At 69.1% G+C, this 57,671-nt stretch carries 44 protein-coding genes and 4 tRNA genes (2 of these 48 cut by a window edge); 13 read left to right on the forward strand and 35 right to left on the reverse strand.

Annotation, left to right across the window (positions count from 1 at the left end):
- The 6 genes from ON26_RS23760 to mftA all read right to left on the reverse strand — a co-directional run.
- On the reverse strand, positions 1-10,791 hold the 5' portion of the coding sequence (locus ON26_RS23760; RefSeq protein WP_245546014.1) for a non-ribosomal peptide synthase/polyketide synthase. It extends 7,518 nt beyond the left edge of the window; only the first 10,791 of its 18,309 coding nucleotides appear in the window; the start codon lies at positions 10,789-10,791; its stop codon lies off the left edge, out of view.
- Positions 10,792-11,284: 493 nt separating this feature from the next.
- Entirely contained in the window at positions 11,285-12,649 is a 1,365-nt protein-coding gene (locus ON26_RS23765; protein ID WP_040798724.1) for a GAF domain-containing protein, read from the reverse strand.
- Positions 12,650-12,795: 146 nt separating this feature from the next.
- Positions 12,796-14,379 carry a mycofactocin dehydrogenase MftG gene (gene mftG / locus ON26_RS23770; protein WP_040798726.1) on the reverse strand — a complete coding sequence of 528 codons (1,584 nt, stop codon included), beginning with the start codon at positions 14,377-14,379 and terminating at the stop codon, positions 12,796-12,798.
- 28 nt (positions 14,380-14,407) lie between these two features.
- Positions 14,408-15,811, reverse strand: a complete 1,404-nt coding sequence (mftF, locus tag ON26_RS23775) for a mycofactocin biosynthesis glycosyltransferase MftF (RefSeq protein ID WP_040798728.1) — start codon at positions 15,809-15,811, stop codon at positions 14,408-14,410.
- A 194-nt stretch (positions 15,812-16,005) separates the two neighbouring features.
- Positions 16,006-17,535 (reverse strand): mycofactocin radical SAM maturase, encoded by a 1,530-nt coding sequence (gene mftC, locus ON26_RS23780; RefSeq protein WP_083884317.1) that lies wholly within the window; start codon positions 17,533-17,535, stop codon positions 16,006-16,008.
- A 16-nt stretch (positions 17,536-17,551) separates the two neighbouring features.
- Positions 17,552-17,668, reverse strand: coding sequence for a mycofactocin precursor MftA (gene mftA, locus ON26_RS32575; protein WP_083884318.1), 117 nt, complete (start codon positions 17,666-17,668; stop codon positions 17,552-17,554).
- A 248-nt stretch (positions 17,669-17,916) separates the two neighbouring features.
- Here mftA and mftR2 point away from each other — a divergent pair, with 248 nt between their 5' ends.
- Positions 17,917-18,555, forward strand: coding sequence for a mycofactocin system transcriptional regulator MftR2 (mftR2, locus tag ON26_RS23785; RefSeq protein WP_245546016.1), 639 nt, complete (start codon positions 17,917-17,919; stop codon positions 18,553-18,555).
- A gap of 40 nt (positions 18,556-18,595) precedes the next feature.
- Positions 18,596-19,651 (forward strand): ferredoxin--NADP reductase, encoded by a 1,056-nt coding sequence (locus ON26_RS23790; protein ID WP_040798730.1) that lies wholly within the window; start codon positions 18,596-18,598, stop codon positions 19,649-19,651.
- 94 nt (positions 19,652-19,745) lie between these two features.
- On the opposite strand, the gene ON26_RS23795 is transcribed toward ON26_RS23790, so the two are convergent.
- Both ON26_RS23795 and ON26_RS23800 read right to left on the reverse strand, forming a co-directional pair.
- A complete protein-coding gene (locus ON26_RS23795) occupies positions 19,746-20,477 on the reverse strand; it encodes a DNA alkylation repair protein (RefSeq protein WP_040798732.1) in 732 nt (243 codons plus the stop codon).
- Positions 20,478-20,522: 45 nt separating this feature from the next.
- Positions 20,523-21,284 (reverse strand): glutamate racemase, encoded by a 762-nt coding sequence (locus ON26_RS23800; protein ID WP_040798734.1) that lies wholly within the window; start codon positions 21,282-21,284, stop codon positions 20,523-20,525.
- Between the two features lie 367 nt (positions 21,285-21,651).
- On the opposite strand from ON26_RS23800, the gene ON26_RS23805 reads away from it, so the two are divergent.
- On the forward strand, positions 21,652-22,761 hold the full coding sequence (locus ON26_RS23805; RefSeq protein WP_040798736.1) for a CapA family protein: 1,110 nt from the start codon (positions 21,652-21,654) through the stop codon (positions 22,759-22,761).
- A 34-nt stretch (positions 22,762-22,795) separates the two neighbouring features.
- On the opposite strand, the gene ON26_RS23810 is transcribed toward ON26_RS23805, so the two are convergent.
- Positions 22,796-24,007 carry an NAD(P)/FAD-dependent oxidoreductase gene (locus ON26_RS23810; protein ID WP_083884319.1) on the reverse strand — a complete coding sequence of 404 codons (1,212 nt, stop codon included), beginning with the start codon at positions 24,005-24,007 and terminating at the stop codon, positions 22,796-22,798.
- Positions 24,008-24,189: 182 nt separating this feature from the next.
- Here ON26_RS23810 and ON26_RS23815 point away from each other — a divergent pair, with 182 nt between their 5' ends.
- Together ON26_RS23815 and ON26_RS23820 are read left to right on the forward strand one after the other, a co-directional pair.
- Positions 24,190-24,546, forward strand: coding sequence for an SPW repeat domain-containing protein (locus ON26_RS23815; protein ID WP_040798738.1), 357 nt, complete (start codon positions 24,190-24,192; stop codon positions 24,544-24,546).
- A 34-nt stretch (positions 24,547-24,580) separates the two neighbouring features.
- Positions 24,581-25,204, forward strand: a complete 624-nt coding sequence (locus tag ON26_RS23820; RefSeq protein ID WP_040798740.1) for a TetR/AcrR family transcriptional regulator — start codon at positions 24,581-24,583, stop codon at positions 25,202-25,204.
- A 21-nt stretch (positions 25,205-25,225) separates the two neighbouring features.
- Here ON26_RS23820 and ON26_RS23825 read toward each other — a convergent pair whose 3' ends face one another.
- The 9 genes from ON26_RS23825 to ON26_RS23865 all read right to left on the reverse strand — a co-directional run bounded on the left by ON26_RS23825 (position 25,226) and on the right by ON26_RS23865 (position 33,429).
- On the reverse strand, positions 25,226-26,035 hold the full coding sequence (locus tag ON26_RS23825) for an alpha/beta fold hydrolase (protein WP_040798742.1): 810 nt from the start codon (positions 26,033-26,035) through the stop codon (positions 25,226-25,228).
- Between the two features lie 220 nt (positions 26,036-26,255).
- A complete protein-coding gene (tuf, locus tag ON26_RS23830) occupies positions 26,256-27,446 on the reverse strand; it encodes an elongation factor Tu (RefSeq protein ID WP_040798744.1) in 1,191 nt (396 codons plus the stop codon).
- 117 nt (positions 27,447-27,563) lie between these two features.
- Positions 27,564-29,666: an elongation factor G gene (fusA, locus tag ON26_RS23835; RefSeq protein ID WP_040798746.1), complete on the reverse strand. Its 2,103-nt coding sequence runs from the start codon at positions 29,664-29,666 to the stop codon at positions 27,564-27,566.
- A 162-nt stretch (positions 29,667-29,828) separates the two neighbouring features.
- Positions 29,829-30,299 (reverse strand): 30S ribosomal protein S7, encoded by a 471-nt coding sequence (rpsG, locus tag ON26_RS23840; RefSeq protein ID WP_040798748.1) that lies wholly within the window; start codon positions 30,297-30,299, stop codon positions 29,829-29,831.
- A 1-nt stretch (position 30,300) separates the two neighbouring features.
- Positions 30,301-30,675, reverse strand: coding sequence for a 30S ribosomal protein S12 (gene rpsL / locus ON26_RS23845; protein WP_019049359.1), 375 nt, complete (start codon positions 30,673-30,675; stop codon positions 30,301-30,303).
- Positions 30,676-30,996: 321 nt separating this feature from the next.
- Positions 30,997-31,569 carry a DUF3558 domain-containing protein gene (locus tag ON26_RS23850; protein ID WP_085999078.1) on the reverse strand — a complete coding sequence of 191 codons (573 nt, stop codon included), beginning with the start codon at positions 31,567-31,569 and terminating at the stop codon, positions 30,997-30,999.
- Positions 31,570-31,577: 8 nt separating this feature from the next.
- Positions 31,578-32,102, reverse strand: a complete 525-nt coding sequence (locus tag ON26_RS23855) for a DUF3558 domain-containing protein (RefSeq protein WP_040798751.1) — start codon at positions 32,100-32,102, stop codon at positions 31,578-31,580.
- Positions 32,103-32,178: 76 nt separating this feature from the next.
- Entirely contained in the window at positions 32,179-32,451 is a 273-nt protein-coding gene (locus ON26_RS23860; RefSeq protein ID WP_306307256.1) for a DNA glycosylase AlkZ-like family protein, read from the reverse strand.
- Positions 32,452-32,454: 3 nt separating this feature from the next.
- The gene (locus ON26_RS23865) at positions 32,455-33,429 is read right to left on the reverse strand and encodes an NADPH:quinone oxidoreductase family protein (RefSeq protein ID WP_040798755.1); all 975 of its coding nucleotides are present in this window, start codon (positions 33,427-33,429) and stop codon (positions 32,455-32,457) included.
- A gap of 200 nt (positions 33,430-33,629) precedes the next feature.
- Here ON26_RS23865 and ON26_RS23870 point away from each other — a divergent pair, with 200 nt between their 5' ends.
- From ON26_RS23870 to ON26_RS23880, 3 genes are all read left to right on the forward strand, one after another.
- Positions 33,630-33,941 (forward strand): type VII secretion target, encoded by a 312-nt coding sequence (locus tag ON26_RS23870; protein WP_040798757.1) that lies wholly within the window; start codon positions 33,630-33,632, stop codon positions 33,939-33,941.
- Entirely contained in the window at positions 33,938-35,080 is a 1,143-nt protein-coding gene (locus ON26_RS23875) for a lytic transglycosylase domain-containing protein (protein WP_040798760.1), read from the forward strand. Before ON26_RS23870 ends, ON26_RS23875 begins: the two co-directional genes overlap by 4 nt.
- A gap of 220 nt (positions 35,081-35,300) precedes the next feature.
- Positions 35,301-36,077 carry an acyl-[acyl-carrier-protein] thioesterase gene (locus ON26_RS23880; protein WP_040798762.1) on the forward strand — a complete coding sequence of 259 codons (777 nt, stop codon included), beginning with the start codon at positions 35,301-35,303 and terminating at the stop codon, positions 36,075-36,077.
- Positions 36,078-36,227: 150 nt separating this feature from the next.
- Here ON26_RS23880 and ON26_RS23885 read toward each other — a convergent pair whose 3' ends face one another.
- Positions 36,228-37,895 (reverse strand): FAD-dependent oxidoreductase, encoded by a 1,668-nt coding sequence (locus ON26_RS23885; RefSeq protein WP_040798764.1) that lies wholly within the window; start codon positions 37,893-37,895, stop codon positions 36,228-36,230.
- Positions 37,896-38,123: 228 nt separating this feature from the next.
- On the opposite strand from ON26_RS23885, the gene ON26_RS23890 reads away from it, so the two are divergent.
- From ON26_RS23890 to ON26_RS33575, 4 genes are all read left to right on the forward strand, one after another.
- Positions 38,124-38,615 carry a SixA phosphatase family protein gene (locus ON26_RS23890; RefSeq protein WP_040798941.1) on the forward strand — a complete coding sequence of 164 codons (492 nt, stop codon included), beginning with the start codon at positions 38,124-38,126 and terminating at the stop codon, positions 38,613-38,615.
- A 130-nt stretch (positions 38,616-38,745) separates the two neighbouring features.
- The gene (locus ON26_RS23895) at positions 38,746-39,042 is read left to right on the forward strand and encodes a GNAT family N-acetyltransferase (RefSeq protein WP_040798768.1); all 297 of its coding nucleotides are present in this window, start codon (positions 38,746-38,748) and stop codon (positions 39,040-39,042) included.
- 10 nt (positions 39,043-39,052) lie between these two features.
- Complete coding sequence (locus ON26_RS23900) at positions 39,053-40,045, forward strand: pirin family protein (RefSeq protein ID WP_040798771.1); 993 nt, start codon at positions 39,053-39,055, stop codon at positions 40,043-40,045.
- 239 nt (positions 40,046-40,284) lie between these two features.
- Positions 40,285-40,422, forward strand: coding sequence for a hypothetical protein (locus ON26_RS33575; RefSeq protein WP_157171989.1), 138 nt, complete (start codon positions 40,285-40,287; stop codon positions 40,420-40,422).
- 78 nt (positions 40,423-40,500) lie between these two features.
- Here ON26_RS33575 and ON26_RS23905 read toward each other — a convergent pair whose 3' ends face one another.
- From ON26_RS23905 to ON26_RS23980, 16 genes are all read right to left on the reverse strand, one after another.
- Positions 40,501-44,454 carry a DNA-directed RNA polymerase subunit beta' gene (locus ON26_RS23905; RefSeq protein ID WP_040798774.1) on the reverse strand — a complete coding sequence of 1,318 codons (3,954 nt, stop codon included), beginning with the start codon at positions 44,452-44,454 and terminating at the stop codon, positions 40,501-40,503.
- Between the two features lie 132 nt (positions 44,455-44,586).
- A complete protein-coding gene (rpoB, locus tag ON26_RS23910) occupies positions 44,587-48,078 on the reverse strand; it encodes a DNA-directed RNA polymerase subunit beta (protein ID WP_040798777.1) in 3,492 nt (1,163 codons plus the stop codon).
- Positions 48,079-48,623: 545 nt separating this feature from the next.
- Positions 48,624-49,718 carry an ABC transporter ATP-binding protein gene (locus tag ON26_RS23915; protein ID WP_051027448.1) on the reverse strand — a complete coding sequence of 365 codons (1,095 nt, stop codon included), beginning with the start codon at positions 49,716-49,718 and terminating at the stop codon, positions 48,624-48,626.
- 211 nt (positions 49,719-49,929) lie between these two features.
- Positions 49,930-50,310, reverse strand: coding sequence for a 50S ribosomal protein L7/L12 (gene rplL / locus ON26_RS23920; protein ID WP_040798782.1), 381 nt, complete (start codon positions 50,308-50,310; stop codon positions 49,930-49,932).
- Positions 50,311-50,361: 51 nt separating this feature from the next.
- On the reverse strand, positions 50,362-50,892 hold the full coding sequence (gene rplJ, locus ON26_RS23925; protein ID WP_040798785.1) for a 50S ribosomal protein L10: 531 nt from the start codon (positions 50,890-50,892) through the stop codon (positions 50,362-50,364).
- A 364-nt stretch (positions 50,893-51,256) separates the two neighbouring features.
- Positions 51,257-51,835, reverse strand: coding sequence for an NADPH-dependent FMN reductase (locus ON26_RS23930; protein ID WP_051027450.1), 579 nt, complete (start codon positions 51,833-51,835; stop codon positions 51,257-51,259).
- 113 nt (positions 51,836-51,948) lie between these two features.
- On the reverse strand, positions 51,949-52,662 hold the full coding sequence (gene rplA, locus ON26_RS23935; RefSeq protein WP_040798787.1) for a 50S ribosomal protein L1: 714 nt from the start codon (positions 52,660-52,662) through the stop codon (positions 51,949-51,951).
- 88 nt (positions 52,663-52,750) lie between these two features.
- Positions 52,751-53,185, reverse strand: coding sequence for a 50S ribosomal protein L11 (rplK, locus tag ON26_RS23940; protein WP_011211649.1), 435 nt, complete (start codon positions 53,183-53,185; stop codon positions 52,751-52,753).
- Positions 53,186-53,297: 112 nt separating this feature from the next.
- Complete coding sequence (gene nusG, locus ON26_RS23945; RefSeq protein ID WP_040798790.1) at positions 53,298-54,089, reverse strand: transcription termination/antitermination protein NusG; 792 nt, start codon at positions 54,087-54,089, stop codon at positions 53,298-53,300.
- 127 nt (positions 54,090-54,216) lie between these two features.
- A complete protein-coding gene (gene secE / locus ON26_RS23950) occupies positions 54,217-54,621 on the reverse strand; it encodes a preprotein translocase subunit SecE (protein WP_040798793.1) in 405 nt (134 codons plus the stop codon).
- 30 nt (positions 54,622-54,651) lie between these two features.
- Positions 54,652-54,724: transfer RNA gene (locus tag ON26_RS23955), tRNA-Trp, on the reverse strand.
- A gap of 217 nt (positions 54,725-54,941) precedes the next feature.
- Positions 54,942-56,027, reverse strand: a complete 1,086-nt coding sequence (locus ON26_RS23960) for a fused (3R)-hydroxyacyl-ACP dehydratase subunits HadA/HadB (RefSeq protein WP_040798795.1) — start codon at positions 56,025-56,027, stop codon at positions 54,942-54,944.
- 143 nt (positions 56,028-56,170) lie between these two features.
- Positions 56,171-56,341, reverse strand: coding sequence for a 50S ribosomal protein L33 (gene rpmG, locus ON26_RS23965; protein WP_011211653.1), 171 nt, complete (start codon positions 56,339-56,341; stop codon positions 56,171-56,173).
- A 43-nt stretch (positions 56,342-56,384) separates the two neighbouring features.
- Positions 56,385-56,457: transfer RNA gene (locus tag ON26_RS23970), tRNA-Met, on the reverse strand.
- Between the two features lie 69 nt (positions 56,458-56,526).
- Positions 56,527-56,599, reverse strand: a tRNA-Thr gene (locus tag ON26_RS23975).
- Between the two features lie 319 nt (positions 56,600-56,918).
- Positions 56,919-57,001: transfer RNA gene (locus ON26_RS23980), tRNA-Tyr, on the reverse strand.
- Positions 57,002-57,209: 208 nt separating this feature from the next.
- Between ON26_RS23980 and ON26_RS23985 the strand changes: the two genes are divergently transcribed.
- Positions 57,210-57,671, forward strand: the 5' portion of a protein-coding gene (locus tag ON26_RS23985) for a YajQ family cyclic di-GMP-binding protein (protein WP_040798797.1). It continues 30 nt past the right edge of the window; only the first 462 of its 492 coding nucleotides appear in the window; the start codon lies at positions 57,210-57,212; its stop codon lies off the right edge, out of view.

Genomic DNA, 57,671 nt, shown 5'->3' on the forward strand with positions numbered 1-57,671 from the left:
TAGTTCCAGCTCGGGCACGGTGAAGTTCTGCACCGTCAGCGCCACCTGGAACAGCGGGTGGCGGTTGCGGGCACGGGTCGGCGCGAGCACCTCGACCAAGCGCTCGAAGGGCAGGTCGGGATGGGACAGCGCTTCGAGGTCGCGACGGCGGGTGTCGTCGAGAACGGTCTCGAACCTGGCGCGGGTGTCGATGTGGGTGCGCAGCACGAGGGTGTTGACGAACATGCCGACCATGCCATCCAGGCCCTGCTCGCCGCGCCCGGCGACCGGGGTGCCGATGGCGATGTCCTCGGCACCCGACAGGCGGGCCAGCAGCACCGCGAGGGCGGCGTGCACGGTGGTGAACAGGGTGGCCTCGCGCTTGCGGGCCAGCTCGCGCAGTTCGCTGTGCAGATCGGCATCGATGCGCAGGCGGTGGGTGGCGCCCCGGTTGCTCGGCACGGCCGGGCGCGGGCGGTCGGTGGGCAGGTCGAGCTGCTCGGGCAGGCCGTCGAGGGTGCCGCGCCAGAACTCGAGCTCGCGGTGGGCGCGGGAACCGGGGTCGGTGTCGTCGCCGAGCAGATCGGCCTGCCAGAGGGTGTAGTCGGCGTAGTGCACCGGCAGCGGCCGCCACTGCGGGGCCGAGCCCGCACGACGGGCCGCGTAGGCGGTCATGAGGTCGGCGGCCAGCGGGCCGAGGGAGAAGCCGTCGGCGCAGATGTGGTGCAGGACGACCAGCACGACATGGTCGTCGCCGGGCAGCGTGAACAGTGCCGCGCGGACCGGGATGTCGACGGTCAGGTCGAAGGTCGCGGCGATGCTCGCGGTCAGGCGGGCGGGCAGGTCCGCCTCCTCGACGCGCAGGGCACGCAGGGTCGCGACCCGCTCCCGCACGGTGTCCGCGGGCAGGATCACCTGATGCGGGCCGTCGGCGTCGGCGGGGTGGACGGTGCGCAGCGATTCGTGCCGGGCGATCACGTCGTGCAGGGCGGCGGTGAGGGCCGCTTCGTCCACGCTGCCGGTCAGGCGCAGGGCGACCGGGATATTGCTGACCGCGTCGCCGAGGCCGTCGGCGTCGGCGAGGAAGCGGTTGAGGAACCAGATCCGCTGCTGGGCGGCCGAGAGCGGGATGCGGTCGGGGCGCGGCCGGGCGGTGAGGGCGGGGCGGGCCCCGGTGCCGCGCAACGGTTCCACCCGTTCGGCCAGGGCCTGCACGGTCGAGGCGTCGAAGATCAACCGGACCGGGATCTGAGCGTCCAGGGCCGCGCCGAGACGGGCGGCGAGCTGCGTGGCGGTCAGCGAGTTGCCGCCGAGGGCGAAGAAATCGTCGTCGAGACCGATACGCGCAGCGTCGTCGAGACCGACACGGTCGTTGCCGAGCAGACCGGCGAAGACGGTGGCCACGATCTGCTCGGTGGCGGTGACCGGGGCGCGGTAGGCGACGGCTTCGAAGACCGGTTCGGGCAGTGCGCGGCGGTCGAGCTTGCCGGAGGCGTTGAGCGGGAATTCGGCCAGCGAGACATAGGCGGCGGGCAACATGTACGCGGGCAGGCGGGCGGCCAGCGCGGCCCGGACGGCGTCGAGATCCAGGGTGACGGCCGGGTGGGGGTCGGCAGGGATCACATAGGCGATCAGCTGCTCGCCGTCCCGGGCCACCACGACGGCCTGGGCGATCTCGTCGATGTCGGTGAGGGCCGCCTCGATTTCGCCGAGTTCGATGCGCAGGCCGCGCACCTTCACCTGGAAGTCGGTGCGGCCCAGATAGATCAGTTCACCGTCGGCCGACCAGGTGACCAGGTCGCCGGTGCGGTACATCCGCGCGCCAGGGGTGAAGGGGTCGGCGACGAAACGGTCGGCGGTGAGGTCGGGGCGGGCGACATAGCCGCGCGCGAGCTGCACGCCGGCCAGGTACAGCTCGCCGGGGACGCCCGCGGGTACCGGGCGCAGCCAGCTGTCGAGCACGTGGACAGCGGTGTTCGCGACCGGCAGGCCGATCGGCACGGTGTGGAGGTCGGCGTCGGTGACCTCGTGGAAGGTCACGTCGACGGCGGCCTCGGTGGGGCCGTAGAGGTTGTGCACGCGGGCGCCGGTGCGGGCGCGCAGCCGGTGTGCGGGAGCGGGGGCGAGCGCCTCGCCGGAGCAGAACACCTGGCGCAGCGATCCACAGGTGTCCACAGTCCGTTCGGCGACGAACACCGCCAGCATCGATGGCACGAAGTGCGCGACGGTGACGCCCTCGTCCGCGATCAGCTCGGCCAGGTAGCGCGGGTCGCGGTGCCCGCCGGGCGCGGCCAGGACCAGGCGTGCGCCGATCTGCAGTGGCCAGAAGAACTCCCACACCGACACGTCGAAGGTGGCGGGGGTCTTCTGCAGCACCACATCGCTCGCGTCCAGCCGGTACTGCTGCTGCATCCAGCGCAGCCGGTTGACGATGGCGGCGTGGCCGACCGCGACGCCCTTGGGGCGGCCGGTGGAGCCGGAGGTGAAGATGACGTAGGCGGTGTGGCCGGTGCGCAGCGGAGCGAGCCGTTCGGCATCGGTCAACGGCGCGCCGGAATTGGCGGTGGTGTCGAGGCGGTCGAGGTCGAGCACCGGCCAGCGGCGGGCGTCCGCGCCGGGCGGCAACTCCAGGCCGTCGCCCGCGCGGGTCAGCACGCAGACCGGACGGGCCGTGCGCAGCACGTGGTCGAGGCGCTCGGCCGGGTGCTCCGGGTCCAGCGGGACGTAGGCCGCGCCGGTCGCCAGGACCGCGTACATGGCGACCACCAGATCCGTGGAGCGCTGGATGCCCAGTGCGACAGTGCGTTCCGGTCCCGCGCCGAAGGAGACGAGCAGGCGGGCCAGCCGGTTCACCCGGATCGAGAGTTCCCGGTAGGTGAGGTGACTGCCGTAGAACGACAGCGCCACGGCGTCGGGGGTGCGGGCTGCCTGCTCCTGGAACAGCGAGATCAGGGTGGCGGGCGGGCCCAGCTCCCGGCCGGTGGCATTGCGGGCGGCGAGCGCGGCGCGTTCGCCCGCGGCGAGGATGTCGATGTCGCCGATGCGCACGCCGGGGTCGGCGCACACCGTGTCCAGCACGATCCGCAGCCGGGCGGCGAACCCGGCGATGGTGAGCGGGTCGAACAGGTCGGTGGCGTATTCGAAGACCGCGTCGAAGCCCTCGCCGGTCTCGACCAGGCTGAGCTGCAGATCGAATTTCGCTGTCTCGCTGTCGATGTCGAGGACGGCGGCACTCAATCCGGCGGTCTCGATCTCGGCGGCGGGGGTGTTGTTGAGGTCGAGCATGACCTGGAACAGCGGGTGCCTGGCGGCCGAGCGCCGCGGCTCGAGCGCCTCGACCAGCCGCTCGAACGGGACCTCGGCGTGGTCGAAGGCGCGCAGATCGGCCGTGCGCACCGCGGCGATCAGATCGGTGAAGCGCTGCTCGGGACGCACCTCGGCGCGCAGCACCAGCGTGTTGACGAACATGCCGACGAGCTCGTCGAGGGCGGCCTCGCCACGCCCCGCGACCGGCGTGCCCAGGACGATGTCGCGCTCGCCGGACAGCTTGGCCAGCAGGGTGGCGAAGGCGGCGTGCAGCACCATGAACAGTGAGGCGCCGGTGCTCTCGGCGATCTCGCGCAGGGTGCGCGCGGTGTCGGCGGGCAGGTGGAAGCGGTGCCGGGCGCCGTGCCCGGAAGCCTCGGCGGGACGCGGACGGTCGGTGGGCAGGGTGAGCAGCTCCGGCAGTCCGGCCAGCTCGCTGGTCCAGAAGGCGAGCTGACGGGCCAGCAGCGACTCGCGGTCGTCGGCGGAGCCGAGCAGGTCGCGCTGCCAGAGGGTGAAATCGGCGTACTGGACCGGCAGCGGTGACCATTCGGGTGCGGCGCCCCCGCGTCTGCTCTCGTAGGCGCACAGCAGGTCACGGGTCAGCGGGGCCACCGACCAGCCGTCGGCGGCGATGTGGTGCAGCGAGACCACCAGCACGTGCGCCTCGGCGTCCACCCGAAGCAGGGTGAGCCGGACCGGCGGACGGACCGTGACATCGAAGGGCTGCGCGGCGAGTTCGCGGACGCGGGCGGGCACGGCGTCCGCGTCGACGTCGGCGATCTCGAGCGCGACACCGGCCTCGGCCGGCTCGCACACCTGCTGGTGGGCGATGCCGTTCACGGCGGGATAGCGGGTGCGCAGCACTTCGTGCCTGGTCACCAGATCGGTCACCGCGGCGGCGAGGGCGTCGTGGTCGAGCGGGCCGCTGATCCGCAGCGCGGTGGTCAGGTTGTTGGCCCGGGAGTCGGCGTCGAAGCGGTTGAGAAACCACATGCGCTGCTGGGCGTAGGACAGTGGGACGTACTGCGGGCGGGAGCGGGCCAGCAGCGGGGCGCGACCGCCCGAGCCCGCCAGTGGGGCCAACGCGGCGGCCAGGCCGGCCACCGTGGCGGTCTCGAAGACCAGCCGCACGGGGACGGTGGTGTCCAGCGCCGCGCCGAGGCGGGCGACCAGGCGGGTGGCGATCAGCGAGTTGCCGCCCAGGTCGAAGAAGTCGTCGTCGAGCCCGACGCCGGGGGTGGCGGCGATGCCGAGCACCTCGGCGAACACGGCGGCCACGGCCCGCTCGACGCCGGTGACCGGCGCACGGAACTCGCCGGAGCCGAAGTGCGGTGCGGGCAGGGCGGTCCGGTCCAGTTTGCCGTTCGGGGTGAGCGGCAGGGCATCGAGCACCGTGATCGACGCGGGCACCATGTGCGCGGCCAGCCGGGTGCGCAGGCTCGCGCGCAGTTCGGCGGGATCGAGTCCGGCGACGCCGCTGGGCCGCGGAACGACGTAGGCGGCGAGTTGATCTCCCCGCGCGTCGTCGGTGTGCACGACGACAACCGCGTGCGCGACCGCCGGGTGCGCGGACAGCGCCGCTTCGATCTCGCCGAGTTCGATGCGGAAACCGCGGATCTTCACCTGAGCGTCGTTGCGGCCCAGATACTCCAGCTGCGTGCCGCCGGATTCCAGGGTCCAGCGCACGAGGTCGCCGGTGCGATACATACGCTGCCCGGGCGCCCACGGGCAGGCGACGAACCGTTCGGCCGTGGTGGCGCGCCTGCCGTGATAGCCGCGGGCCACCGGCGCGCCCGCGACATACAGCTCACCGGCCACCCCGACCGGCACCGGACGCAGCCGCGCGTCGAGCACCCACTCGCGGACCCCGCGCAGCGGCGCGCCGATGGTGACGCGGGCGCCGGGCTCGGCCGGACCGCTGATGTCGACCGCCACGGTGGCCTCGGTCGGGCCGTAGGCGTTGACGAGCCTGCGTCCCGCGGCCGACCAGCGGCGCACCAGCTCCGGCGGGCACGCTTCACCGCCCGCCACGAGAACCCGCAGATCCGGCACATCGGCCGGGTCGATGGACATGGCGCCGGAGGGGGTCATGATCGAGTGCGTGACCCGGTGGCGGCGCAGGAATTCCACCAGCTCGGCGCCGAAGCGGGCTTCTTCCGGCGCGACGACGAGGGTGGCCGCGGAGTCGAAGGCCATCAGCATCTCGGAGACGGTGATGTCGAACGAGGGCGATCCGACATGCAGCACCCGGGCCGCGGAGTCGACGGGATAGCGGGCGGTCTGCTCGGCGGCGAATCCGGCGACGCCGGCCTGGGTCACCAGTACGCCCTTGGGCAGGCCGGTGGAGCCGGAGGTGTAGATGACGTAGGCCAGGTTGCCCGGGCGCAGCGGGCGCACCCGCTCGAGGTCGCGCACCGGCTCGGCGCCGAACCGGGCGCAGTGGAAACCGAATTCGACATCGTCGAGGGCGAGCCAGGGTGCGTCCGCGCCGATGGCGGGCAGGCCGTCGCGCAGGTCCGCGAGCGTGAGGCCCGATGCCGCATCGCAATCGCGCACCATGTGCTCGATCCGCTCGGCCGGGTAGCTGGGATCGACCGGCACCCAGGCCGCACCGGCCTTGGCGATCGCCCAGACGGCGGTGACGAAGGCGGGCGAGCGGGGCACGGCGAGGGCGATCACGTCGTCGGGGCCGATGCCCCGATCGATCAGCGCCCTGGCCAGCCGGGACGAGACGGCGTCGAGCTCGCGGTAGGTCATCGTACGGTCGTCGGCGCACACCGCGATCCGGTCCGGCGCCGCGGCGGCAGCGGCGGCGAACAGATCCGGCAGCAGGGTGTTCGCCAGGGCGGGCACGTCACCGCGGGTGGTGAGGGCCAGCTGCTCGGCAGGTTCGAGCAGGGGCAGTTCGTCGACCCGGGCGGCCGGATCGGCGGTGACGGCGTCGAGCAGGCGCACCAGCCGGCCGGCGAGGACGGCGACCGTGTCCGGGTCGAAAAGCGCCGTCGCGTAGGTGAATTCGGTGGCAATCCCCGCCGGTGCCGATCCTTCCCCGAGATCGGCACCGGCGAAGAGCTCGGTGACCTCGATCGACAGGTCGAACTTGGTCACTCCGGTGTTCACCGTACTCGTTCGCACCGAAACCTCGGGGAGGTCGAGGCTCATGTCGCCGGTTACCGCTGCCGACAACGCAATTTGGAATATCGGATGCCAGGCCTGCGCGCGCGTCGGGCGCAACGCGTCGACCAGTTGCTCGAAGGGCACGTCGGCGTGCGCGAAGGCGGCCAGGTCCCGCTCGCGCACCGTGCGCAGCAGGTCACGGAAGGTTTTCCGGCCGTCGATCCGGGTGCGCAGCGGCAGCGTGTTGACGAACATGCCGACCAGGGCGTCCAGGCCCGCGGCGTCCCGGCCGCCGATGGGCGCGCCGATCACCACGTCGTCGGCGCCGGTCAGCCGCGACAGCAACACCGCGAGCGTCGCGTGCATCAGCATGAAGGTGGAGACGCCTTCGGCGCGGGCGAGTTCGACTGCGCGCGCGTGTGATTCCGCCGGAATCTCGACGCGGTGGATCGCGCCCGCACCGTCGGCGATCGCGGGACGCGGCCGGTCCGAGGGCAGTTCGAGATGCTCGGGCGCACCCGCCAGCTCGGTCGACCAGAAGGCGAGCTGCCGGGCCGTCGGCGAGTCGGGATCGTCTGCCGCGCCGAGCCTTTCACGCTGCCACACGGCATAGTCGGCGTACTGCATCGGCAGCGGCGACCACTGCGGCGCCGAGCCGGCGCGGCGGGCGGTGTAGGCGGCGGCGGTGTCGGCGGCGAGCACCGGTAGCGACAGACCGTCGGCGGCGATGTGGTGCAGCACGATCGCCAGCGCGTACTCCCCCGCACCGATCAGGAAAAGCGCTACCCGGAACGGGATCTCGCGTTCCAGCGCGAACGGACGGGCGGCGAACGCGGACACCGCGGCGTCGAGTTCGCCCGCGGCGACGAACTCCACGGCCACCGTCAGACCGGCGACCGGCAGGATCTCCTGACGCGGCGCGCCGTCGGCGTCGACGGGGAACACCGTGCGCAGCACTTCGTGCCGGTCGATCACGTCGTTGAGCGCCGCGTGCAGGGCGGCCACGTCGAGCGCGCCGCTCAGGCGAAGGACGAACGGCATGTGATAGCCGATCCCGTCCTGTTCGAACCGGCTCAGGAACCAGATCCGCTGCTGGGCAGGGGAGAGCGGAACCAGCGGCGGCCGCGGCACCACCCGCAGCCGGCGGCTCGCGCCGCCGCCGGTCCCGCCTGCCCGCTCGATCAGTTCGGCGAGATCGCGCACCGTGGTGGCGGTGAACATATCGCGAACCGAGAGCGCGCAGTCGAGGTCGGCGGCCAGCCGGGCGGCCACCTGCGTGGCCACCAGGCTGTTGCCGCCGAGAGCGAAGAAGTCGTCGTCACGGCCGATGGGCACACGCCCGAGGACTTCGGAAAAGACCTTCGCGACAGCAGCTTCCATCGGCGTCGCGGGCTCGGCGTAGGTGAGGACCGCGCGTTCCGGGGTGGGCAGCGCGGCCCGGTCGAGCTTGCCGGAGGCATTGACCGGCAGGGCGTCGAGCACGACATAGGAGGCGGGCGCCATATAGGCGGGCAGCGCGCTGAGCGCCGCGGTGCGCAGTCGCTCGGGACGCACCCCGCCCGGCTCGGCCTCGACCACATAGCCGACCAGCTGCTCGCCCACGCCCGCGTCGTCGCGGACCACCACGACCGCGCGCACCACGCCGTCCACCTCGGACAGCACCGATTCGATCTCGCCGAGCTCGATGCGCAGGCCGCGCAGCTTGACCTGGAAATCGGTGCGCCCCAGATATTCCAGCTCGCCGTCGATGGTCCAGCGCACCAGATCGCCGGTGCGATACATCCGGGCGCCCGGCGCGGACGGGCCGGCTGCGGCGGCGAACGGATCGGCGACGAACCGGTCGGCGGTCAGGCCGGGCCGGGCGAGATAACCCCGGGCGAGCTGTACCCCCGACAGATACAGCTCACCCGGCGCCCCGACCGGAACGGGCCGCAACCGCGAGTCCAGCACGTAGAGTCGCGTGTTGAAGACCGGCGCGCCGATCGGAACCGTCGCGATGTCGGTGTCGGTCACCTCGTGGAAGGTGACGTCGACCGCCGCTTCGGTCGGTCCGTAGAGATTGTGCAGTCGTGCGCCCGTGAGCACCCGCAGGCGCTGGGCGGGCGCGGCGGGTAACGCCTCGCCGGAGGCGAACACCTGGCGCAGCGAATCGGCGATCTCGCCGTCGTGCCCGCCGAGGAACGCCTCCAGCATGGAGGGCACGAAATGCGCGGTGGTGATGCCGTGTTCGGCGATGACGCGGCGCAGCACGGCGGGATCGCGGTGGTCGTCGGGCCGGGCGAGTACCAGCCGCGCGCCGACCTGCAACGGCCAGAAGAACTCCCAGACCGACACGTCGAAGGTGGCCGGTGTCTTCTGCAGCACCACATCGGCCTCGGTGAGCCGGTAGGTCTGCTGCATCCACACCAGCCGGTTCACGATCGCCTCGTGGGTGACGGCCACGCCCTTGGGCAGGCCGGTCGAGCCCGAGGTGAAGATGACGTAGGCGAGGTGGCGCGGGCGCAGCGGGCGTCGGCGCTCGCGATCCCATACCGGGCCGTCCGGGTAGCCGGCCAGGTCGAGTTCGTCCAGCCGCAGCACCGGCGCGGCGGTCTCGGGCGGTTCGATGTCGCCGGTGCTCAGCACGCACATCGGTGCCGCCGTCCGCAGGATATGGGCGGTCCGCTCGGCGGGGTGATCGGGGTCGAGCGGCACGTACGCGCCACCGGCGGCCAACACCGCGTACATCGCGATCACCAGCTCGGGCGAGCGGCGGAAATGCAGTGCGACCAGGCTTTCCGGTCCGACGCCCCGGTCGATGAGGTGCCGGGCCAGCCGGTTCACCGCGGCGTCGAGCGCGCGGTAGGTGAGGCCTGCGGTGGGGTCGCCCGCGTAATCCAGGGCGGGCGCGTCCGGGGTGCGCGCCGCCTGGGCCGCGAACATCGAGACCAGGGTGGGCGGCTGGGCGAGGCCGGGGGTGAGCGCGGCGCGCACGTCGAAGCCGGTGTTGTTCCAGATCCTGGTGCTGACCTCGAGTTCGAGATCGGTGGTCACCGGGATGTCCGCGAGGTCGTCCTCGGGGCCGGCGTCGACCAGGCGGGCCAGGTAGCCGAGGAAGCGGGCATGGTGGCGGGCCAGATCGTCGGCGCGGTAGAGGTTCGGGTTCGCCTCGAAATCGACGTGCACGCTGTCGCGCTCGCCGTAGTAGACGTTCATGCTCAGGTCCTCGATCGGACCGGTGGACAGCACGTGGTAGCGGCCGACCGTGTCACCCAGGCGCAGGTCACGGCCGAAGAGCATGATGTTGGCCAGCGGGCCGAACAGCGCACGGTGCGCGGGACGGCCGTCGTGCTCGGCGTCGCGGCGGATGTCCTCGTGCCGGTAGCGCTGGTGGCGCAGGGCCCCGGCCAGCTCGACGCGGGTCGCGCGCAGCAGCGCGGCCCAGCCGGTCTCGCCGACCGGCAGCCGCAGCGGCACGATATTGGACAGCATGCCGGTCGAGCGGCGCATGGCGGCGGTGGTGCGCGCGGTGACCGGCAGGCTCAGCACCACATCGGAGCGGTCGGTGAGCCTGCCGAGATAGCCGGCGAAGGCGGCGATGAGCACCGCCGCGATGGTCGAATCCTGGTCGGCGGCAATGGTGTTCATCCGTTCGATCAGCGCGTGCGGCAGCGGCCTGCCGACCACCAGATTGCTCGCGGCACGGGCGGCGGCCCGACCGTCCAGGCTGGTCACGCTGTCCAGGCCGGCCACCCGCTCGGCCCAGTACGCGCGATCGGACTCGAACCGGCTGCTCGTGCGGTAGGTCTGTTCGCCGGCCACCAGCTCGGCCAGCGCGGCGGGGCGCACCCGCGTGGGCTCCTCGCCGCGGACCCGGGCGGTGTAGAGTTCGGCGACGCGCTGGGTGTTGATCAGCGCGGCGTAGCCGTCGAGCACGATGTGGTGCGCGCGCAGGTACCAGAACCAGCGGCGGTCGCCGACGCGCAGCACCGCGCCCCGGGTGAGGCGGTCGCGCAGCAGGTCGACGGGGGCGGCGGCGTCGGCGCGCATCCACTCGGTCGCCGCGGCCACCGGGTCGGCGTGCTCGCGCATGTCGATGATCGTCATCTCGCGGGACAGCTCGGGGTCCACACACTGGTGCGGCACCCCGTCGATCTCGCACAGCCGCACGAAGCCGGAGCCGTAGTCCAACGCGGCCTGCGGCGAAACCTCCTGCAGCAGTTCGACATCCAGGTCGCCGCGCAGGTCGACGTACTGCGCGATATTGATCGGGGTCTGCGGATCGAGCAGCTGCGCGTACCAGACGCCCAGTTGCGCGGGCGAGAGCGGGAAGTGCTGCGCGTCGCGCCGGTCGGGAGCGTTCTCGCCGGGCCGCGCGCCGAATCCATCCAACTCCGTACCGTGCACCAGAGCCTCCTTGACCGGTGAAAGAACCACTGCCCGAGGGGCTTTCGGGCAGCACCGATCAGCCCGCTACCGGTCGCGACGACCGGACGCGGGCGGGCGGCATGCCCCCACGGGCGTTTTTCGGCGAGAGCGCGATCGGTGACGATGTCACCCGCGCGGGATCCGACAGATTGCGTTGAACGAGACGGCGGACTCACGGTCCGCCAACCGTGGCGGAGCGGGCTCCGCGCCGGGTGGGACTAGCTTGTGATCGTTCCTCCAACTTTCGCCGCCTGCGGCCTCCGATCGAGACCCGGCTGTGTTCTCTGCGTCACACGATCGTTGCGTGCACTGCGAACATTAGGCGGTGAACGAATAAAAAGTAACCTGTTCCACCGAAATATTTCGGTCAAGTGTCCAGATTGTCTTACAGGGTAGAAAACGCAGGACAGCGGCTATCGCGCGGAGCCCGGGGCTTCCACGTGGTGAGCTATCACACTGTCAGGTGTGCAGACTATGAGCCGAAACGTTGCATCCGCGTTGCATCGGCGCCCAACCTGCGGTCGAGCACCCGGATCTTGGCCTCGATCTGCGCATACAGTGGCGAATCGCGATCGACCGAGGTGCGATAGACGGCCCAGGCCGCGGCATCGTCGCGCCCGTCTGCACTGGAGGTCCATCGGCGCAAGACCCCACTGTCATGGGAGGCCAGCACCGCGGTGCGCAACCGGACCCGCAACTCGTCGCGGATGTCGACGATCCCGGGCGCGGTGGAGCGCGGCAGCACCGGACCGGCATGGAGGCGTAATGCGGATTCGACATCACCGGAGTCGAGCGCGGCGCGCAGCGCGTCGACATCGGTTGCGACCGGAACACGCAGGCGGTAGGGGCGCGAACCGAACACCGTCGGACCAACCACCGAACGCAATCGCGATACGGCCGCGCGGATGGTGCCGTTGTCCAGATCGGTGTCGTCGAGCAACAGGGCCAGATGGTCGGCGCCGAGCCCCTCGGGGTGCTCGGCGAGCAGGAGCAGGATCTCGGCGTGGCGCTGCGACAGCGGCACCCGCTCCCCCGCGATGGTCAGCTGCGGCTGCCCCTGCCCGAGCACTTCCAGCCCGAGCGAGCGCGCCTCGGCGGGCCGGGCGGGTCCGTTCCCGCCGGCCGCATCGGCCCGGCCGGAACGCATCGCGGTGAGCACCAGGTCCATCTCCGCCGCGGTGGCCGTGGCCTTCACCAGCGCCAGGATCTCGGGCCGGGCGACCCGCACGCCACCTGCCACCATCAGCACGCCGACGAGCCTGCCGTCCGGATCGTGCACGGGCGCGGCGGCGCAGGTGATCTGGTGCATCCGATGCAGGAAGTGCTCGGGGCCGTGGATCCAGGCCGCGCGCCCGGTGCGCACCACCAGGCCCGCGGCATTGGTGCCGATGCGGCGTTCACTCAGGTCGTCACCGGCCCGCAGGCCGACCTCGGCGGCGGCGGCCACCCGATCGGGGTTGCCGTGCACCGAGAGCACCCGGCCGAACTGGTCGGCGACGGCCACGATCAAGCCGGTGCGCGCGGCGTCCTGGACGAGCAGTTTGTCGATCAGCGGCATCAGCGGGGCCAGCGCGTGCGCCTCACGGTAGCGATGCAGATCGGCGCCGCGCAGACCGCGCTCGTTGAGCACATCCATCGGATCGACGCCGCTGCGCAGGCTGCGCAGCCAGGAATCCAGCACGAGGGGGCGCAGCAGGCCCGCCAGCTGCGAGAGCTGTTCGCCGCCCGCGCTGAGGTATCCGTGAGCTTGTGCGGCATAGGCTTCCAGTGCGCCGAGCTGCGTGCCCGGCTCGACGCGGTGCCGTGGGGGCCGCCCACCTGCGAGATTGCTGACCATTTGCCTTTCTTTCCGCTCCAAACCTTACCGGCGCGCCATACCCGGCGAGGGAAGGATCTTCGGTTTGTCCCGCAGGTCACAGCGCGGCGACTCCCCGGCGAATTGTGACTTACTTGTCTTTCTGAATACCCGGGCGAGCCGTCCGCTCACCTCGGCAGATGGGCCGCGCGCTCGGCGATCATCACCACACTCGCCTGCGGACCACGGCTCAGCGGCACCGGCACCACGGACAGATCCACCACGGACAGGCCGCCTACACCGTGCACCCGCAGGCCGTGGTCGACCACGGCGCGCTCGTCGTGCGCGGCGCCCATCCGGCAGGTTCCGGCCAGATGCTGGGAGGTGCCCAGCCGCTCGCGCAGCCAGGCGGCGGCCCGCGGATGGGTGGCGGAGGGCACCCTGGTGAGGATCCGCGCGCCGGGAATGCGCGACAGCAATTCTTCCGCCAGCGCCGCGGCGTCCAGCAACCGCGCCCGGTCGGCCGACTCGGACAGATAGCGATGCTCGATCAGCGGCCCCGCGAAGGGATCGCCCGCGCGCAGCCGCAGTACACCCGCGGAGTGCGGCCGCATGAGCGCGATCCCGAGACGGCGTACGCCCGGCGTGAATTCGACCGTGTAGGGCCGCAATTCGATGTCGTCGAGATCGAGGACGTACTCGAGCGGGACCGTCGGCGGCGGTTCCGTGCCGGATTCCGAGTCGACGCGGTAGTCGAGACCGATCTCCGGGTGATCGGTGAACCACTGCCCCACCGGCGCCGCGTGTACCGGCGTGCTGCCCGCTCCGATCGACCCGGCGTCCGGGCCGATGCCCGAACGCAGCAACAGCACAGCCGTTTCCACGGCGCCCGCGCACAGCACGACACGGTCGGCCCAGGCCGTCTCGGTCGCGCTACCGCACCGGAATTCGACTCCGACGGCACGGCCGTGCCGGAACAGCACCCGCGACACCGTGGCCTCGCCCCGGACGCGCAGGTTCGGCCGGTGCGCGGCGGGCAGCAGGTAGGCCGCGGCGGTGCCGATCCGCATTCCGGCGTCGATATTGCAGGGCACCCGGGCCAGACCGGTCTCGGGTCCGGCGCCCGGCACGGCATTGAGGTCTTCGCGTTCGGGTATCCCGAGCGAGCCCGCGGCAGTGGCGAACTCGCGACTGATGGGGCCCGGATGGGCGGCGCGGACCACCGGGATCGGGCCGGTGCGGCCGTGGCCGGGGCGGTCACCGAAGTCCTTGTCGGACTCGCTGCGCCGGTAGGCGTCGAGCACGGTGCCGAAGTCCCAGCCGGGGCCGCCCGCGACGCCGTCCCACGCCGCGAAGTCGGTGGCTCGCGCCCGCCCGAAGTAGCTGCCGTTCACCGAACTGGAGCCGCCGAGCGCTCGCCCGCGCACCAGCTCGCCCAGCACCGGGCCGCCCGGGTAGCCGGGGCCGCCTCCCGCCCGGTGCGCACCGCGCGATCCGCCCGCATCGTCCGCGGCATCGCGTTCGCCGCCCGCAGGTCTGTCGGCGGCCGCCTCGCCGCCGGGCGACAGGACGGTGCGGTAGCGCCAGAGCCAGGCGGCGTCGGGATCGAGCGGCATCCGGGTCGCGTCGAGCAAGGCTGGGGGGAAGGCCGCGGGATCGAGCCGGACCCGGCCCGCTTCCAGGACCGTGACCGTGTGCGACGGGTCCTCGGTGAGGCGGGCGGCCAGGACGCAGCCCGCGGTCCCGCCCCCGACGATCAGGGTGTCGGTCATCGGCGACCCCGCGCGGCACGCATCCGGCTCAGCGTCGGGCCAGGGTCAGGCGCAGGGCGGCGAGGCTGCGAGCCCGGAAGGCGCCGAGCCACAGACCGGTTCCGTAGGCGATGTCGTCGATGCGCTTGTAGGCCACATAGCGCACCGGGTCGAGACCGCCGGGCTCGCGATGGGTGAACCAGTCGGCCAGGCCGTCGGCGACCGCCATGGTCACCGCGATCCGGCGCACGCGCCCGGACAAGAGCATCGCCAGCACGGTGACCGGCCAGTAATGCCGGCACATCGCCGAGGCCAGGCGCCACAGACCGGCGAAGAAACCGCGCGCCAGATACAGCGAGGCGATCCTGGTCGGATTGTCGAGCCCGGCGAAGACCCGGCGCAGACGCAGCAGCGCGGAGCCGAGGGTCACCAGGCCGCCCAACGCGCCCCAGCGCGTCAGAGTGGCGAAGAGCACGGCGGCCAGCACCGTCCAGGACGGCACCGTGAGCGGGGAGACCTTGCGCGGGTCGTGGCGCTCGGCGAGCGGGGCGGCGCCGGTGCCGTAGAACAGCCTGCGGCCGAACCAGGCGCGGAAGGACACGCGGTGGTCGTGGGCGACGTGCGCGGCCGGCTCGTAGCGCAGCCGCCTGCCCGCCTGCTCGAGCCGCCAGCACAGGTCCACGTCCTCGGCGACGTGCAGGGATTCGTCGAAGCCGCCGACCGCGAGCAGCGCCTGCCTGCGCACCAGCAGTGCGGCGCTGGGCACATAGGAGATCCGCCCGCCCGAGTGCACCGCCGCCTCGCGCCTGCCCAGGTCCAGCGAGGACCGGGTGTGCTCGTAGCGGGCCAGCGCGTTGGCCTCCGGGTCGAGCGCGACGACGCGCGGAGCGACCAGCGCGACCTCGGGATCGCTGAAATGTCCGAGCACGACTTCCAGCCAGCCGCTGCGCGGGACCACGTCCGAATCCAGGAAGGCGACGAATTCGGTTGTCGCGGCGCGCAGCCCGGCATTGCGCGCGGCAGCGGGACCCTTGGCCCGGTCGTGCCGCAGCACGGTCACCCGGCACCGCGGGCCGCGTTCGCGCGGCACCTGCACCGGCTGGTCGGAGCCGTCGTCGACGACGATGACGTGGTGGCCGCGCAGCACCGCGAGCATGCGGGCCAGACCCTCGGCGTTGTTACGCAGCGGGACGACGATGGTCACCTCGTCGGTGGAAGGCAGCAGCCGCGGGCGCGGGTTGGCGACCCCGGAATCGAGGAGCCTGCGGGCGACGACGGCGGACTTGGGCCCGGACACCTCCAGGTACCCGTCGCCGATCATCTCGGCGGCCTCCGGCGCGAGGCGGAGCACTCTGGCGGGTGTTCCCCCGACGAGGACGCGCCCCCCGGAGTATGCGCGTACCCGTGGATCGATCCGTACCCCGAAGCCGTCCGGCAATCGATCGTGGCGCATCCCTCGCATGCTAGGCAATCCCGCGCGTTCGAGCACCATCGGCCTGCGAAATCACTGCGAAACGGCCCGAATCGCCAGTACACACGCGACGGTTCGGCGCGACGGCGTGTCGCGCTCCCGGCGCCTCCCGCCACGACCACACGGGCCGCAACGGGAGGGCAACCGGGATGGAGCCGACGGTCACACCGCAGTGCTCACGCCAGCGGGCTCTCGTCGCAGGCGCGCGAGGGCATACGCGCGGTGAGGGTCAGCGGGATCGGGCCCGACTTGCGCGCCCCGCGCCGCGAGGTCGCCTTGCGGGAGTGATCCACCGACGAGCGCGGGATGGTGCGCCCGGCATCGGCGAGCGCGGCCTCGCCGTAGCCCTGCACGCACTCCGGATCGGGTCCGTCGGCGGGCAGACCGGTGAAGAACTTCGCCGCCATGCAGCCGCCCCGGCAGGCGTCGTAGTGCGCGCACCCCGAGCAGGCGCCGCCGCCGGTGGGCTCGCGCAGTTCGCCGAACAGCTGCGAGTCGCGCCACACCCCCTCGAAACCGCCGTCGGTGAGCACGTTTCCGGCCTGGAAGCGGTCGTGGATGGCGAACGGGCACGCGTAGACGTCACCGACCGGGTCGACCAGGCAGACCACCCGGCCCGCGCCGCACATGTTCAGCCCGGGCAGTGCCGAGCCGAAGGCGGACAGGTGGAAGAACGAGTCGCCGGTCAGCACGCCCTCGCCGTTGGCCACCAGCCAGTCGTAGAGCACCCGCTGCTGATCGGGGGTCGGGTGCAGTTCGTCCCAGACGTCCGCGCCGCGACCGGAGGGACGCAGGCGGGTCAGGCGCAGGGTGGCGCCGTAGCGGTCGGCGATGGCACGGAATTCGTCGAGCTGGGGAATGTTGTGCCGGGTCGCCACCACCGAGAGCTTGGCATCCCGGAAACCCGCCGCGGCCAGGTTCTCCAGCGCGCGGATCGCGGTGTCGAAAGAGCCGGGACCACGTACCGCGTCGTTGACCTCGGCGGTCGCGCCGTCGAGGGAGATCTGCACGTCGACGTAGTCGCTGGCCGCCAGCCGGGCGGCGACCTCGGGAGTGATGCGAACCCCATTGGTGGAGAACTTGACTCCCACGTGGTGCGCGGTGGCGTAGTCGACGAGCTCCCAGAAATCCTGGCGCACCGTCGGTTCACCGCCGCCGATGTTGACGTAGAAGATCTGCATCCGCTCGAACTCGTCGATGAGCGCCTTGCACTGCTCGGTGGTGAGCTCGCGCGGATCGCGCCTGCCCGAGGACGACAGACAGTGCACGCAGGACAGATTGCAGGCGTAGGTGAGTTCCCAGGTCAGGCAGATCGGCGCGGCCAGACCGCTTTCGAAGCGGTCGACCAGCTTCACCGCCTTGTCCGAGCCCGCCGGTTCCGGGTTCGCCGCGCGCACCGGCGCGGGAGCCGCGCTCGCCTCAGGCGTGGCCGGGACGACCGCCGGGCCACCGACGATCATCTGGCCGTCGGCGAGCTGGTTCAGCGCCGCCGCGTACGGGGCGAGGGTCTCATCGCAGACGCCCGCCGCGTGCAGGGCGGCCCGTACGGAGGTGTGCTCGGGCAGCGAGCGCACGACCTCGACGATCCGTGGGTTCTTCAGGAACGAGAGTTTGCGGGTGCCGAAGTGGTAGAGCAGCGCGCCGAAAGGCTCGGGGCGCAACGCCACCCGGGGATGCAGCTGCCAACGGGTATCGAGATCGAGCATTCGCCTGCCCGCCCCGTCAGTAGACGCCGCACATACCGTCGATGGAGACCTCTTCGATCAGGCTCTCCTCGACGAGTTCGGCGGCGCCGTGCCCGGTCTCGCCATCGGCGGGGACGAAGAACTGCTGTGTCATCACAAACCTCCCTGGATCTCACCGGACCACCACCCGTAGTCCACGTCACACCATAACCATCTCTCCGGTACGAGTGAACCATGTCGCTTTTCGGAGGGTCGTCGGTCCCCGATATCCGAGCGCCGTCCGGCAACGCGCCCGCGCCCCACGTCCCAGCCCTGCCCGGTACCCGCGACCTCTAGACTTCGGGTGTAGAACAGCGGAACGGATTGTGATGGGCAACACATGCCCGCGGCGGTAGAGGTGGCATGGGAGTCGGACGCATACAGGCCAACGGGGGCGGCAGCACGCTGTCGGAGTCCGAGATAGTCGAGGCCGCACTGCGCGTGGTCCGCGAGGACGGGGTCGAGAAGCTGTCGATGCGGCGATTGTCGCGCGAGCTCGGCGTTTCCCCGATGGCGCCGTACTACTACGTCGCCGACAAGCGCGAGCTACTCGACCTGGTGGCGGGCGCCGCGCTGACCGGAGTTCGCACGCCGCCGCGCGAATCGGGTCCGTGGCAGCAGCGGCTGCGCGAACTCGTCGACCAGATCGACGAGAAGCTGCGCAGGCATCCCGGACTGGGCGATGTGCTCATCGAGCAGATGCTCGGCAAGCAGCTCGATCTGATCGCGGGGATCATGAGCATCCTGGCCGACGCCGGCTTCGGCGACCGCGACATCCTGGCCGCGTACGCGACTGTGCACACTTACCTCTTCGGCCGTCGCCGGGTGAATCCCCGCGATCCCGGGCCGCTGTCCGGGGTCGATCTGCCCGATGTGGTCGCCCGCGCCACCGCGCACATGCCCGACCTGCGCGGCCGCTACACCTACGACTTCGGCATGGACGTGCTCATCGCCGGGCTGGAGGCCCGGCTTGTCGCCGGAGCGGACCCCGACGTACGATGAAATTGAAACACGTTCTAGTTTTCGGGTTCGAGAGGACGACATGACCACCGTCGAGGTTCCACACGGTTCACGCTCGGTCGTGCTGCGGGTCGCCGCGGTGATCGCCGAGACGGCCGACAGCCGCTCGCTGGTCTTCGACGTGCCCGAGGAATCGAGCGAGAAGTTCGCCTACCGTCCCGGCCAGTTCCTCACCCTGCGAATCCCCAGCGAGCTGACCGGTTCGGTGGCGCGCTGCTACTCACTGGCCAGTTCGCCGCACACCGACGACAAGCCGAAGGTGACGGTCAAGCGCACCGAGGGCGGCTACGGGTCCAACTGGGTCTGCGACAACGTCAAGCCCGGCGACCAGCTCGAGGTGCTGCCGCCCTCCGGCGTGTTCACCCCGGGAGATCTGGACGAGAACCTGTTACTGTTCGGCGCGGGCAGCGGCATCACCCCGGTGATCTCGATCCTCAAGTCGGCGCTGGCACGCGGCACGGGCAAGCTGGTACTGGTCTACGCCAACCGCGACACCGACAACGTCATCTTCGCCGACGAACTGCGCGAACTCGGCGCCGCGCACGCCGATCGCCTCAGCGTCATCCACTGGCTGGAGCCGCTGCAAGGCCTGCCCACCGCCGAGGCGCTGGCCACCCTGGTGCGGCCCTACAGCGAGTACGAGGCGTTCATGTGCGGCCCGAAGCCGTTCATGGACGGCGTGCACGAGGCGCTCGCCCGGCTCGGCATGCCGCGCAATCGCGTGCACGCCGAAGTCTTCAACTCCCTCGCCGGCGACCCCTTCGCCGATCAGGCGCCGGTCGAGATCAGCGAGGCCGACGCCGCCGACGCCGCCACCGTCGAGGTGGAGCTCGACGGCGAGATCCACGAGCTGAACTGGCCGCGCAAGCAGACCCTGGTCGACATCATGCTCGCCAAGGGCATCGACGTGCCCTACTCCTGCCAGGAGGGCGAGTGCGGATCGTGTGCGTGCACGGTCCTCGAGGGCGAGGTCGAGATGGACAACGCCGAGATCCTCGATCCGGAGGACATCGCCAACGGGTACATCCTGGGCTGCCAGGCGCGCCCGGTCACCGATCGGCTCCGCATCCAGTTCTGAGCCGGTTCCCCGGTCCGTGCCCGCGACCGGCCGGGTCGGCCCGCGACGGGAACCGCTGCCCCGGCCACGGTGGTACCACCCGCGGCGGGCGGCGTCAGCGCGCGGCGCGGTAGGCGGCGCGGGTGGCGCGGTCCAGATGCTCGGTCGCGTAGGACAGTGCGGTGCGGCCCATTTCGGGTGCGTGGCGGTCCAGGAAGCCGGTGAGCAGGGCGCGGTCCACGCGCTTGCCCACTTCACGCAGCATCCAGCCGACCGCTTTCTGGATGAGGTCGCGGCGGTCGTCGAGCAGTCGTTCGCAGAGGGCGCATGTCGTTGTGGCGTCGCCGGATCTGATGAAGGCGAAGGTGCTCAGCAAGGCCACCCGCCGGTGCCACAGCGATTCGGCGGCGGCCAGGTCGAACAGTTCGTCGCGCGGGCGGTCCAGCAGCCAGCGGCCGAGGAGGTACTCGGCGGAGGAATCGACCAGGTCCCAGTTGTCGACCCGGCCGCGGTGCACCGCGGCACGATAGCGGCGGACCGCTTCGGCCCTGGTGTCCTCGTCGAACGTACGTGGCCTGCTCGCGCGGTCGAAACGGGCGGCCAGGATGAGCAGGCCGGCCAGGCGTTCCTCGTGGATGTCGCTGTCGAGCAGGATCTCGATCTCGTCGAAGGGCAGATCGGCGAACCGGCGGACCACGGCGCGGGTGGCGGGCACCCGGACGCCGAGGAAGACATCGCCCTCGCCGTACTCCCCCGGACCGGTCTTGAAGAAGCGTTGCAGGTGCGCGGCGTCGGCCGGATCGGCTGCCTCCGCCAGTGCCGCGCGCACCTGTGCTGCGTCACCCATGCATGTCTCCGCTCGAGCCGGGCCGCACCGGATTCCGGTCGCGGGTCAGATGCGGGCGCCGAGGACCCGTCCGGATTCGTAGGCCGCCGCGCTCGCCGGCAGTGCGCCGGGCCGGCCGCTGTTGAGCACGCGCACCGTGCCCTCACCGGTACTCGCCCGGCCGAGGCCGTCCACCTTCCTGATGGCCTGGGCCGCGACCGCCTGCGCGCTGTCGAACAGGCGCACGCCCACCGGCAGCGTGGCCAGGATGGCATCGGCCACCAGCGGGTAGTGCGTGCAGCCGAGCACCACCCCCTCGGTGCCCTCGGGGGTCTGCTCGGCGGCGCGGGCGATGGCATCGGTGGCCGCGGAGAGATCGCCGCGGTCGATGGCGTCGGCCAGGCCGTGGCAGGCCACCCCGGTCACCTCCGCCTCGCCGCCGAACCTGGCGATCAGGTCGGCCTGGTAGCGGCTGGCGGTGGTGGCGGCGGTCGCCCACACAGCGACCGAACGGCAGGACGCGGCGGCCGGCTTGATGGCGGGCACGGTGCCGATCACCGGTACGCCTGGACCCACATCGGCGCGCACGTGTTCGAGGGCCGTGACACTGGCGGTGTTGCACGGCAGCACGATGACCTCCGCGCCGGACTCCAGCGAGGTGCGCGCCGCGCCGACGACCCGTTCGATCGTCCACTGTTCCGGTTTCGGCCCCCACGGCGCGCCGTCCGGGTCGAGCTGTAGTAGCAGGTCCAGATCCGGGCGCAGTTTCCGCAGCCAGGCGGCCGTCGGCAGCAGCCCCAAACCCGAATCGATGAGCGCGACGATCACCCGACAACCGTATTACAGGCCGATCCGGGCGCTTCATCGCCGGTGGAGCCGCCCGGGCCGATGTCTGCGAACCGCCGTCGCGGCTGCTGCGCGACGGCCGGGCGCACCCCGCTCGGCCGATGTCCGCGGCCCGTGGTCATCGCCGCGCTTCCGGTGCGATGATCGAGGGGCAAGCCCCATCCGGCGCGGACGATCCGCACAGCACCGGTTCGAGTGCGCCGGGACAACACCGCATCCGGTACGACGACCGGGACAGCGCCACCTTCGGTCGGGCCGACCGGGACAATGCCGCATCCGGTGCGGCGGGCGGGACGATCAGGAGATGTCGGCCGTCGCGGGACGGCGGGCACGACGGCGGGTGGTCCGGATGGACGGTGATCGCACCGCGGTGACGGTGCTGCTGGGCGGCGACGTCATGCTCGGGCGCGGCGTCGATCAGATCCTGCCGCATCCGGGACGCCCGGAACTGCGGGAGGGATACGTCCGCGACGCCCGGCGGTACGTCGAGCTGGCCGAACGGGTGAACGGCCCGATTCCCCGGCCCGTCGCATTCGACTGGCCGTGGGGCGAGGCGCGCACCCTCCTCGACGAACTGGCCCCGGACGTCCGCGTGCTGAACCTGGAGACCACCATCACCGGCGACGGTGAATTCGCGCCCTTCAAAGGCATCCACTACCGGATGCATCCGCGGAACACCGCCGCGCTGAGCGCGATCCGGCCCGACGCCTGCGCGCTGGCCAACAACCACGTCCTCGACTTCGGCGCACGGGGAGCGGCCGACACCCTCGCCGCACTCGATGCCGCCGGCATCCGGCGGGCCGGGGCGGGTGCGGATCTCGGCGAAGCCGCGCGGCCCGCGGTAGTGCCGCTCGCCGACGGCCGCCGCGTGGTCGTGGTGTCCGTGGCCACGACATCGAGCGGTGTCCCCGCCTCGTGGGCGGCGCGCGACGACCGGGCCGGGGTCCTGCTGCTCGAAGACCTCTCCGCGCGCACGGCCGACACGGTGGCCGCGACGGCGTCCGCGAGCGGCGGCGATGTCACCGTGGTGTCGGTGCACTGGGGACCGAACTGGGGATACGGGACCGAGGCCAGCGAGACGCAGTTCGCGCGCCGTCTGATAGACGCCGGTGTCGACATCGTGCACGGGCATTCCGCGCACCACCCCAGGCCGATCGAGTTCTATCGCGGGAAACCGATCCTCTACGGCTGCGGTGACGTGATCGACGACTACGAAGGCATCGGCGGGCACGAGTCCTACCGCAGCCACCTGCGGTTGCTCTACCTGGCCGATGTCGAGCCCGGCGGCGCGACCGGCCTGCGCCTGATTCCGCTGCGCGTCCGCCGGATGCGGCTCGAGCGGGCCGCGCCGGACGAGGCGCGCTGGCTCGCGGCCACGGTCGAGCGCATCAGCCGGCGCTTCCGTACCCGGGTCGGCCCGGCGGCGGACGGCCTGCTGTCCGCGTCGCCGCAGCGTTGACCGGTGCACGCCGCGGCGACGCGGCGGGCCGGTACTAGGCGGTGGCCGGCTGACTGGTCGCGAGCAGGTCGGCGATCGGGGCCGCGGCGGCCACCTTGGCGCGAGCCTTCATGACCTGGGCGGTCATACCCGCGCCGACCACGCCGGTGAGCGCGCCCGCGCGCGAGTAGTAGGCCAGGAACTTGCGGCCGTCGTCGCTGACCACGACCACGTCGTCGCCGGCCGACGGGGTGCCGAGGGCCTGGATCTTGACGTCGTACTGATCACTCCAGAAGTAGGGCACCCGGGCGGCGGTGGGCGGTTCGGCGCCGAGCAGCGCGCAGGCGAGAAGCTTGGCCTGCTCGCCGGCATTGGTCCAGTGCTCCACGCGGGCCTGCTCGCCGGTGTCGTGCCGCCAGGCGGCCACATCCCCGACCGCCCAGACGTTTTCGGCGCTGGTGCGGCCGACCTCGTCGGCGAGCACGCCGCCACCGTCGGCCGGATCGGCGAGCGCCACATCGGATTCGGCCAGCCACTCGATCGCGGGCCGGGAGCCGACCCCGATGACGACCAGATCGGCCCGCACCTCGGCGCCGTCGGCCAGCCGCGCGCCGGCCACCCGGCCGTCCTCGCCGGCCAGCAGCGTCGCCAGGCCGACACCGCAGCGCAGGTCGACGCCCTCGTCCCGGTGCATCCGGGCCACCAGCGCGCCCACCTGCTCACCGAGCACCGACGCCAGCGGCGTCGGCTGCGGTTCCACCAGCACCACGTCGAGGCCGCTCGCCCGGAAGCTGGCCGCGACCTCGCAGCCGATGAAACCCGCGCCGACGACCAGGGCCTTGCTCGCGGCGGTCACCTCGGCGCGCAGCCCGATGGCATCGGCGTGATCGCGCAGCACATGGATGCCGGCCAGGTCCGGCAGACCGGGCAGGCGACGTGGGCGTAGCCCGGTGGCGATGATCAGATGGCTGTAGTCGAGCACGTCACCGTCGGCCAGGCGCAGACGGCGGGCCGCGGTGTCCACGCCGGTCGCCGCGACACCGAGGCGCAAGTCGATCGCCTTCTCCTCGAAGAACTCGGCCGGGCGCAGGGTGGTGTCGTCGGTCTCGCCGCGCACGAACTGCTTGGACAGCGGCGGGCGATCGTAGGGCAACCGAGACTCGTCGCCGAGCAGCACCAGCGGGCCCTCGTACCCGGCGCGGCGCAATTCCTCGGCAGTGCGCAGGCCGGCCAGACCGGCTCCCACGATGATGATCGGCGCGCTCATTCAACCCGTCCTTCCATAGACGACACCCGCCGAGCCTAGCAAGTGCTTGGTAATTTTCGGGTTCTCCCCCTGGCCGGCGACTGTGCCCGCAAAGCGGCCCAATCGTGTCCATCGCTCTATCGACCGGGCGGTCGATCAGGTCTATACCGAGGTCAGGACCACTTTCACCGCAGGAGGACATCATGCTCACCGATTCGCGCGCTCAGGACCTCCTCGCCGTCGTCCTCGGCGCTTTCACCGCACTCTCACCGCTGTGGGTGGATACCAGCACCCGGGCCATGTGGACCATGATCGTGCTCGGCGTACTGATCGCGCTCACCGGCCTGGCCCAGATGGCGCGTCCGTCGATGGCGATGGCCGACTACGCGATGGCGCTGTTCGGCGCGTTGCTGTTCCTTTCGCCGTGGGTCATGGACTTCACCGGGTTCCGCGGGGCGTCCTGGACATCCTGGGTGGTGGGGCTGGTCACCGTGGTGGTCGCCCTCGCGGCGCTGCCCGTCGTGACCGGGCGTATGCACCGCACAGTCACCCATCACTGATCGCGTCCCCCCGCCCGTTCCGGGCCGTACCGATATGCGCAGCTCCACCCGCACCGGGCGCCGCCGTCGCGCCGCGCGCGACGGTGACGCCCGGGAACTCATTCTCGACGCGGCGGAGGACCTCTTCGCCGCACACGGCTTCGACGCGACGCCGACCTCCGCCGTGGCGGCCGCGGCCGACGTCCCTAAAGGACTCGTCTTCTATTACTTCCCCACCAAGGACGCGATCCTGTCCGCACTCGTGAGCGAACGGGTGCCCGCGCAGCCGGTGCCCGACATCGGTTCGGTCGTCCTTCCCGGCGACCCGGCCACCAGCCTGCTGAACCTGCACTCCGCGCTGAATCCGTGCGACCACCACACCTCGGTGCTGCGCGTGATCCTCTGGCGCGAGGCCGACACCCACCCCGACGTGCGCGAGCAGTTGCGCCGTCTGCGCGACCACCTGCTGGAGGTGACCACGCGAGTACTACAGGCCAGCGCCCCCTCCCCGGTCGAACCCGGCACGCTCCGCGCCTGTGCGCTGACCTGGGTGTCGGCCATGTTCACGGTCACCGGTTCCGACCGGCTGCACGCGCTCGGCGGACTGCCGTTGCCGACCGCCGAGGAGGTCCTCGGCGTGGCGAAGGTGGTCGCGGCCGGGATGACCCAATCCGCCTGAGCCGCAACCACACTCGAACTGTCAGCGGTCGAGGAAGGCGATCACCTCGGCGGCGAAGCGGGGATGGTTGATCGCGCCCATGTGCCCGGCCCCGGGAATGATGACCAGCCGGGAATCGGGAATCCGGTCGGCTGTGCGCCGGAAGGACGCGGTCGAATAGAAGGTGTCCAGCTCGCCGCCGATCACCAGGGTGGGCGCGGTGAGCGTGGGCAGCCGATCGGTGACGTCGAAACTGTCCTCGGCGAGCACGAACGCGAGCATGTCGGCGGGATCGTGCGGGCGGACCAGCGGATCGAGCAGCCACATCACCGCCTTGTCGACCCGGCCCCTCATGATGCCCGTGCCGGCGGACATATGGTGCAGCCCGCGCCTGCCTGCCGCCGCCGCCTCGGCGTAGCGCAACTGCGAGGATCTGGCGCGGTCCTCGAGCCGCGACGCCGACGCGGCCACCACCAGTCTGCGCACCACGTCCGGGTGGTCGAGGGCCAACTGCAAGGCGAGCGAACCACCCGAGGAGATGCCGAGCACGTCGACCGGGCTGCCGTAGGTGGCGCGCAACGCGGCGGCGTGATCGTCGGCGATCTCGGCCATCGTGACGCCTGCCCGCATCCCGGGGGCGCGGTTGATCGCGCACACACGTCGGTGCAGGGCCAGCGGCGCCAGGGTGCCGATCTCGGCCTTGCGCATCATGCCGGTCGGATTGGCGTGATCGGGGGTGAACCAGCGCAGGAACACCAGCGGCGGCCCGGAGCCGAGGGCCCGATAGGGCAGTCCGAGCGGTAGCGTCCCCTCGACGATGTCGAGGTCGGCGGTGTTCGGGGCGGAGCTCATCGATCCCTCCCAGCGTTTGCGAAAAGCGCGGATGACGGGGAACTGCTCTGCGGCCCAGATGGTCGCGGTCCCCAGTCTCGCACCCGCCTCGCCGCGCCCGATCGCCGCAGTGGGCGAATCTCCGGCAATCGGCGATGGTGGACCGGCCCCGAAAACGCCGAACGGCGCCGCTCCGGGAAGGAGCGACGCCGTCGGCGTGGATCAGAAGCGATTCAGCGAATCACTTGATGATCTTGGTGACGCGGCCGGCACCGACGGTGCGGCCACCCTCGCGGATCGCGAAGCGCAGGCCCTCGTCCATGGCGACCGGCTGGATCAGCTTGACGCTCATCTCGGTGTTGTCGCCCGGCATGACCATCTCGGTGCCCTCGGGGAGGGTCACGACGCCGGTCACGTCCGTGGTACGGAAGTAGAACTGCGGACGGTAGTTGTTGAAGAACGGGGTGTGGCGGCCGCCCTCGTCCTTCGACAGGATGTACGCCTGGCCCTCGAACTCGGTGTGCGGGGTGGTGGTGCCCGGCTTCACGATGACCTGGCCGCGCTCGACATCCTCGCGCTTGATGCCACGAACCAGCAGACCGACGTTGTCGCCCGCCTGGCCCTGGTCGAGCAGCTTGCGGAACATCTCGATACCGGTGACCGTGGTCTTGGTCTTCTCCGGGCGGATGCCGACGATCTCGACTTCCTCGTTCACGTTGATCACGCCACGCTCGACGCGACCGGTGACGACGGTGCCACGACCGGTGATGGTGAAGACGTCCTCCACCGGCATCAGGAACGGCTTGTCGGTGTCACGCACCGGGTCCGGGATGGACTCGTCGACGGCGTCCATGAGATCGAGCACCGACTGGGCCCACTTCGGGTCGCCCTCGAGCGCCTTCAGACCGGAGACGCGCACGACCGGGGCGTCCTCGTCGAACTCCTGGGCGGCCAGCAGTTCGCGGACCTCCATCTCGACGAGCTCGAGGATTTCCTCGTCGTCGACCATGTCCGACTTGTTCAGCGCGACCAGGATGTAGGGCACGCCGACCTGACGGGCGAGCAGCACGTGCTCGCGGGTCTGCGGCATCGGGCCGTCGGTGGCGGCGACCACGAGGATGGCGCCGTCCATCTGCGCCGCACCGGTGATCATGTTCTTGATGTAGTCGGCGTGACCCGGCGCGTCGACGTGGGCGTAGTGGCGCTTCTCGGTCTGGTACTCGACGTGCGAGATGTTGATCGTGATGCCACGCGCCTTCTCTTCGGGCGCCTTGTCGATCTGATCGAACGCGAAGCTCTCGTTCAGATCCGGGTACTTGTCAGCCAGCACCTTGGTGATCGCTGCAGTCAGCGTGGTCTTGCCGTGGTCGACGTGACCGATGGTGCCGATGTTGACGTGCGGCTTCGTCCGCTCGAACTTCGCCTTCGCCACTGTGGTGTCCTCCTGGACTTGTTGGTTCCTGCATGCAGCAGTGCGGTTTTGTACTTACTGGGGTCGTGCTGACGCCCGGTGAGCCCGGGGCAAGTGTGCCACCTGCCCCGGATGGGATCACTCCCCGGTCGCCTTGGCGATGATCTCCTTCGACACGTTGGCCGGAACCTCCGCGTACGAATCGAACACCATGGAGTAGTTCGCCCGGCCCTGGGTCTTCGACCGCAGGTCACCGATGTAGCCGAACATCTCCGAGAGCGGAACCAGCGCCTTGACGACACGGGCACCACTGCGTTCCTCCATGGCCTGGATCTGGCCACGGCGGGAGTTCAGGTCGCCGATCACGTCGCCCATGTAATCCTCGGGCGTGATGACCTCGACAGCCATCAGCGGTTCGAGGATCACCGGACCGGCCTTGCGGGCCGCTTCCTTCAGCGCCTGCGAGCCGGCGATCTTGAACGCCATTTCCGACGAGTCGACGTCGTGGTACGCGCCGTCGATCAGGGTCACCTTCAGGTTGACCAGCGGGTAGCCGGCGAGCACGCCGTACTGCATCGCATCCTGGGCGCCTGCGTCGACCGAAGGAATGTATTCCCTCGGAACGCGGCCGCCGGTGACCTTGTTCTCGAACTCGTAGCTCGCGCCGTCCTCGCCCACGAAGGGCTCCAGGCCGATGATGACCTTCGCGAACTGACCCGAGCCACCCGTCTGCTTCTTGTGGGTGTACTCGAGCTTCTCGACGGTCTTGGTGATCGTCTCGCGGTAGGCCACCTGCGGCTTGCCGACGTTCGCCTCGACCTTGAACTCGCGACGCATACGGTCGACGAGGATGTCGAGGTGCAGCTCGCCCATGCCGCCGATGACGGTCTGGCCGGTCTCGGCGTCCAGCTTGACCGAGAAGGTGGGGTCCTCTTCGGCCAGCTTCTGGATCGCCGTGCCCAGCTTCTCCTGGTCGGACTTGGTCTTGGGCTCGATGGAGACCTCGATGACCGGGTCCGGGAAGGTCATGGACTCGAGCACGATCTGGTTCTGCGGATCGCACAGGGTGTCGCCGGTGGTGGTGTCCTTGAGGCCGATCACCGCGTAGATGTGGCCCGCGGAGACCTCGGGAACCGGGTTCTCCTTGTTGGCGTGCATCTGGAAGAGCTTGCCCAGACGCTCCTTCTTGCCCTTGGTCGCGTTGATGACCTGGGCGCCGGAATCGACCTTGCCGGAGTACACGCGGATGTAGGTCAGCTTGCCGAAGAACGGGTGCACCGCGATCTTGAACGCCAGCGCCGCGAACGGCTCGTCGGCGCTCGGACGACGAGTGATGATCTCGTCTTCCTTGTTCGGCACGTGGCCCTCGACGTTCTCCACGTCCAGCGGGGACGGCAGGTAGTCGATGACGGCGTCGAGCATGGGCTGCACGCCCTTGTTCTTGAACGCCGAGCCGCAGAGCACGGGGTAGGCCTCGGAGTTGATCGTCATCTTGCGGATGGCGCCCTTGATCTCGTCGATCGTGAGCTCCTCGCCACCGAAGAACTTCTCCAGCAGCGCCTCGTCGGACTCCGCGACGGCCTCGAGCAGTTCCTGACGGTACTGCTCGGCCTTCTCGGCCAGATCGGCCGGGATTTCCTTGACCTCGTACTTCTCACCGAGCTTGGTCTCGCCGGTCCACACCTTGGCGTTCATCTCGACCAGGTCGACGATGCCCTCGAAGGAGTCCTCCGCGCCGATGGGCAGCTGGATGACCAGCGGACGCGCGCCGAGGCGGTCCTTGATGGTCTGCACCGTGAAGTAGAAGTCGGCGCCGAGCTTGTCCATCTTGTTGACGAAGCACACGCGCGGGACGTCGTACTTGTCGGCCTGACGCCACACCTGCTCGGACTGCGGCTCCACGCCTTCTTTGCCGTCGAAGACCGCGACCGCGCCGTCGAGGACGCGCAGCGACCGCTCCACCTCGACGGTGAAGTCCACGTGGCCGGGGGTGTCGATGATGTTGATCTGGTTCTGGTTCCAGAAACAGGTCACCGCGGCGGAGGTGATGGTGATGCCGCGCTCCTGCTCCTGCTCCATCCAGTCGGTGGTCGACGCGCCGTCGTGCGTCTCACCGATCTTGTAGTTGACACCGGTGTAGAAGAGAATGCGTTCGGTTGTGGTGGTCTTACCGGCATCGATGTGGGCCATGATGCCGATGTTGCGGACCTTCTTCAGGTCGGTGAGCACGTCCTGTGCCACGGAAATCTTCCCCGCTCTGCTCTGTTTCAGCGATTGCTGGTTGGGATCTTGTGTTCTGACCCTGTTCGGGTCATCACTATGTCAACGCCGGAACGGGCACCGTAGTGCCCTCCCGACCGTGAGGCCTTCCGGCGCCGACACGAGCGACGGGCCGGGGGGCTGTCACCAGCGGTAGTGCGCGAAGGCCCGGTTGGATTCGGCCATCTTGTGAGTGTCCTCACGACGCTTCACCGAGGCGCCGAGACCGTTGCTGGCATCGAGGAGCTCGTTGGCAAGGCGCTCGACCATGGTCTTCTCACGGCGAGCACGGGAGAAATTGACCAGCCAGCGCAGCGCCAGGGTGTTGGCGCGGCCCGGACGGACCTCGACCGGAACCTGGTAGGTGGCGCCACCGACACGGCGGGGCTTGACCTCGAGGGCGGGCTTGACGTTGTCCAGCGCGCGCTTGAGGGTGACGACCGGATCGGTGCCGGTCTTCTCACGCGCCTGCTCGAGCGCGCCGTAGACGATGCGCTCGGCGGTGGACTTCTTACCGTCCAGGAGGATCTTGTTGACCAGCTGGGTGACCAGCGGCGACCCGTAGACCGGGTCGTTGATCAACGGACGCTTGGGAGCGGGGCCCTTGCGAGGCATATCAGCTCTTCTCCTTCTTGGCGCCGTAGCGGCTGCGGGCCTGCTTGCGGTTCTTCACGCCCTGGGTGTCGAGCGAGCCGCGGATGATCTTGTAGCGCACACCGGGGAGGTCCTTCACACGACCGCCGCGGACGAGCACCATCGAGTGCTCCTGCAGGTTGTGGCCTTCACCGGGGATGTAAGCCGTGACCTCGACCGCGCTGGTCAGGCGAACACGCGCGACCTTGCGCAGCGCGGAGTTCGGCTTCTTCGGGGTCGTGGTGTACACGCGGGTGCACACGCCACGACGCTGCGGGCTCCCCTTGAGGGCCGCGGTCTTGGTCTTGGAGACCTTGTCGCGGCGACCCTTGCGGACCAGCTGGTTGATGGTTGGCATAGACCGGCTTTCCTTGTTATTTATGCGCTGTCGGGACGGTGTTTCACGAACTGCATGGCTGGTTTTCGAGCTGTTCTCGCACGTCCAACCACGTTTCTCGCGTCCCGAGGTCGGGCGTGTCGCGCGCGGGATGGAGCCCGGAATCCGGGCACGCCGGAGAGGTCAGCCGCTCTCGCTGGCCTACTTCTACGCACGAACTTGCCCGCATGCTGTCGGGCACAGCGGTCCACGATACTCGCGGCCTGCACCGACGGTCAAAGCGGGCCCCGTCACTGCCCCTTCAGCCCTGCCGTCCATCGGGCCGACCCTGTGATCACCGACTCACCTGGCGAGGTTCAGCGTCAATTCCAGCAGTGTCTTGGCCGCGGTGCAAGGGTCGGGATGGCCGGAACCGGCCCGGTAGTTGACCCACCAGCCGACCACGCCGGTGTCGGCGGCCGAGGCCGTCAGCCCGCAGGAGTCCGCGTCGTTGGGCCTGCGCATCTGCAGGGCGCGGGTGCCCTGCACGGTGACCGTCTCGTGCACGTAGCCCAGCTTGTCGGCCGTGGCCTTCTCGTTGTTGAGCGAACCGATCTCGTACCAGTTCAGCGTTACCATCGCCAGGCCGCCGGGCGCGTCCTCGACATCCCACATGCACACGGCGCCGTTGAACGAGCCGGTCACGAACTGGGCGCCGCCCAGCGCGTCACCGATCTGCACGGGAGTCACCACATCGCACTCGCGCAGCAGCTTGTCGAAATCGGTGTTGATCTCCTGACTGCCGCCCGCCGGATGCGCGGAGCCCTCGATGGTCCGCCCGCAGCCGGCCGCCCCGGCGGCCACGGCGAGCAGCACGCACAGCGCGAGCGCGCGTCCGGCTCGCGTGTGGCGCCCCGGCTTGCCCACCTCGCTCATAGGTGCCCTCATTTCAGCCGCGAAACGGTGAGTTCGGCCAGTTTCCTGGTCTTGTCGCACGGATTGCCGGTCGGACCGAACAGGCCGTAGGACATGGACCATTCGAAGAAATCGTCGTCGAGCTGGACCGCCAGATCGCATACCGTGCCGGTGGGGTCGAGGGCGGCGAAGCCGGGCTTGCCGCCGACCTCGATCTTGTCCGGCTCGCGGCCGACGCTGCTCACCCACGCCTTCTCCCGATCGATCGGGCTGCCCCGATAGGAGGCGAAAGTGACGCTGGGCGAACCGAGTCCGGCGGCCTGGTAGTTGCAACCGACCGAGTTCTTGAACACCTGGGAGAGCTGCGACATACCCGCGATGTCACGAACTTCGTCGTCGCCGACGTGCCCGCACTCGCCGACGAACGGACCCAGCGAGGCCACCTTCGGCGGCGGGCGCAGCGGCTCGCCGGAATCCGATCCGCCGCCGGAACCGCAGGCAGACAGCGTCACAACCAGGGCGAGACCGGTGAGGAGCGCCGACGGTATCCGCATACCAGCACTCTACTGGTTCGCGCGAAACCACTTCCGGCTCCTGACGATCGCCCCCCGGGTGGCGCGGTCGCCGCCATCAGGGGCGCAGGTCGGCCCCGACCACCAGGATCTCCACGCTCGGCGTCGATTCGGGTTCCAGGTAGGCGAGCAACGCCGCGGCCTCCGACTCGACCTGCGCGCGTTCGGCTTTCGTCCACGCGCGCAGCGGGCTGACGCGCAGCCGGGCGCGGCCGGACTGCCGGAAGATCTTGTACATCCCGGCCAGGAAGCCGTCGACCAGCACCGGGGAGACCGCGGAGGCGAAGGCGCGCAGCGGCGGCGGGGCCCGTTCGCGGGGTCTGCGTGTCAGCGGTCAGCGGACGGTGACGACCACCTTGCCGGTGGCGGTGCGGTTCTCCAGCGAGGCCACCGCCTCGGCGGTCCGCTCCAGCGGGTAGGTCACCGGCCGCGGCGCCGGGATCGCCCCGCTCGCCAGCAGCGGGCCCACCTCGGCCCACTGCTGGACCACATAGCCCGGATTCGACATGAACCACTCGCCCCAGGCGGCGCCGACCACCTCGACGTTCTTGAGCAGCAGCCGGTTGACCTTCACGGTGGGGATCTCGCCCGCGGTGAAGCCCACGACCAGCAGCCTGCCGCCCTGGGCCAGCGACCGGATGCTGTCGGTGAACCGGTCACCGCCCACCGGATCGAGCACGATGTCGACGCCGCGACCGCCGGTCAGCTCCTTGACCGCGGCCAGCCAGCCGTCGGCGAGCACCACATCGGTGGCGCCGTTGGCCTTGGCGACCTCGGCCTTCTCCTCGGTGCTCACCACCGCGATCACGCGGCCCGCGCCCAATGCCTGCGCCATCCGCAGAGTGGAGGTGCCGATGCCGCCCGCGGCGCCGTGCACCAGCACGCTCTCGCCCTGCGCGAGCCTGCCGCGATTGCGCAGGCAGAAGTGCACCGTCAGATCGTTGAAGAGAATGCCCGCGCCCGCCGCCATGGAGATGTTGTCGGGCAACCGGAACACCAGATCCGGCAGGGTGACCGCGACCTCGGCGGCCGCGCCGCCGAGCATGGTCAGCGCCAGCACCCGGTCGCCCGCCTTCACGTGCGCGCCCTCGGGGGCCTCGCGCACCACGCCGGCGACCTCGCCGCCCACCACGAACGGCAGTTCCGGCTTCATCTGGTAGAGCCCGCGCGACATCAGCACGTCCGGGAAGGCGATGCCCGCGGCGTGCACGTCGATGACCACACCGCCGGGGATCGCGGCGGGTTCCGGGATGTCGACGATCTCGACCGCTTCCGGTCCTTCCAACTTGCTGACCTGGGCTGCGCGCATGGGCCGACCTCTCTGTCCGGTTCAACGGGTCCGCTTCGGCGACATCGGTCGTCGCCGTGGACACCGTGACCAACATAACGAACGGTCTGTCCCGCGGCGCGGCGCACACCACCCTCCCCGCGAACACCCGCGCCGACCAGCGCGACATTGTTATGCTTGCCGGGCTTCGAGGGTTGGGGAACACAGGAGGGGGATTCGTCGTGCCCGAGGATCGACTGCGGGTGAATCCGGACGCGCTACGGACATTCGCCACCCAGCTCGGCGCTGAAGCGGGCGACCTCACCGCCCTCGGCGCGGGCGACGCCTTCGGCACGGCGGCGGGCTCCCTGCCGGGCACCGAATTCGATTCCGCCGCAAGGCGATCCGGCGACATCGTGCACCGCTGCCTGGCCCGGATGGGCGAACGGCTGACCACCGTCGCCGACAACATGGACAATGCCGCGGGCGCCTTCGAACTCACCGAAGCCGAGTTCGAACAGACCCTCACCACCATCGGACTGCAACTGCCATGACCCTCACCGTCGACGATGTCATCGCCTGGCAGCCCGATCAGCTCACCGCAGCCGCCGACCACGCGAAGGCCGTCCACGAGGGTGTCGACCGCATCGTCGGCAAGGCCCTCACCGACACCCAGGGCCTGACCGACTCGAAGGCCTGGTCGGGCGCCGCGGGAACCGCCGCCACCGCCCGGATGGAGACAGAGAAGGCCCGCGCCTCCGTCGTCGGCGCGGCGCTCCTCGCGCTGGAAACCGCCTACCGCACCCAGGCGGGCATTCTGACCGGCTGCAAGGACGCCGTGACGCGACTGCGCAATCAGTACCTCGGCGAAGCGCCGGTCGGCTTCGAGGTGGCCGCTGACGGGCTGGTCACCGCGGGCGCACGCATCCAGCGCATCCGCGACAACGCGGGCGGCGCCGATGTCACCACGCTGGTCATCGCCGAGGAGGCCGCCGCCGCACAGCGCACCCTCGACCTGCGCCTGGCCCTCAGAGCCGCCGAGAACGCGGCCACGGCGGCGGCCACCGCGGTGAACGCGGCCAACACCACGCTCGAGCAGGCGTTCGGCGCGCTCGGCGATCCGAAGCTCGGCGTGCCCACCGATACCACCCCCGCGTCCACCACACCGGCCGCGACGCCGGTCGGTGCGAATCAGCCGAACTACGCCATGTCCGGCAGCAGCGGGTCGAACTCGTCTTCCGGCGGCTCGGGATATTCGGGGGGATCGGGATACCCGGGGAGTTCCGGCTCCTCGGCCGGACCGGGTTCGAGCGCGCCCACCGGACCGATGCCGACCGGCGATGTGGCGAAGTGGATCGAGGACGCCAAGAAGGTCCTCATCGAGATGGGCTACGACCCGGAGGACATCGACGAGCGCGCCCTCGCACTCATCATCCAGCACGAGTCCGGCGGCAATCCCTACGCGGAGAACCGGTGGGACAGCAACTGGCTCGCCGGGCACCCCTCCAAGGGCATCATGCAGACCATCGACAGCACGTTCGACGCCTACGCCGCCCCCGGCCACACCGACATCTGGAATCCGGTCGACAACATCGTCGCCGCCACCAGGTACGCGATCGACCGCTACGGGTCGCTGTCGAACGTGCCCGGCGTCGCGGGGGTGAATTCGGGGGGCGCATACCAGGGCTACTGACAGCGATTGCAGGTCGGATGCCGGTGGGTCACGACCGCCCGCGGCACCGGGTGCCCTCCCCCGGATTCGCTGCGACAATGGATCTCGGTGGGGGTACACCGGACCTCTACCTGTGAGTACAGTCGGCTCGACACGAGGGTGGGGGCACCGCCCCGTAAAGTCGTCTCATAACAGCACCGCAAGAAACACCGCGGCACAACGTGCAGCGCGAGGAGCACCAGTGTCACTCGATCAGCCACTCGCCCCGGTTCCCGAACAGGGCATGGGCTTCGATTCGGCGTGGCCCGTCCGGGCTGGCGATGTGGATCCCTACAACCGGCTGCGCTTCGACGCGGTCGCACGATACCTGCAGGATATCGCCTGGGAACAGCTGCATCAGACCTTTCTGGCCCGCACCGATCCGAACTGGATCGTGCGGCGCACCGTCATCGACGTCGTCCGCCCGGTGCTGTGGCCCGACGACGTGCGGTTGCTGCGGTGGTGCTCGAGCATGAGCACCCGCTGGACCAACATGCGGGTGCGGATCACCAGCGGCAACGGCGGTCTGATCGAGACCGAGGGTTTCTGGATCAATATCAGCGAGTCGACCGGCATGCCGGCCCGGATCAGCGACGAGGGACTGGCCTATCTGGCCAGGAGCACCGACGAGCACCGGCTGCGCTGGCGGCCCTATCTCACCGACGCCGCGCCCCCGGAATCCGACACCGACCTGCCGTTCCCGGTGCGGGTGACCGATATCGACCAGTACAACCACGTGAACAACGCCTGCTACTGGCAGGCGGTCGAGCATTTCCTGGCCGAGTACCCCAAGCTGATCGCCGGACCGCATCGGGCGATCATCGAGTACGTGGCACCGGTGCTGGCCCGTCAGCACATCACCGTGCGCAGCCGCTTCGAGCCGGGTGATCGCAGCACCGGCCGCCCGGTGCTGCGGCTGTGGTTCGTGGTCGGCGGTGCGACCACGACGGTCGTGCGCATCATGCCGCTGCCCGGCTGAGTCGCGCGGGCACCCGCCCCGGCCCCGCTACTTCACGCGCTCGCCGCCTGGCCGACGGCAGCCTGGTGCACGCCGCGATCACGGTGTGGACCACCGGTTTCGTCCGCCGCGCGCGGCCACTCGACCTTCTCCGCGCGCGGCGTCACGACTTCAGCCGCGCGCGGCCTTGAGCAGTTCCTCGCGCGAGGTGAACTTGACCCGCGGACGGCCGCCGCCGCGGCCCGCGGTCTTCTCCGCGGCGTCGATGTTCTTCCAGCCCTGCCGGTCGACCAGGTCGGCCTGACGCTCGGCCACCAGCGCCTGCAATGCCGCCCGGTCGGCGCCGGGGGCGGGCAGCGCGCCCGCGATGAAGTCGGCGATCAACTGCTCGACCGTCTCCTGCGAGTCGACCCGGTTCGAGCCGATCACGCCGCGCGGGCCACGCTTGATCCAGCCACTGACATAGACGCCGGGTAGCACTTCGCCGTCGGCGAGGACACGGCCCTTGTCGTTGGGCACCACGGCACGGGTCTCGTCGAAGGGCAGGCCGGGAACCGGCTGCCCCTTGTAACCGATGGAACGCAGCACCAGCGACGCGTCGAGACGGTCGGTCTCCCCGGTCGGCTGCGCCACCAGCTGTCCATCCAGCTGGACGAGTTCGTTGCGGCCCACCTCGATGCCCTCGACCTTGTCCTCGCCCAGCACGGCGGTCGGGGAGGCCAGGTAGCGGAAGACGATGCGCTTGTTGCCCTCGGTCGGCGTCGCCGCCGCGTACTCCTGGGCCAGGGTGTACTTCAGCTGCAACGACGGTTCCACCTCGGGATCGTCGAGCAGCGCCCGGCTCACGTGGTCGAGCGCCAGCTCGGCGTCGTCGATGACGACATCGACGCCCTTCAGGTGGGTCAGCGCCATGAACTCGGGGCTGGTGTAGGCGGCCTGCAGCGGGCCGCGACGGCCCAGCACCACCACCTCGCGGATGTTGGACTCGCGCAGCGCGGCCAGCGCGTGATCGGCGATGTCGGTCTTCGCCAGCTCGTCCGGATCGACGGTGAGCACCCGGGCCACGTCGAGGGCGACATTGCCGTTGCCGACGATGACGGCGCGCTCGCCGGACAGATCGAAGCCGCGCTCGGCGAAATCGGGATGGCCGTTGTACCAGGCCACGAACTCGGTCGCGGAATGACTACCGGGCAGGTCCTCGCCGGGGACGTTCATCCTGCGGTCGGCCGCGGCGCCGACCGCGTAGATCACCGCGTGGTGGTGGGCCTGCAGTTCCTCGTGGGTGAGGTGCGTGCCGATCTCGACGTTGAGGTAGTACTGCAGGGTCTCGCGGCGGAAGGCCGACTCGAACATGGCCGAGACGGTCTTGGTGCCGGGATGGTCGGGCGCCACGCCCGCGCGCACCAGGCCCCACGGGGTCGGCAGCCGGTCGAACATCTCGACCTCGACATCGCAGCGCCGCAGCAGTTCCTCGGCCGCGTAGCAGGCGGCCGGGCCGGCTCCGACGATCGCGACGCGCAGGGTGCCGAGCTCCTTCGGCGGACGCACCGGCGCCACGATCGGATCGAAGTTCGGCTCCAGCGGGTGGCGCTGGAAGTAGGCCGCGTTGACGTCTTTGAACCGGGCGAGCGAGGCGCTCAGGTCGTCCTCGGAGAAGATGGCCTCCACGGGGCAGGCATCCACACACGCACCACAGTCGATGCAGGTGTCCGGGTCGATGTAGAGCATCTCGGTGGTCGCGAAATTCGGATCGTCCGGGTTCGGACGAATGCAGTCGACCGGGCACTCGGAGACGCAGCTGGCGTCGTTGCAACAACGCTGCGTGATTACGTAGGCCATAGTGTGCAGATCCTCGAAACGTACGTGGGGCTGTGCGCCACCCGCGGGTCGGAGGTGGACAGCGGGACCACATGGAACGCACAGCGAAAAATGTGACCCCGCTTTCAGTGTGCCTCGAGAGTGGCATATGCCTCTCCTCGGAACCCCTTCTGAGTACCACAATCGGGCCTCCGGTGCGGCGAACTCCCCCATCAGGCCCCTTCAGCGGTGACGAATTACCGTGGCGACATGGTGCGGACACTGATCCTCATGCGACACGGCAAATCCGGCTATCCCGCGGGCGTCGACGACCACGAGCGTCCGCTCGCCCCGCGCGGACTGCGCGAAGCCGCTCTGGCAGGCCACTGGGTGCGCGACACCCAGCCCGTTGTCGACGCGGTGCGCTGTTCGACCGCCACCCGCACCCGCCAGACCCTCGACGCCACCGGCATCACCGCCCCGGTCGTCTACGAGCGCGAGATCTACGAGGCGTCCCCGCGCACGCTGATCGAGCTCATCCAGCTCTCCGACGACGACGTCTCGACGCTCATGCTGATCGGCCACTCCCCCGGCATGCCGTGGACGGCCTGGGAGCTGGCGGGCAACCGGGACAGCGACGCCGCGCTCGAACTGAGCCGCAAGTTTCCCACGTCCGCGCTGGCGGTGCTCACCTTCGACCGGCCCTGGGCGCGGGTCGAGGAGGGCGTCGGCGAGCTGGTCACCTTCCACGTGCCGCGCTGAGCCGCTCCGCCTGCGGTGAAGTCACCCACAGACGTGGGTACGCTCGGGCCGGGTAGCAGTTGTCCGACGATCATCCGAGCGCGCGCCCCGTGCGCCGCCGACGAACACCGCGCAACCGAAGGAGCCAGGTATGTCCGATCAGGCGAAGGAAACCACGGTCAGCCGAAACGGGGACAAGAGCCGCTACGAGGTCTACTACGGCGGCGAACTCGCCGGTTTCGCCGAGTACGAGGAGAGCGGCGACAAGACCGACTTCGTGCACACCGAGATCGACGACGCCTTCGGCGGCAAGGGGCTGGGCAGCACCCTGGCCAAGAGCGCACTCGACGACGCGATCGGCCGCGGCAAGGGCATCGTCGCGACCTGCCCGTTCATCAAGGGCTACATCGACAAGCATCCCGAATACGCCGCGAACCTGGTCGGCTAGGACCGCGGACATGAGCGATCTGGATCCGCAGCCCGGCGAGGCGCTGTGCACACCCGCGCCGGGGCCCGGTCCGGTGACGCAGTTCTTCCCCGCGCGCGAGGTACCGCTCGGCGGCGTGCGCGGGGTCTACGTGGAACGCGTGCTGCCGCAGCGGGATCTGCCGACGGTCGGCGCGTGGTGTTTCCTCGATCATTTCGGCGCGCCGACGGTCACCACGACCGGCGCACCGCCCGACATCGATCCGCACCCGCACATCGGGCTGCAGACGGTCACCTGGCCGTTCGTGGGCCGGATCCGGCATCGCGATTCGGTCGGCTCGGATGTGGAGATCGAACCGGGGCAGCTGAACCTGATGACCTCCGGCCGCGGCATCGCGCACTCGGAGTACTACGCCACCGACGCGCCGGCCGGCGAAGGCCTGCAACTGTGGATCGCGCTGCCCGGCCACAGCGCCGGGGTGGCTCCGCATTTCGAGCAGCATCGCGACCTGCCCGTCGTGGAGGCGGCCGGGCTGCGGGCGATCGTGCTCATCGGCACGCTGGCCGGCCTGACCTCGCCCGCGCAGGCCTACACCCCCCTCGTGGGCGCCGACATCCGGATGGACGCGGGCGCGGAGGTGACACTTCCGGTCGATCCGAACTTCGAGCACGCGGTGCTGGTGGTCGAGGGCGAGGTGACGGTGGCGGACGCCCCGGTGAAGCCGGGACCGCTGCTGTATCTGGGCAGCGACCGCACCGAACTGCGGTTGCAGAGTACGACCGGCGCCCATCTGGCGCTGATCGGCGGCGAGCCGTTCGGCGAGGAGCTGGTGATGTGGTGGAACTTCGTCGGCCGCAGCCACGAGGAGATCGTGGCGGCGCGCAGCGCGTGGGAGTCACACGACACGGGGCGCTTCCCCGATATCGCGGGACATACTCCGCAGCAACGCATTCCGGCGCCGCCGATACCGCCGCTGCATCTCACCCCGCGCAAGCGCCGGATCGGCGGCGACGCCACGAGCTGAGGCGGCCGCGCATTCGGCGGGCCGGCGGCTCCCTGAGCGAGCCGGGCCTCTTCGGCACAGGCGCCCGGCCGACGTCGAACTCCAGGACGGGCGTACCAATCCGAAACAAACTCTGGTCACAATCGAGGAAATGTGACTAAGCTGCTGTTCCGATTGCGTTCACCGCATCAGACCGGGTTATCCGGAACTCCACAGGCACTCGGATCCGTCGATCCGCCTTCAGCAAGAGGACACGCAGCATGCTCAACTTCATCGCCCTCATCGACTCCGCCACCGCCAACTCGGTCGACACCAACGTGCTCGTCAACAACTTCCTCAGCGCGTTCATCACCGGTTCGGCCGGCTCGCAGAGCAACAACGGCGGCGCCATCTCCTGAGCGCACACCGCGCGAAACGCACTTCGGCCCCCGCTCCGGATTCGGAGCGGGGGCCGAAGTCTTTCAGGCCCTAGCGGATCAGCGGTAGTCGCTGAAGCCGTAGTCGTCCAGCGGCACGGCAGCGCCGGTGGAGGCACCGAAGCTGTCCGGGCTGTAGTAGGTGTCGTCGTAGGACGGCACCGCGTACGCCGCGTTGCGAGCCTCTTCGGTCGGCTGCACCTGGATGTTGCGGTAACGGTTGATACCGGTACCGGCCGGGATCAGCTTGCCGATGATCACGTTCTCCTTGAGACCGATCAGCTTGTCGGAGCGGCAGTTGATCGCCGCGTCCGTCAGCACGCGAGTGGTCTCCTGGAACGACGCCGCCGACAGCCACGAATCGGTGGCCAGCGACGCCTTGGTGATACCCATCAGCACCGGACGACCCGAAGCCGGCTCGCCGCCCTCGGCCACCACGCGACGGTTCGCTGCCTCGAACTCGGCACGCTCGGTGAGCGAACCGGGCAGGAACTCCGTGGCGCCCGAATCGATGATCGTCACGCGACGCAGCATCTGGCGCACGATGACCTCGATGTGCTTGTCGTGGATCGACACGCCCTGGCTCCGGTAGACCTCCTGGACCTCGTGGACCAGGTGGACCTGAACCTGACGCGGGCCCATCACGCGCAGCACCTCGTGCGGATCGGCAGCGCCCTCGAGCAGCTGCTGACCGACCTCCACGTGGTCACCATCGGAGAGCAGGCGCTCGGAGCCGTCCTCGTGCTTGAACACACGCAGACGCTGACGCTTCGAGAGCTTGTCGTAGACGACTTCCTCGCTCCCGTCGTCCGGGATGATGGTGATCTTGTAGAAGCGGTCGTCGTCCTCCAGCCGGACCCGGCCGGAGATCTCCGCGATCGGGGCCTTGCCCTTGGGGACACGCGCCTCGAACAGCTCCTGGACACGCGGCAGACCGCCGGTGATGTCGTCGCCGGCGACGCCACCCTGGTGGAAGGTACGCATGGTCAGCTGGGTACCGGGCTCACCGATGGACTGGGCGGCGACGATGCCGACGGCCTCGCCGATGTCGACCAGCTTGCCGGTGGCCATCGAGCGGCCGTAGCAGGTGGCGCAGACGCCGGTGCCGGTGGTGCAGGTCAGCACGGAGCGGACCTTCACCTCGGTGATACCGGCCTCGAGCAGCGCCTCCAGCGCCGGGTCGCCGAGATCGGCGCCCTTGGCCACGATCACGTTGCCCGCCGCATCGAGCGCGTCGGAGGCCAGCGTGCGGGCGTAGGTCGAGGTCTCGACATGCGCGTCGCGAATGATCGAGCCGTCGGCCTGACGCTCGGCGATCGGCACCACGATGCCCCGCTCGGTGCCGCAGTCGTGCTCGCGCACGATCACGTCCTGCGAGACGTCCACCAGACGACGGGTCAGGTAACCCGAGTCGGCGGTGCGCAGCGCGGTGTCGGCCAGACCCTTACGCGCGCCGTGGGTGTTGATGAAGTACTCCAGAACCGTCAGGCCCTCACGGAAGGAGGACTTGATCGGACGCGGGATGAACTCACCCTTCGGGTTCGTCACCAGGCCCTTCATACCGGCGAGGGTACGGGTCTGGGTGAAGTTACCCGTGGCGCCCGAGTCCACGATCGTGATGATCGGGTTGTCGGCCGGGTAGTGCGCGCGCAGCGCCTTACCGACCTCTTCGGTAGCCTCCTGCCAGATCTTCACCAGGGCGTTGTTGCGCTCCTGGTGATCGAGCGCACCACGCTGGTACTTCTTCTCGATCTGATCGGACTGCGCCTCGTAGCGCTCCATGATCTCGGCCTTCTCCGGCGGAACGAGCACGTCCGACATGGAGACGGTGACACCCGAACGCGTGGCCCAGTAGAAGCCGGCGTCCTTGAGCTTGTCGACGGTCTGGGCGACCACGATCATCGGGTAGCGCTCGGCGAGATCGTTGATGATCGTCGCCTGCCGCTTCTTCGGCATCGGCTCGTTGATGAACGCGTAGTCCGCGGGCAGCAGTTCGTTGAACAGCACCCGGCCCAGCGTGGTCTCGACGGTCCACGCGTCGCCGCGCTGCCAGCCGTCGGGGAACAGCTCGGCCTCGACGTCCTTGGGCGGACGCTGCGTGGTCAGGCGAACCTTGATCAACGAGCGCACGGTCAGCTCGCCGCGGTCGACGGCCATCTGCGCCTCGGCGGGCGAGGAGTAGACGCCGAACTCCGGGGAGTCCGCGGTCGCGGGCCGGTACCGGCCCTTGGCGTTCTCGTCCAGACGGGTCAGGTAGTACAGACCGGTGACCATGTCCAGACGGGGCATGGCCAGCGGGCGACCCGAGGCGGGCGAGAGGATGTTGTTCGAGGACAGCATCAGGATGCGCGCCTCGGCCTGCGCCTCGGCCGACAGCGGCAGATGGACGGCCATCTGGTCACCGTCGAAGTCGGCGTTGAAGGCCTCACAGACCAGCGGGTGCAGCTGGATGGCCTTGCCTTCCACCAGCTGCGGCTCGAAGGCCTGGATGCCCAGGCGGTGCAGGGTGGGCGCGCGGTTGAGCAGCACGGGGTGCTCGGCGATGACCTCTTCGAGGACGTCCCACACCTGCGGCCGCTGCCGCTCGACCATCCGCTTGGCGGACTTGATGTTCTGCGCGTGGTTCAGATCCACCAGTCGCTTCATCACGAACGGCTTGAACAGCTCCAGCGCCATCAGCTTGGGCAGACCGCACTGGTGCAGCTTGAGCTGCGGGCCGACGACGATGACGGAACGACCCGAGTAGTCGACGCGCTTGCCGAGCAGGTTCTGGCGGAACCGGCCCTGCTTGCCCTTGAGCAGATCCGACAGCGACTTGAGCGGGCGGTTGCCCGGACCGGTCACCGGACGGCCGCGGCGGCCGTTGTCGAACAGCGCGTCCACGGACTCCTGCAGCATCCGCTTCTCGTTGTTGACGATGATCTCGGGCGCGCCGAGGTCGATCAGTCGCTTGAGGCGGTTGTTGCGGTTGATCACGCGGCGGTACAGATCGTTCAGGTCGGAGGTGGCGAAGCGGCCACCATCGAGCTGAACCATCGGGCGCAGCTCCGGCGGGATCACCGGAACCGCGTCGAGCACCATGCCCATCGGCGAGTTGCCGTTGGCCTGGAAGGCCGCGACGACCTTGAGCCGCTTGAGCGCGCGCAGCTTCTTCTGGCCCTTGCCGGAGCGAATGGTCTCGCGCAGCGACTCGGCCTCGGCGTCGATGTCGAAGTTCTCCATCAGCTTCTGGATGGACTCCGCGCCCATCGCGCCGGTGAAGTACTCGCCGTAGCGGTCGACCAGCTCGCGGTAGAGGACCTCGTCCACGATCAGCTGCTTGACCGAGAGCTTGGTGAAGGTGTTCCAGATCTCGTCGAGCCGGTCCAGCTCACGCTGGGCGCGATCGCGCAGCTGGCGCATCTCGCGCTCGCCGCCGTCCTTGACCTTGCGGCGGACGTCGGACTTGGCGCCCTCGGCCTCCAGCTCGGCCAGGTCGGCTTCCAGCTTCTGCGCGCGGGCCTCGAGATCGGCGTCGCGCTGATCGGCGACCGCCTTCTTCTCGACCTCCATCTCGGCTTCGAGCGTGGACAGCTCGTTGTGGCGCAGTTCCTCGTCGACGGCGACGATCACGTAGGCGGCGAAGTAGATGATCTTCTCGAGATCCTTCGGCGCCAGGTCGAGCAGGTAGCCCAGGCGCGAGGGCACACCCTTGAAGTACCAGATGTGGGTGACCGGCGCGGCCAGCTCGATGTGGCCCATCCGCTCACGGCGCACCTTGGCGCGAGTCACCTCGACACCACAGCGCTCACAGATGATGCCCTTGAAGCGCACGCGCTTGTACTTGCCGCAGTAGCACTCCCAGTCCCGGGTGGGACCGAAGATCTTCTCGCAGAACAGGCCGTCCTTCTCCGGCTTGAGCGTGCGGTAGTTGATGGTCTCCGGCTTCTTCACCTCGCCGTAGGACCACTGGCGGATGTCGTCGGCGGTGGCCAGGCCGATCCGGAGTTCATCGAAGAAGTTGACGTCTAGCACGTAACTTCCTTTCCCCTGTGCGGGTCGAATTCGAGCAAGAGTTCACTAGTGAGGTCCGGCAGGGTTCCCCGGCCGAACTCGTATCGAGCGCGGGAGGGCGGACGCGCGTGGCCGGCGTCCGCCCCGCTCCGCCTAGTTCGCCAGATCGTCGACGGTGGCCGCTTCGTTCCTGGACAGGTTGATGCCCAGGTTCGCCGCGGCGCGCTCCAGATCCTCGTCCTCGCCTTCGCGCAACTCGATCGCGGCGCCGTCCGAGGACAGCACCTCGACGTTGAGGCACAGCGACTGGAGTTCCTTGAGGAGCACCTTGAACGATTCCGGAATGCCCGGCTCCGGAATGTTCTCGCCCTTGACGATCGCCTCGTAGACCTTCACACGGCCCACCACGTCGTCGGACTTGATGGTCAGCAGTTCCTGCAGGGTGTAGGCGGCACCGTAGGCCTGCATCGCCCAGCACTCCATCTCACCGAAGCGCTGGCCACCGAACTGCGCCTTACCACCGAGCGGCTGCTGGGTGATCATCGAGTACGGGCCGGTCGAACGGGCGTGGATCTTGTCGTCGACCAGGTGGTGCAGCTTGAGGATGTACATGTAGCCGACGGCCACCGGGTACGGGAACGGCTCGCCGGAGCGACCGTCGAACAGCACCGCCTTGCCGTTGTCGTCGACCATCCGCTCGCCGTCGCGGTTGGGCAGCGTCGAGCCGAGCAGGCCGGTGAGCTCCTCCTCGCGGGCGCCGTCGAACACCGGGGTGGCGATATTGGAGTTCTGCGGGGCGCCCCACATCTCCTCCGGCAGCGCCGCGGCCCAGTCGGGGTTGCCCTCGACCTGCCAGCCCGCCTTGCCGATCCAGCCCAGGTGGGTCTCCAGGATCTGGCCGATGTTCATACGACGCGGCACACCGTGGGTGTTCAGGATGATGTCGACCGGGGTGCCGTCGGGCAGGAACGGCATGTCCTCGGTGGGGAGGATCTTGCCGATGACGCCCTTGTTGCCGTGGCGGCCGGCGAGCTTGTCGCCGTCCTGGATCTTGCGCTTCTGCGCCACGTACACCCGGACCAGCTCGTTGACGCCGGGGGGCAGATCGTCGTCGTCCTCGCGGGAGAACACGCGGATGCCGATGACCTTGCCGGACTCGCCGTGCGGCACCTTCAGCGAGGTGTCGCGGACCTCGCGGGCCTTCTCACCGAAGATCGCGCGCAGCAGCCGCTCCTCGGGGGTCAGCTCGGTCTCGCCCTTCGGGGTGACCTTGCCGACGAGGATGTCGCCGTCGCGGACCTCGGCGCCGATGCGGACGATGCCGCGCTCGTCGAGATCGGCCAGCACCTCGTCGGAGACGTTCGGGATGTCCCGGGTGATCTCCTCGGCGCCCAGCTTGGTGTCACGCGCGTCGATCTCGTGCTCCTCGATGTGGATCGAGGTCAGCACGTCGTCCTCCACGAGGCGCTGCGACAGGATGATCGCGTCCTCGTAGTTGTGGCCCTCCCACGGCATGATCGCCACGAGCAGGTTCTTGCCCAGGGCCATCTCACCGTTCTCGGTGCACGGCCCGTCGGCCAGGACCTGGCCCTTCTCCACGCGCTGGCCCTCGTCCACGATCGGACGCTGGTTGGAGCAGGTGCCCTGGTTGGAGCGGTTGAACTTGCGCATGCGGTAGCTCTTGCGGCTGCCGTCGTCGGCCATCACGGTGACGTAATCGGCCGAGACCTCCTCGACCACGCCCGCCTTCTCGTTCACCACGACATCGCCGGCGTCGACGGCAGCGCGCAGTTCCATGCCGGTGCCCACGATGGGGGCCTCGGAACGGATCAGCGGCACGGCCTGACGCTGCATGTTCGCGCCCATGAGGGCACGGTTGGCGTCGTCGTGCTCGAGGAACGGGATCATCGCGGTCGCGACCGAGACCATCTGGCGCGGCGAGACGTCCATGAAGTCGACCTCGGCGGCCGCGACGTATTCCATCTCCTCGTTGCCGCGGCGGCACAGCACCCGGTCCTCGAGGAAGGTGCCGTCGGGGCCGACCGGCGAATTGGCCTGGGCACGCACGTGCCGGTCCTCTTCGTCGGCGGTGAGGTAGACGACCTCGTCGGTGACCCGGCCCTCGACGACCCGGCGGTACGGGGTCTCGATGAAGCCGAACGGGTTGACCCGCGCGTACACCGACAGCGAGCCGATCAGGCCGATGTTCGGGCCTTCCGGGGTCTCGATCGGGCACATGCGGCCGTAGTGCGAGGGGTGCACGTCGCGCACTTCCAGGCCGGCGCGCTCACGGGACAGACCACCGGGGCCCAGCGCCGACAGGCGGCGCTTGTGGGTCAGACCCGACAGCGGGTTGTTCTGGTCCATGAACTGCGACAGCTGGGAGGTTCCGAAGAACTCCTTGATCGCGGCGACGACCGGGCGGATGTTGATCAGCGACTGCGGCGTGATGGCCTCGACGTCCTGGGTGGTCATGCGCTCGCGCACGACGCGCTCCATACGCGACAGACCGACCCGGATCTGGTTCTGGATCAGCTCGCCCACGGTGCGCAGACGACGGTTGCCGAAGTGGTCGATGTCGTCGACCTCGACGGGCACCTCGTCGCCGCCGGGAGCGGTCATCACCTTGTCGCCCGCGTGCAGGCGCACCAGGTACTCGATGGTGGTGACGATGTCGTCCCGTGTCAGCACCGAACCGGTGACCGGGGCGCCCAGGTTGATGCCGAGCTTCTTGTTGATCTTGTAGCGACCGACGCGGGCCAGGTCGTAGCGCTTCTCCTTGAAGAACAGGTTCTCCAGCAGGGTCTGCGCGGACTCCTTGGTCGGCGGCTCGCCCGGACGCAGCTTGCGGTAGATGTCCAGCAGCGCCTCGTCCTGACCGGCGGTGTTGTCCTTCTCCAGGGTGGACATCATGATCTCGGAGAAACCGAAACGCTCGGTGATCTCCTCGGTGCTCCAGCCCAGCGCCTTGAGCAGCACGGTGACCGGCTGACGGCGCTTGCGGTCGATGCGCACACCGACGGTGTCGCGCTTGTCGACGTCGAACTCGAGCCAGGCGCCGCGCGAGGGGATCACACGCACGCTGTGCAGATCCTTCTCGGTGCCCTTGTCGATGCTGTGGTCGAAGTAGACGCCCGGCGAGCGGACGAGCTGGGACACGACGACGCGCTCGGTGCCGTTGATGATGAACGTGCCCTTGTCGGTCATCATCGGGAAGTCACCCATGAAGACCGTCTGGCTCTTGATCTCACCGGTGTTGTTGTTGATGAACTCCGCGGTGACGAACAGCGGAGCGGCGTAGGTCATGTCCTTTTCTTTGCACTCGTCGATCGAGGCCTTGACCTCTTCGAAGCGAGGATCGGAGAAGGACAGGGACATGGAGCCGGAGAAGTCCTCGATGGGTGAGAGCTCCTCGAGCACCTCCTCCAGTCCACCGACCAGTCCGACGTCGCCGCGAGCGGCGGACCGCTCACGCCATTCCGGCGAACCGATCAACCAGGCGAACGATTCCGTTTGTAGATCGAGAAGTCCGGGCACCTCCAAGGGCTCACGAATCTTCGCGAAAGACACCCGCTTCGGGGCTCCGGGGATTCCGGCAACTGCCTTGGTCTGGGTGGAGACTGCCAAGATGCGTCCTTCCAGCACCTCACGCGCGTCGCGTGGTGGTCCGCGACCGTCGCTTGCTTCTGCTACGAATTCCGCTGGTTACAACCCGAACGAAACTCGAGCAGGCAACGACGGAAGCAACACCGGAAGGGTGGAACTCACGTGTGCGAATCGAGGTATGGACAGGAGGCAGCCAGCGCAACGTCCAAACTTACACCCCTAGGCACGGACATGTCAAAGTACCATCCGTGTGATCCAGCACGCCGACGGCGCGCCGAGCTTCTCCGCTCCCCGTAACGCTGGCTGCGCCGGGAGCCGCGGAGTCGGTCGGACCGCCTCTGACAGCTAGCACTGTTGTCTCATAGCGTGACGGGTCGGGCGAAACTCGTCAAGTGGCAGGATCAGCCCGCGCCGATCGAGATGGGCTGCGCGAGTAGAAGTTCGCAGGTCGGGCAGGTTCACCGGGGCGATCCGGCACGGCGGAAGCGATCCCACGCCGACATCTCCTCATGACGAAAAGAATGCCGGTGCGATATGGAAAATCGCACCGGCACACGGCTTTTCGGGCCCTGCCCGACAGGTGATCAGTGTTTGGTCAGGTCCTGGCGCACGGTGGTGTCGTAGGAGCCGACCGAGTTGTCGGAGTTGTCGAAGTTGCCGGAGTAGGCGGGGAGAACCTGGGTGTCGTCGTTCTCGGCCAGCGAGTCGTTGATCGCGGTCTGCGCGGCCGGCGGCAGGGTGTGCATGATCTCGCGCACCCGCGCCTGACGACGGCCCACGGCCTGACGTACCGGCATGCCCGGGGTAGCCCGCATCTGCGGGATGATGCCCTCGACCTCTTCGGCGCCGCCGTGGTGATGACCGGCATCGACCATGGCCTGCTCGCGCGCCATCTGCGCCTCGTCCTTCTCCTCCGACATACCGATCGGGCCGATCATGCGGCCGTTGAGGAACTGCTTGACCACCGGCTCATCGGAGGTCAGCAGCACCTCACGCGGGCCGAACATCACCAACTGACGGCGGAACAACATGCCGATGTTGTCGGGCACCGTCCGCGCCAGATTGATGTTGTGGGTCACGATCAGGATCGTCGCGTCGATCTGCGCGTTGATATCGATCAACAACTGCGACAGATACGAGGTACGCACCGGGTCCAGACCCGAGTCCGGCTCGTCGACCAGAATGATCTGCGGATCCAACACCAACGCCCGCGCCAGACCAGCACGCTTGCGCATACCACCGGAGATCTCCCCCGGCAGCTTGCCCTCCGCACCCAGCAGACCCGTGAGCTCCAGCTTCTCCATCACGATCTGCCGGATCTCCGACTCCGACTTCTTGGTGTGCTCGCGCAGCGGGAAGGCGACATTGTCGAACAGGTTCATCGACCCGAACAACGCACCGTCCTGGAACAACACCCCGAACAGCTTGCGGATCTCGTAGAGCTCCTTGTTCGAACACGTCGTGATGTCGGTGTCGCCGATGAAGATCGACCCCCGCTCCGGCCGCAACAGCCCGATCAGCGACTTCAGGAACACCGACTTACCCGTACCCGACGGACCGAGCAGGGCGCTGACCTCACCGGCGGGAATCGTGAGCGAGACATCCTGCCAAATACGCTGCGAACCGAAGGACTTCGTCACACCCTCTGTTCTGACCTCGACGCCCACGCAAACCTCCACAATTCTCGGCGAGCCCCCACCGGGTACACAGATGACAGACGGTGCGTCACATCACAGTGGGTTCGGTCACTCTAACTCATGGATGTGACGGATACACCGCCACCTGACCGAAGAGTAACCACGCCGATGCGCCGAATTGCCCATTTCTCCCGAAAATGGCGAACGGGCGGCCCCCGCAATGGGGACCGCCCGTGGAAGTAATTCGGTGGAATTACTTGACGGAGACCTTGGCGCCGGCCTCTTCCAGCTTCGCCTTGGCGGCCTCGGCGGCATCCTTGGCGACCTTCTCCAGGATCGGCTTCGGGGCGCCCTCGACCAGGTCCTTGGCTTCCTTCAGGCCCAGGCCGGAGACGATCTCGCGGACCACCTTGATGACCTGGATCTTCTTGTCGCCGGCACCCTCGAGGATGACGTCGAACTCGTCCTGCTCCTCGGCGGCCTCGGCCGGAGCGGCAGCGCCACCGACAGCGGCGACGGCGACCGGAGCAGCGGCGGTGACCTCGAACTTCTCCTCGAACTTCTTGACGAAGTCCGACAGCTCGAGCAGGGTCATGTTGCCGAAGGTCTCGAGCAGTTCGTCAACGTTGGCCATTGTTGTTTCCTTTCGATTTAAAAGTATGCAGGGGGTATTTATTCGCGGAAATTATTCCGCGCCGCCTTCGGTCCGCTTCTTCTCCTCGAGCGCGGCGGCCAGGCGGGCCACCTGCGACGCGGGAGCGTTGAACAGACCGGCAGCCTTCGCCAGGTTGCCCTTCAGCGCGCCGGCCAGCTTGGCCAGCAGGACCTCGCGGGTCTCCAGGTCGGCAATCTGCTCGACTTCGGCGACGGACAGCGCATTGCCGTCCATGTAGCCGCCCTTGATGACGAGCGCCTTGTTGTCCTTCGCGAAGGTCTTGAGCGCCTTGGCCGCGTTGACCGGTTCACCGGTGATGAAGGTGATCGCGGTGGGACCGACGAACAGCTCGTCCAGACCCTCGACGCCCGCCTCGGCGGCCGCCCGCTTGACCAGGGTGTTCTTGGCGACGGAGTAGGTGGCCTCGTCACCGAGCGCGCGACGCAGTTCGGTGAGCTTGCCGACGGACAGGCCACGGTATTCGGTGACCACGGTGGCCGTCGAGTTCTTGAACTGCTCAGCGATCTCCGCGACCGCGGTGACCTTCTCAGCCTTTGCCATACTTCGCCTCCTCTCTGATGCTCGGTTGGTGTCTCCCCCTACCGATCACCGCGGGAGTCTGCTGCGGGAAAGTCCCCGGCAACACGAACGCCCCGGACGCAGAGCGTTCCGGGGCGCATCGGAAAGACCTATTACGAGCTCGCGCTCGAATGGGGCTCCCAGCCTCGGCTCTCCCTGCGTGGGCCGCCGGCGGATGCCGGACCTTCGGCCGAACCCTGACGGGGACGGCGACCAACGGTCTTCGGTAGAACGGATTGGGTAGCGATCGAACAAGTCGACAACTTCCGAACAGAGTACCCGGTAGGCCCCTCATCTGCCAAAACGGGTCGGCTCCGGGCGGATCCGGTCGCGCGCGGCCGTCTCCTCAGCGACTCGGCGCTGCCGACGTGATCGCCTGCGCGGCAAGCGCGTTCACGGACTCGGCGGCGACGCTGCGGAACGCCGCAGCGGCCACCAGGCCGTCGTCACCGATATCGGCGGCGAGGACCGGGCTGTGCAGGCAGGCCGTGTTCACCACCGCGGCGCCGACGTAACCGAGCACGCTCGCCAAGGTCGCGATCGCACCGTCGCCACGCCCCTCCGGGGCCACGCACAGCCACGCGACCGGCTTCTCGTACAGGTCGGCGGTACCCACGGTCCAGTCCAGCAGGTTCTTCAGCGCGCCGGGCAAGGTGCCCGCGTACTCCGGCGTCGAGAACAGGACCGCGTCGGCCCGGGCCAGTTCGGCGCGCAAGGCGACGACCGCGGGGAACTGCTCCGGGTCGGCGCCGGGCACGAAGGCGGGCAACTCGCGCAGGCCGCCGTAGAGCCGCGCGTGGACCCGGCCGGTAGCGTCCGCGGCCACGGTGCGCAGAGCGGCGGTGTTGGTGGATCCGTCGCGGGTGCTGCCGGAGATCAGCAGGATCGTGGTCGTAGCGGGGCCGGGCGTCTCGAGCGTGGTCATGCCGGGATCAACCGGGCGGTGCGGCCGGTTACTCCCGCCGAAACGCCGTGAGGGTGGGAACGCTCGAAAGCGTTCCCACCCTCACGGACGGATCAGGGGTTACCTGTCGATGCTCACGCGTCCTCGTCGAGGAGGTTGCGGGTGCGGTTCGGGTCCACCGGGATGCCCGGTCCGGTGTTCGTCGAGACCGTCACCTTCTTGACGTAGCGGCCCTTCGCGGTGGAGGGCTTGACGCGCAGGATCTCGTCCAGCGCGGCGCCGTAGTTCTCCACCAGCTTGGCGTCGTCGAAGGACGCCTTGCCGATCACGAAGTGCAGGTTGGCCTGCTTGTCGACGCGGAAGTTGATCTTGCCGCCCTTGATGTCGTTGACGGCCTTGGTCACATCGTTGGTGACCGTGCCCGTCTTCGGGTTCGGCATCAGACCGCGCGGGCCGAGGACACGCGCGATACGGCCGACCTTGGCCATCTGGTCCGGGGTGGCGATCGCGGCGTCGAAGTCCAGCCAGCCGCCCTGGATGCGCTCGATCAGATCCTCGGCGCCCACCGCGTCAGCGCCCGCGGCCTCGGCCTCGGCAGCCTTCTCGCCGGCCGCGAACACGATGACGCGGGCGGTCTTACCGGTGCCGTGCGGCAGGTTCACGGTGCCGCGAACCATCTGATCGGCCTTGCGGGGGTCCACACCGAGACGCACGGCGACCTCGACGGTCGCATCGGTCTTGGTGGTGGCGGTCTCCTTGGCCAGCCGCGCGGCGGCCAGCGGGGAGTAGAGCTTGTCGCGATCGACCTTCTCGGCCGCGGCGAGGTACGCCTTGCTTCGTTTTGCCATGATTGTCTGTCCTTCGTGGTTCAGAAGTGGTTCACGGGTCTGGCCGACCCTCCCACCGAGTTCTTGCCCGAGGGCTCGGTGCCGAGGCTCACGCCTCGACGGTGATACCCATCGAACGAGCGGTACCGGCGATGATCTTCGCGGCCTGATCGATGTCGTTGGCGTTGAGATCTTCCATCTTGGTCTTGGCGATCTCGCGCACCTGGTCCATGGTCACCTTGGCGACCTTGTTGCGGTGCGGCTCGGCCGAGCCCTTCTGCACACCGGCGGCCTTGAGCAGCAGCTTGGCGGCGGGCGGGGTCTTCAGCTTGAAGTCGAAGGTCCGGTCCTCGTACACCGAGATCTCGACCGGAATGACGTTGCCACGCTGCGACTCGGTCGCGGCGTTGTACGCCTTGCAGAACTCCATGATGTTGACGCCGTGCTGGCCGAGAGCGGGGCCGACCGGCGGAGCCGGGTTCGCCTGACCGGCCTGGATCTGAAGCTTGATGATCCCGGCGAGCTTCTTCTTCTTGGGGGGCATCTTTCTTTCCTAGGTGTTGGTGTCCTTGCTGTGTGCAAGCCTCGCGTAAGTCGAACCCGCGGCGCGGGCCGAACCATCCCGTCGCCGGCCGCCAAGGCCGCGACGGAAGCAACTAGATCTTCGCGACCTGGGTGAAGGCCAGCTCGACCGGGGTCTCGCGGCCGAAGATCGACACGAGCACCTTGAGCTTCTGCTGCTCGGCGTTGACCTCGGAAATGCTGGCGGGCAGCGTCGCGAACGGGCCGTCCATCACCGTCACCGACTCGCCGACCTCGAAGTCGACCTCGATGACCGGCTTGGGCGCCACATCGCCCGCACCGGACTCGGCGCTCGCGGCGGCAGCGGCGGCGGGCGCCTTCTTCTGCTGCGAGGCAGGCACCAGGAACTTCACCACGTCGTCGATGGACAACGGAGAGGGCCGGGAGGTGGCGCCGACGAAGCCGGTGACGCCGGGGGTGTTGCGCACCGCGCCCCACGACTCGTCGTTGAGCTCCATGCGCACGAGGATGTAGCCGGGCAGCACCTTGCGGTTGACGTTCTTGCGCTGGCCGTTCTTGATCTCGGTGACCTCTTCGGTCGGCACCTCGACCTGGAAGATGTACTCCTCGAGGTCCAGGTTCTGGACGCGGGTCTCGAGGTTGGCCTTCACCTTGTTCTCGTAGCCGGCGTAGGAGTGGATGACGTACCAGTCACCCGGCTTACTGCGCAGCACGGCCTTCATCTCGGCCACCGGGTCGGCCGGCTCCTCGGGTGCAGCGGGCACGGGGGCGGCGTCCGCCTCCGGCGCTTCTTCGGCCACAGGTCCCTCGGCGGGCGCCACGTCGTCCACCTCGTCGTGGGCCTGATCGGCCACCACGTCGTCGACCGGGAACTCGTCGTTGGTGTCGTTCTCCGGGGTGCTCACTGGGGCACTCGCTTCCTGTGTCGTCACGTACATCCTCTGCGTGCCGGGCCGGGCGCGGCGGAAATCCTCCGCCGGTCCGCCCCGGGGATCGGCTACGTCGTCAGCATCGGCCGAACAGCTGCCGGCGTCAGCCGAACAACCAGTTGACACCCTTGATGAACGCCACATCCAACCCGCTGATGAACGCGACCATGAAGACCACGAACACCAGAACAACGCTCGTATAGGTGACCATCTGCTTCCGGTTCGGCCAGATCACCTTGCGCAGTTCCGCGACGACCTCTCGCAGGAACTTGATCAGCCGCTTGAACGGGTTACCCGAACCCGTTCCGCGGGTGGCCTTGCCGGCGGACTTGACCGCCTTGTTCGACGACCGGTCGATCGTGGCGATCGCACCGGTTTCGACCGAGGAGGACGAGCCGGAGCGGGTCCGCCGTGCCGAGCGCTTACCGCTCGGCCGGTTCACCTCGGCGGTGCCATCGCCATTGTCGGCCGCATGCGCGCCGTGGCGAGTGTCCCGCTCGTCGCTCACGTCGATCCTCTCTCGTCGCTGGCAAAAGGGCAGGGGCGACAGGACTTGAACCTGCAACCTGCGGTTTTGGAGACCGCTGCTCTGCCAGTTGAGCTACGCCCCTTCGGTTGGACCATATGGAACAGCTGTCCAACCACCGTTCGATATTCAGTTGGCCTGGAGGCACCCTACACAACACGCGCGCCGCGTCGGCGTTGCCGGCTCCCGCAGGAACCAGCCCCACAGAGCAGCGCGCAGCGGCTGGTGACCCCAGGTTCCCGAGTGTACTTACCGACCCGCGCAATAGCCAATCCGGCCTACCGCGCCAGGTCAGCCGGTACTCAGGACAGCTGCACGGTCGCGGTCGCGCGACCGAAGATCTTCTTGCCGGCCGACTTGGCGACGATGGCGATCACCGCGGTGCGGGTCTCGGGGTCCACCGACTTCACCTTGCCGGTGTACTCGATCTCGGCGGCGGAATCGGCGGGCACGAACACCGGGCTGGTGAAGCGCACGTTGTATTCCTTGACCGCGCCGGGATCGCCGAGCCAGGACGTGATGAAGCCACCACCCAGGCCCATGGTGAGCATGCCGTGGGCGACCACGTCGTCGAGGCCGACCAGCTTGACGACCTCGTCGCTCCAGTGGATCGGATTCGCGTCACCGGAGACGCCGGCGTAGTTGACCAGATCGCCGCGGGTCAGCCGCACCAGGCGGGCGGGCAGCTCGTCACCGACCGAGACCGAGTCGAAGGCGAGCGCGCGCGTGCTCACGAACGCCTCGGGGATACGGGCCGCCGGGGGCGGCGAACTCGGCACACCGACCTGCGGGTACTCGCCGAGCGGGTGGTGCTCGGGTTCCTCGGGACCGATACCGTGCATCAGCACGTTGCGCACCGCGTCCTGGAGGCCGGGGTCGATGTCGGCGCCGCTGCGGCCGACGAGGGTGGTGTAGGTGGTGAGCACCAGCTCGTCGTTCTGCGCGGTCACGATGTTCTTGGTGACGATGATGTCGCCGCCGAACGCCTGCCGGAAGGAATGCAGGTACACATCACAGGTGAGCTGGTCGCCCACCTGGATCGGGCGGTGGAATTCCAGGATCTGGTCGGTCTGCATGATCTGGCTGAGGTCGTAGCCGGTCACGACCGTCTCGAACAGCTTGCGCTGCGCCAGGATGCCCACCAGGGAGATGAAGGTGAGCGGCGCGGCGAGGCCGTCGTAGCCGTATTCCTGAGCGGCGCTCTCGTCCCAGTGCACCGGGTGGTAGTCCTGCACCGCGCGGGAGTACTCGCGGACTTTCTCGCGCCCGACTTCGTAGTAGTCGTCGACGCGATAGTGGTGACCGACCATGGCCGCCGCGTGCGCCGCGGCGTCGAAGACCTCTTCGCTCGCCTGGACCGCTTGCTGTGTACCGGTGTTCGTTGTCACGGTGGGACTGTACCTATCTGACCCCACAGCCGGGGGGTCGGCGGGGGCATTCACCTCGGATACCTGCCGCGGACAGCACTCAGGGCCGGACGACTGTGCCGTCCGGCCCTGGCGGTCACGCGGAGGATGTCACGCGTGAGAAGTCAGCGGGATTCGCGATGTGCGCGATGCGTGCCACAGTTCGGGCAGAACTTCTTCAGCTCCAGCCGATCCGGGTCGTTACGCCGGTTCTTCTTGGTGATGTAGTTGCGGTGCTTGCACTGCTCGCAGGCCAAGGTGATCTTTGGCCGGACATCGGTGGACTTCGCGGCCACGACTATGCCTTCTTTCCGGGTCGACCTGAATAATCAGTATGGGTAGCGATGGCCGGACTCGAACCGGCGACACAACGATTATGAGTCGTTTGCTCTACCGCCTGAGCTACACCGCCTTATGCGCGGTCTGCCGTCGGCGACGCCGCGGCGAGGTTGCCGAGTCGGACACCACCGGCAATCCGGCGAGCCCCCTAACGGAATCGAACCGTTGACCTTTTCCTTACCATGGAAACGCTCTGCCGACTGAGCTAAGGGGGCATGACTACATCCGCTCCGTTGTCCCTCTGTGCGACTCCGGGGCGGCGACGTCTTGAAAGAGATTACACACACGCTACGGCGAGTACCAAATCGGCTGGTCAGGGCACCTTTTCATGAGGATTCAGCGTGTGCACGGCGATGCCGCGCGCCGCTACTGCCGCGCATCCGGTCGGCGGAATCGCCGCAATGCCGTCGCGGATCGCCGCGGCGGGCCGGCGCGGATGGGTTCCGGGCCGCGCCGGAAATGCCGTTCGACCCCCGGAAATCAGAAGAGCCCCGCCGGCGATTTCTCGCTTGCGGGGCTCATCTGCCGATCTTGTGGCAGGTGTAGGATTCGAACCTACGTAGGCTTTCACCGACAGATTTACAGTCTGCTCCCATTGGCCGCTCGGGCAACCTGCCGTGCCACCGTTGCCGGTGCGTGGACGAGAATACAACGAACCCCCATCCGGAATGCAAACCGGCTGGCCAACGCGGTGCCGCGGGGGGCAGGTACGGCGCTTCGGGGTAGAACTGTCCGGGTAGTGTGCCGACGTCGCCCGTACTCCCGGCCTCGGTGTGCCCGGTAGTGCGTGGAGTCGTCGGATCCCGTGAGGAACAGGAGCGCAGTGTGGCCGATTCGTCATTCGATGTCGTGAGCAAGGTCGACCGGCAGGAGGTCGACAACGCGCTGCATCAGGCGGAGAAGGAGCTGAACACCCGCTACGACTTCCGTGGCACCGGCGCCACGATCGAGTGGTCCGGCGAGGACAAGATCGTGCTGACCGCCGAGGCCGAGGAGCGCGTGAAGGCGGCGCTGGAGGTCTTCAAGGAGAAGCTGATCCGCCGCGACATCTCGCTCAAGGCGTTCGACGCGGGCGAGCCCGCGGCCTCCGGCAAGACTTACAAGATCACCGGCACGCTGGTGCAGGGCATCGACACCGAGCACGCGAAGAAGATCTCGAAGAAGATCCGCGACGAGGGCCCCAAGGGCGTCAAAGCGCAGATCCAGGGCGACGAGCTGCGGGTCAGCAGCAAGAAGCGCGACGACCTGCAGGCGGTGATCGCGCTGCTCAAGGGCGAGGATTTCGGC

The sequence above is a fragment of the Nocardia higoensis NBRC 100133 genome (assembly GCF_000308595.1).
GTDB lineage: Bacteria > Actinomycetota > Actinomycetes > Mycobacteriales > Mycobacteriaceae > Nocardia > Nocardia higoensis.

Coding starts and splice junctions, on each gene's coding strand:
- mftC (WP_083884317.1), bottom strand. CDS start 17,535: ATGCTCGATCTCGATACCCGTTGGCAGCTGCATCCCCGGGTGGCGTTG.
- mftA (WP_083884318.1), bottom strand. CDS start 17,668: ATGACACAGCAGTTCTTCGTCCCCGCCGATGGCGAGACCGGGCACGGC.
- ON26_RS23900 (WP_040798771.1), top strand. CDS start 39,053: ATGAGCGATCTGGATCCGCAGCCCGGCGAGGCGCTGTGCACACCCGCG.
- mftR2 (WP_245546016.1), top strand. CDS start 17,917: ATGGGAGTCGGACGCATACAGGCCAACGGGGGCGGCAGCACGCTGTCG.
- ON26_RS23890 (WP_040798941.1), top strand. CDS start 38,124: ATGGTGCGGACACTGATCCTCATGCGACACGGCAAATCCGGCTATCCC.
- ON26_RS23805 (WP_040798736.1), top strand. CDS start 21,652: ATGGACGGTGATCGCACCGCGGTGACGGTGCTGCTGGGCGGCGACGTC.
- ON26_RS23795 (WP_040798732.1), bottom strand. CDS start 20,477: ATGGGTGACGCAGCACAGGTGCGCGCGGCACTGGCGGAGGCAGCCGAT.
- ON26_RS23875 (WP_040798760.1), top strand. CDS start 33,938: ATGACCCTCACCGTCGACGATGTCATCGCCTGGCAGCCCGATCAGCTC.
- rpsG (WP_040798748.1), bottom strand. CDS start 30,299: ATGCCTCGCAAGGGCCCCGCTCCCAAGCGTCCGTTGATCAACGACCCG.
- ON26_RS23820 (WP_040798740.1), top strand. CDS start 24,581: ATGCGCAGCTCCACCCGCACCGGGCGCCGCCGTCGCGCCGCGCGCGAC.
- rpsL (WP_019049359.1), bottom strand. CDS start 30,675: ATGCCAACCATCAACCAGCTGGTCCGCAAGGGTCGCCGCGACAAGGTC.
- ON26_RS23865 (WP_040798755.1), bottom strand. CDS start 33,429: ATGCGCGCAGCCCAGGTCAGCAAGTTGGAAGGACCGGAAGCGGTCGAG.
- rplA (WP_040798787.1), bottom strand. CDS start 52,662: ATGGCAAAACGAAGCAAGGCGTACCTCGCCGCGGCCGAGAAGGTCGAT.
- ON26_RS23885 (WP_040798764.1), bottom strand. CDS start 37,895: ATGGCCTACGTAATCACGCAGCGTTGTTGCAACGACGCCAGCTGCGTC.
- mftG (WP_040798726.1), bottom strand. CDS start 14,379: ATGACCGACACCCTGATCGTCGGGGGCGGGACCGCGGGCTGCGTCCTG.
- ON26_RS23765 (WP_040798724.1), bottom strand. CDS start 12,649: ATGGTCAGCAATCTCGCAGGTGGGCGGCCCCCACGGCACCGCGTCGAG.
- ON26_RS23790 (WP_040798730.1), top strand. CDS start 18,596: ATGACCACCGTCGAGGTTCCACACGGTTCACGCTCGGTCGTGCTGCGG.
- ON26_RS23825 (WP_040798742.1), bottom strand. CDS start 26,035: ATGAGCTCCGCCCCGAACACCGCCGACCTCGACATCGTCGAGGGGACG.
- ON26_RS33575 (WP_157171989.1), top strand. CDS start 40,285: ATGCTCAACTTCATCGCCCTCATCGACTCCGCCACCGCCAACTCGGTC.
- rplK (WP_011211649.1), bottom strand. CDS start 53,185: ATGCCCCCCAAGAAGAAGAAGCTCGCCGGGATCATCAAGCTTCAGATC.
- rplJ (WP_040798785.1), bottom strand. CDS start 50,892: ATGGCAAAGGCTGAGAAGGTCACCGCGGTCGCGGAGATCGCTGAGCAG.
- ON26_RS23850 (WP_085999078.1), bottom strand. CDS start 31,569: ATGAGCGAGGTGGGCAAGCCGGGGCGCCACACGCGAGCCGGACGCGCG.
- rplL (WP_040798782.1), bottom strand. CDS start 50,310: ATGGCCAACGTTGACGAACTGCTCGAGACCTTCGGCAACATGACCCTG.
- mftF (WP_040798728.1), bottom strand. CDS start 15,811: ATGCGCCACGATCGATTGCCGGACGGCTTCGGGGTACGGATCGATCCA.
- ON26_RS23815 (WP_040798738.1), top strand. CDS start 24,190: ATGCTCACCGATTCGCGCGCTCAGGACCTCCTCGCCGTCGTCCTCGGC.
- ON26_RS23855 (WP_040798751.1), bottom strand. CDS start 32,102: ATGCGGATACCGTCGGCGCTCCTCACCGGTCTCGCCCTGGTTGTGACG.
- ON26_RS23930 (WP_051027450.1), bottom strand. CDS start 51,835: ATGACCACGCTCGAGACGCCCGGCCCCGCTACGACCACGATCCTGCTG.
- ON26_RS23895 (WP_040798768.1), top strand. CDS start 38,746: ATGTCCGATCAGGCGAAGGAAACCACGGTCAGCCGAAACGGGGACAAG.
- ON26_RS23810 (WP_083884319.1), bottom strand. CDS start 24,007: ATGAGCGCGCCGATCATCATCGTGGGAGCCGGTCTGGCCGGCCTGCGC.